The organism is Bacillus sp. LR_5, assembly GCF_042709275.1.
Genome location: NZ_JAVAXX010000009.1, coordinates 1 through 57671 on the forward strand (window position 1 = coordinate 1; position 57671 = coordinate 57671).

56 protein-coding genes, 1 pseudogene and 1 riboswitch (1 of these 58 running past the window's edge) are annotated in these 57671 nt (G+C 46.6%); of the genes and pseudogenes, 40 read left to right on the forward strand and 17 right to left on the reverse strand.

Translation table 11 applies throughout. From position 1 onward, the window contains the following. Nucleotides 1-940 (forward strand): siderophore ABC transporter substrate-binding protein (locus tag RAC86_RS03540; protein ID WP_377885391.1); only part of this gene is annotated, 940 nt, incomplete at its 5' end. Between the two features lie 44 nt (nt 941-984). Here RAC86_RS03540 and RAC86_RS03545 read toward each other — a convergent pair. From RAC86_RS03545 to RAC86_RS03560, 4 genes are all read right to left on the reverse strand, one after another. Next, nucleotides 985-2403 (reverse strand): MDR family MFS transporter, encoded by a 1419-nt coding sequence (locus tag RAC86_RS03545; RefSeq protein WP_014112655.1) that lies wholly within the window; start codon nt 2401-2403, stop codon nt 985-987. A 19-nt stretch (nt 2404-2422) separates the two neighbouring features. Then, entirely contained in the window at nt 2423-3301 is an 879-nt protein-coding gene (locus RAC86_RS03550) for a TetR/AcrR family transcriptional regulator (protein ID WP_072565744.1), read from the reverse strand. 162 nt (nt 3302-3463) lie between these two features. Beyond that, nucleotides 3464-4213, reverse strand: coding sequence for an NADPH-dependent oxidoreductase (locus tag RAC86_RS03555; protein WP_061186193.1), 750 nt, complete (start codon nt 4211-4213; stop codon nt 3464-3466). 16 nt (nt 4214-4229) lie between these two features. Continuing rightward, nucleotides 4230-4517 (reverse strand): putative quinol monooxygenase, encoded by a 288-nt coding sequence (locus RAC86_RS03560; RefSeq protein ID WP_003240208.1) that lies wholly within the window; start codon nt 4515-4517, stop codon nt 4230-4232. 140 nt (nt 4518-4657) lie between these two features. On the opposite strand from RAC86_RS03560, the gene RAC86_RS03565 reads away from it, so the two are divergent. Beyond that, nucleotides 4658-4972 (forward strand): ArsR/SmtB family transcription factor, encoded by a 315-nt coding sequence (locus RAC86_RS03565; protein ID WP_014112658.1) that lies wholly within the window; start codon nt 4658-4660, stop codon nt 4970-4972. 1 nt (nt 4973) lies between these two features. On the opposite strand, the gene gabR is transcribed toward RAC86_RS03565, so the two are convergent. Continuing rightward, a complete protein-coding gene (gabR, locus tag RAC86_RS03570) occupies nt 4974-6413 on the reverse strand; it encodes a MocR-like transcriptional regulator GabR (RefSeq protein WP_072565745.1) in 1440 nt (479 codons plus the stop codon). A 105-nt stretch (nt 6414-6518) separates the two neighbouring features. On the opposite strand from gabR, the gene gabT reads away from it, so the two are divergent. The 4 genes from gabT to gdh all read left to right on the forward strand — a co-directional run bounded on the left by gabT (nt 6519) and on the right by gdh (nt 11077). Beyond that, entirely contained in the window at nt 6519-7829 is a 1311-nt protein-coding gene (gene gabT, locus RAC86_RS03575; RefSeq protein ID WP_072565746.1) for a 4-aminobutyrate--2-oxoglutarate transaminase, read from the forward strand. Nucleotides 7830-7897: 68 nt separating this feature from the next. Next, nucleotides 7898-9286, forward strand: a complete 1389-nt coding sequence (gene gabD / locus RAC86_RS03580; RefSeq protein ID WP_014112661.1) for a succinate-semialdehyde dehydrogenase — start codon at nt 7898-7900, stop codon at nt 9284-9286. Nucleotides 9287-9409: 123 nt separating this feature from the next. Next, the gene (gene glcU, locus RAC86_RS03585) at nt 9410-10273 is read left to right on the forward strand and encodes a glucose uptake protein GlcU (RefSeq protein WP_072565747.1); all 864 of its coding nucleotides are present in this window, start codon (nt 9410-9412) and stop codon (nt 10271-10273) included. An 18-nt stretch (nt 10274-10291) separates the two neighbouring features. Continuing rightward, nucleotides 10292-11077: a glucose 1-dehydrogenase gene (gene gdh, locus RAC86_RS03590; protein WP_014112664.1), complete on the forward strand. Its 786-nt coding sequence runs from the start codon at nt 10292-10294 to the stop codon at nt 11075-11077. Nucleotides 11078-11120: 43 nt separating this feature from the next. Here gdh and RAC86_RS03595 read toward each other — a convergent pair whose 3' ends face one another. The 3 genes from RAC86_RS03595 to cutR are packed head-to-tail and all read right to left on the reverse strand — an operon-like array spanning nt 11121 to nt 13981. Beyond that, on the reverse strand, nt 11121-11735 hold the full coding sequence (locus RAC86_RS03595; protein ID WP_014112665.1) for a YcnI family copper-binding membrane protein: 615 nt from the start codon (nt 11733-11735) through the stop codon (nt 11121-11123). A gap of 13 nt (nt 11736-11748) precedes the next feature. After that, nucleotides 11749-13374 (reverse strand): copper transporter YcnJ, encoded by a 1626-nt coding sequence (gene ycnJ / locus RAC86_RS03600; RefSeq protein ID WP_072565748.1) that lies wholly within the window; start codon nt 13372-13374, stop codon nt 11749-11751. Nucleotides 13375-13408: 34 nt separating this feature from the next. Next, nucleotides 13409-13981, reverse strand: coding sequence for a copper uptake transcriptional regulator CutR (gene cutR, locus RAC86_RS03605; RefSeq protein ID WP_014112667.1), 573 nt, complete (start codon nt 13979-13981; stop codon nt 13409-13411). A gap of 165 nt (nt 13982-14146) precedes the next feature. Here cutR and RAC86_RS03610 point away from each other — a divergent pair, with 165 nt between their 5' ends. The 5 genes from RAC86_RS03610 (at nt 14147) to RAC86_RS03630 (ending at nt 18836) form a co-directional block, all read left to right on the forward strand. Then, complete coding sequence (locus tag RAC86_RS03610; RefSeq protein WP_072565749.1) at nt 14147-14500, forward strand: hypothetical protein; 354 nt, start codon at nt 14147-14149, stop codon at nt 14498-14500. 171 nt (nt 14501-14671) lie between these two features. Beyond that, the gene (locus tag RAC86_RS03615; protein WP_072565750.1) at nt 14672-16105 is read left to right on the forward strand and encodes a PTS mannitol transporter subunit IIBC; all 1434 of its coding nucleotides are present in this window, start codon (nt 14672-14674) and stop codon (nt 16103-16105) included. Between the two features lie 24 nt (nt 16106-16129). Further along, nucleotides 16130-16561: a PTS mannitol transporter subunit IIA gene (locus RAC86_RS03620; RefSeq protein ID WP_014112670.1), complete on the forward strand. Its 432-nt coding sequence runs from the start codon at nt 16130-16132 to the stop codon at nt 16559-16561. Between the two features lies 1 nt (nt 16562). Then, on the forward strand, nt 16563-17684 hold the full coding sequence (locus RAC86_RS03625) for a mannitol-1-phosphate 5-dehydrogenase (RefSeq protein WP_072565751.1): 1122 nt from the start codon (nt 16563-16565) through the stop codon (nt 17682-17684). Nucleotides 17685-17771: 87 nt separating this feature from the next. After that, nucleotides 17772-18836: a tartrate dehydrogenase gene (locus RAC86_RS03630; protein WP_072565752.1), complete on the forward strand. Its 1065-nt coding sequence runs from the start codon at nt 17772-17774 to the stop codon at nt 18834-18836. Here RAC86_RS03630 and RAC86_RS03635 read toward each other — a convergent pair. Next, nucleotides 18822-19430 (reverse strand): dienelactone hydrolase family protein, encoded by a 609-nt coding sequence (locus RAC86_RS03635; protein ID WP_061186201.1) that lies wholly within the window; start codon nt 19428-19430, stop codon nt 18822-18824. The two genes, RAC86_RS03630 and RAC86_RS03635, sit on opposite strands and share 15 nt — an antisense overlap. 84 nt (nt 19431-19514) lie before the next feature. Between RAC86_RS03635 and RAC86_RS03640 the strand changes: the two genes are divergently transcribed. Further along, complete coding sequence (locus tag RAC86_RS03640) at nt 19515-19907, forward strand: 3-hydroxyacyl-ACP dehydratase FabZ family protein (RefSeq protein WP_072181722.1); 393 nt, start codon at nt 19515-19517, stop codon at nt 19905-19907. Nucleotides 19908-19941: 34 nt separating this feature from the next. Here RAC86_RS03640 and RAC86_RS03645 read toward each other — a convergent pair whose 3' ends face one another. Continuing rightward, nucleotides 19942-20106 (reverse strand): hypothetical protein, encoded by a 165-nt coding sequence (locus RAC86_RS03645; RefSeq protein ID WP_061186203.1) that lies wholly within the window; start codon nt 20104-20106, stop codon nt 19942-19944. 132 nt (nt 20107-20238) lie between these two features. Between RAC86_RS03645 and RAC86_RS03650 the strand changes: the two genes are divergently transcribed. The 9 genes from RAC86_RS03650 to RAC86_RS03690 all read left to right on the forward strand — a co-directional run bounded on the left by RAC86_RS03650 (nt 20239) and on the right by RAC86_RS03690 (nt 27663). Next, nucleotides 20239-20988, forward strand: a complete 750-nt coding sequence (locus tag RAC86_RS03650) for a Cof-type HAD-IIB family hydrolase (protein ID WP_003225050.1) — start codon at nt 20239-20241, stop codon at nt 20986-20988. Between the two features lie 205 nt (nt 20989-21193). Beyond that, nucleotides 21194-21967, forward strand: coding sequence for a 5-oxoprolinase subunit PpxA (gene pxpA, locus RAC86_RS03655; RefSeq protein WP_014112676.1), 774 nt, complete (start codon nt 21194-21196; stop codon nt 21965-21967). A gap of 14 nt (nt 21968-21981) precedes the next feature. Beyond that, on the forward strand, nt 21982-23196 hold the full coding sequence (locus RAC86_RS03660; RefSeq protein ID WP_014112677.1) for an NRAMP family divalent metal transporter: 1215 nt from the start codon (nt 21982-21984) through the stop codon (nt 23194-23196). 5 nt (nt 23197-23201) lie between these two features. After that, nucleotides 23202-23993 carry a putative hydro-lyase gene (locus RAC86_RS03665; RefSeq protein WP_014112678.1) on the forward strand — a complete coding sequence of 264 codons (792 nt, stop codon included), beginning with the start codon at nt 23202-23204 and terminating at the stop codon, nt 23991-23993. 45 nt (nt 23994-24038) lie between these two features. Next, nucleotides 24039-24761, forward strand: coding sequence for a 5-oxoprolinase subunit PxpB (pxpB, locus tag RAC86_RS03670; RefSeq protein WP_061186208.1), 723 nt, complete (start codon nt 24039-24041; stop codon nt 24759-24761). 2 nt (nt 24762-24763) lie between these two features. Beyond that, complete coding sequence (locus RAC86_RS03675) at nt 24764-25771, forward strand: 5-oxoprolinase subunit C family protein (protein WP_072566809.1); 1008 nt, start codon at nt 24764-24766, stop codon at nt 25769-25771. Nucleotides 25772-25786: 15 nt separating this feature from the next. After that, nucleotides 25787-26539: an IclR family transcriptional regulator gene (locus RAC86_RS03680; RefSeq protein ID WP_061186210.1), complete on the forward strand. Its 753-nt coding sequence runs from the start codon at nt 25787-25789 to the stop codon at nt 26537-26539. A 63-nt stretch (nt 26540-26602) separates the two neighbouring features. Next, on the forward strand, nt 26603-27244 hold the full coding sequence (gene lipC / locus RAC86_RS03685) for a spore germination lipase LipC (RefSeq protein ID WP_072565753.1): 642 nt from the start codon (nt 26603-26605) through the stop codon (nt 27242-27244). A 173-nt stretch (nt 27245-27417) separates the two neighbouring features. Then, nucleotides 27418-27663 carry a YczI family protein gene (locus tag RAC86_RS03690; protein WP_014112683.1) on the forward strand — a complete coding sequence of 82 codons (246 nt, stop codon included), beginning with the start codon at nt 27418-27420 and terminating at the stop codon, nt 27661-27663. Between the two features lie 5 nt (nt 27664-27668). Here the strand turns inward: RAC86_RS03690 and RAC86_RS03695 are convergent, their stop codons facing one another. Beyond that, entirely contained in the window at nt 27669-27956 is a 288-nt protein-coding gene (locus RAC86_RS03695) for an antibiotic biosynthesis monooxygenase family protein (protein ID WP_072566810.1), read from the reverse strand. A 151-nt stretch (nt 27957-28107) separates the two neighbouring features. Here RAC86_RS03695 and pbpC point away from each other — a divergent pair, with 151 nt between their 5' ends. From pbpC to RAC86_RS03715, 4 genes are all read left to right on the forward strand, one after another. Beyond that, the gene (pbpC, locus tag RAC86_RS03700; protein ID WP_072565754.1) at nt 28108-30114 is read left to right on the forward strand and encodes a penicillin-binding protein 3; all 2007 of its coding nucleotides are present in this window, start codon (nt 28108-28110) and stop codon (nt 30112-30114) included. 100 nt (nt 30115-30214) lie between these two features. Beyond that, nucleotides 30215-31117 (forward strand): aldo/keto reductase, encoded by a 903-nt coding sequence (locus RAC86_RS03705; RefSeq protein WP_014112686.1) that lies wholly within the window; start codon nt 30215-30217, stop codon nt 31115-31117. Between the two features lie 189 nt (nt 31118-31306). Beyond that, nucleotides 31307-33397, forward strand: coding sequence for a mannitol operon transcriptional activator MtlR (mtlR, locus tag RAC86_RS03710; protein WP_072565755.1), 2091 nt, complete (start codon nt 31307-31309; stop codon nt 33395-33397). Between the two features lie 211 nt (nt 33398-33608). Continuing rightward, complete coding sequence (locus RAC86_RS03715) at nt 33609-35120, forward strand: class I adenylate-forming enzyme family protein (RefSeq protein WP_072181715.1); 1512 nt, start codon at nt 33609-33611, stop codon at nt 35118-35120. 18 nt (nt 35121-35138) lie between these two features. On the opposite strand, the gene RAC86_RS03720 is transcribed toward RAC86_RS03715, so the two are convergent. Continuing rightward, nucleotides 35139-35735: a class I SAM-dependent methyltransferase gene (locus RAC86_RS03720; RefSeq protein WP_175304906.1), complete on the reverse strand. Its 597-nt coding sequence runs from the start codon at nt 35733-35735 to the stop codon at nt 35139-35141. 150 nt (nt 35736-35885) lie between these two features. Here RAC86_RS03720 and RAC86_RS03725 point away from each other — a divergent pair, with 150 nt between their 5' ends. From RAC86_RS03725 to amj, 5 genes are all read left to right on the forward strand, one after another. After that, nucleotides 35886-36746, forward strand: coding sequence for an SDR family oxidoreductase (locus RAC86_RS03725; RefSeq protein ID WP_014112690.1), 861 nt, complete (start codon nt 35886-35888; stop codon nt 36744-36746). A gap of 15 nt (nt 36747-36761) precedes the next feature. Next, on the forward strand, nt 36762-37265 hold the full coding sequence (lyxE, locus tag RAC86_RS03730; protein WP_072565756.1) for a D-lyxose ketol-isomerase: 504 nt from the start codon (nt 36762-36764) through the stop codon (nt 37263-37265). Between the two features lie 87 nt (nt 37266-37352). Beyond that, a complete protein-coding gene (locus RAC86_RS03735; RefSeq protein WP_072565757.1) occupies nt 37353-37904 on the forward strand; it encodes a GNAT family N-acetyltransferase in 552 nt (183 codons plus the stop codon). A 77-nt stretch (nt 37905-37981) separates the two neighbouring features. Next, complete coding sequence (locus tag RAC86_RS03740) at nt 37982-38404, forward strand: pyridoxamine 5'-phosphate oxidase family protein (protein WP_061186218.1); 423 nt, start codon at nt 37982-37984, stop codon at nt 38402-38404. 504 nt (nt 38405-38908) lie between these two features. Then, nucleotides 38909-39718, forward strand: coding sequence for a lipid II flippase Amj (gene amj, locus RAC86_RS03745; RefSeq protein WP_061891247.1), 810 nt, complete (start codon nt 38909-38911; stop codon nt 39716-39718). A gap of 44 nt (nt 39719-39762) precedes the next feature. Here amj and RAC86_RS03750 read toward each other — a convergent pair whose 3' ends face one another. Beyond that, nucleotides 39763-40053 carry a DUF3817 domain-containing protein gene (locus tag RAC86_RS03750; protein WP_015252794.1) on the reverse strand — a complete coding sequence of 97 codons (291 nt, stop codon included), beginning with the start codon at nt 40051-40053 and terminating at the stop codon, nt 39763-39765. A gap of 184 nt (nt 40054-40237) precedes the next feature. Between RAC86_RS03750 and lrpC the strand changes: the two genes are divergently transcribed. The 10 genes and pseudogenes from lrpC (at nt 40238) to RAC86_RS03800 (ending at nt 54729) form a co-directional block, all read left to right on the forward strand. Then, nucleotides 40238-40672, forward strand: coding sequence for a transcriptional regulator LrpC (gene lrpC, locus RAC86_RS03755; protein ID WP_003246585.1), 435 nt, complete (start codon nt 40238-40240; stop codon nt 40670-40672). Between the two features lie 64 nt (nt 40673-40736). Further along, nucleotides 40737-42920, forward strand: a complete 2184-nt coding sequence (locus tag RAC86_RS03760) for a DNA topoisomerase III (protein WP_377885394.1) — start codon at nt 40737-40739, stop codon at nt 42918-42920. A 202-nt stretch (nt 42921-43122) separates the two neighbouring features. Then, a complete protein-coding gene (locus tag RAC86_RS03765) occupies nt 43123-44211 on the forward strand; it encodes a hypothetical protein (protein ID WP_029726557.1) in 1089 nt (362 codons plus the stop codon). Next, on the forward strand, nt 44192-45043 hold the full coding sequence (gene epsK, locus RAC86_RS03770; protein ID WP_113713036.1) for a cyclic-di-GMP receptor EpsK: 852 nt from the start codon (nt 44192-44194) through the stop codon (nt 45041-45043). Before RAC86_RS03765 ends, epsK begins: the two co-directional genes overlap by 20 nt. Nucleotides 45044-45053: 10 nt before the next feature. Beyond that, the gene (locus RAC86_RS03775; protein WP_377885399.1) at nt 45054-46763 is read left to right on the forward strand and encodes a DUF2334 domain-containing protein; all 1710 of its coding nucleotides are present in this window, start codon (nt 45054-45056) and stop codon (nt 46761-46763) included. Then, nucleotides 46756-48018, forward strand: a complete 1263-nt coding sequence (locus RAC86_RS03780) for a glycosyltransferase family 2 protein (RefSeq protein ID WP_014475851.1) — start codon at nt 46756-46758, stop codon at nt 48016-48018. Before RAC86_RS03775 ends, RAC86_RS03780 begins: the two co-directional genes overlap by 8 nt. 5 nt (nt 48019-48023) lie before the next feature. Next, nucleotides 48024-50135 carry a cellulose biosynthesis cyclic di-GMP-binding regulatory protein BcsB gene (locus tag RAC86_RS03785; RefSeq protein WP_377885397.1) on the forward strand — a complete coding sequence of 704 codons (2112 nt, stop codon included), beginning with the start codon at nt 48024-48026 and terminating at the stop codon, nt 50133-50135. Between the two features lie 135 nt (nt 50136-50270). Beyond that, nucleotides 50271-50414: riboswitch (cyclic di-AMP (ydaO/yuaA leader) on the forward strand. Between the two features lie 192 nt (nt 50415-50606). After that, nucleotides 50607-52430, forward strand: a complete 1824-nt coding sequence (kimA, locus tag RAC86_RS03790) for a potassium transporter KimA (protein ID WP_021481720.1) — start codon at nt 50607-50609, stop codon at nt 52428-52430. Between the two features lie 58 nt (nt 52431-52488). Beyond that, nucleotides 52489-52980, forward strand: a pseudogene (locus RAC86_RS03795) (NUDIX hydrolase). Between the two features lie 24 nt (nt 52981-53004). Beyond that, a complete protein-coding gene (locus RAC86_RS03800) occupies nt 53005-54729 on the forward strand; it encodes a pyruvate oxidase (protein ID WP_167407869.1) in 1725 nt (574 codons plus the stop codon). 289 nt (nt 54730-55018) lie between these two features. Here the strand turns inward: RAC86_RS03800 and RAC86_RS03805 are convergent, their stop codons facing one another. From RAC86_RS03805 to RAC86_RS03820, 4 genes are all read right to left on the reverse strand, one after another. Then, nucleotides 55019-55285 (reverse strand): hypothetical protein, encoded by a 267-nt coding sequence (locus RAC86_RS03805; RefSeq protein WP_021481716.1) that lies wholly within the window; start codon nt 55283-55285, stop codon nt 55019-55021. A 102-nt stretch (nt 55286-55387) separates the two neighbouring features. After that, the gene (locus RAC86_RS03810; protein ID WP_032678930.1) at nt 55388-56665 is read right to left on the reverse strand and encodes an Nramp family divalent metal transporter; all 1278 of its coding nucleotides are present in this window, start codon (nt 56663-56665) and stop codon (nt 55388-55390) included. 234 nt (nt 56666-56899) lie between these two features. Next, the gene (locus RAC86_RS03815) at nt 56900-57157 is read right to left on the reverse strand and encodes a GlsB/YeaQ/YmgE family stress response membrane protein (protein ID WP_003246519.1); all 258 of its coding nucleotides are present in this window, start codon (nt 57155-57157) and stop codon (nt 56900-56902) included. A gap of 77 nt (nt 57158-57234) precedes the next feature. After that, nucleotides 57235-57671 carry the 3' portion of a DUF2188 domain-containing protein gene (locus RAC86_RS03820; RefSeq protein ID WP_003246574.1) on the reverse strand. Its footprint extends 16 nt past the window's final position, so the window shows 437 of its 453 coding nt (coding positions 17-453); the start codon falls outside the window, past its right edge; it ends in the stop codon at nt 57235-57237.

Genomic DNA, 57671 nt, shown 5'->3' on the forward strand with positions numbered 1-57671 from the left:
ACTATTCATCGCTTTGGTGACGGCAGTTGTCATTTCTGCATGCGGAAACCAAAGCACAAGCAGCAGCAAAGGTTCTGATTCAAAGAATGAACAAATCACAGTGAAACACCAGCTGGACAAAAACGGCACAAAAGTACCAAAGAACCCTAAAAAAGTTGTTGTATTTGATTTTGGAAGCTTAGACACGTTAGATAAACTCGGTCTTGATGATAAAGTCGCAGGCTTGCCGAAACAAGCCCTTCCAAAGTATCTGTCTAAATTCAAGGATGACAAATATGCTGATGTCGGAAGCTTAAAAGAACCAGACTTCGAAAAAGTGGCGGATTTAGACCCTGATCTGATCATTATTTCAGGAAGACAATCTGAGTCTTACAAAGAATTCTCTGAAATTGCGCCGACGATTTACCTTGGCGTAGACACAGCGAAATACATGGAATCATTTAAATCAGACGCAGAAACCATCGGTAAAATCTTTGATAAAGAAGACGAAGTGAAAGATGAACTCGCAACAATTGATCATTCAATTGCGGATCTTAAGAAAAAAGCTGAAAAGCTTAACAAAAACGGTCTTGTCATTATGGCGAACGACGGAAAAATCAGCGCGTTCGGTTCTAAATCAAGATACGGCCTGATCCATGACGTATTCGGCGTAACACCGGCTGATAAAAACATCAAAGCGTCTACCCACGGACAAAGTGTTTCTTACGAGTACATTTCAAAAACAAACCCGGATTACCTGTTTGTCATTGACCGCGGTACAGCGATCGGTGAAACATCATCTACTAAACAAGTCGTTGAAAATGATTATGTGAAAAACGTAAACGCAGTGAAAAATGATCATGTCGTCTACCTTGATTCTGCTACTTGGTACTTATCAGGAGGCGGACTTGAGTCTATGACGCAAATGATTAAAGAAGTGAAAGACGGTTTAGAGAAGTAAACAAAAAGAGCCTCCGCTTAAAAGCGGGGCTCTTTTTTTATGGATCAGCGTGCAGGCTGCTGTTCGGCAGGGCGCTGAGGTTTCTTTAATGTAAAGGATAGAAGGAAGCCGGCAAGCGCAATGCAGGCTGCCACGATAAATGCGGCGTTCATGCCGTGCAGGGCGGCATGCTTCACATTTGTCGTGCCTGCGTGAGCCGCCTGGTTGCTCATGACGGATACCAATAGTGCAGTTCCGATTGAGCCGCCGACTTGGCGAATCGTATTGTTCATCGCTGTTCCGTGTGGGATCAGGTGGCGCGGCAGCGCGTTGATTCCGGCTGTCGTCACCGGCATCATGATCATAGCGGTACCTAAGAGACGAACGGTGTATAAAACGACAATCCAAGCGAGTGACGTATGGTCAGTCAGCTGCATAAACGGCAGTGATGTCAGGAAGATGATACAGAAACCTGCAATCGCGAGGCCTCTTCCACCGACACGGTCAAAAATTCTTCCGATAATCGGTGACATGAAGCCCATCACAATGGCTCCTGGAAGAAGCATAAGACCTGTATCAAAGGCTGTAACGTCTCTGACGGTTTGTGTATAAAGCGGCAGGATGGTTTCCGTACCGATCAATAAGGCAAAGACAAGTGTTCCCAGCAGGGTTGTTAAGCTGAAGACACCAAATGTAAATACGCGGAATTCCAGCATCGGTTTTTCAAGCTTCATTTGTCTTGTGATGAACAGGAGCAATGCGATGACACCCACCAGCAATGAAATCAAGACGGTTGAACTGGTCCAGCCGTAAGAGCCGACGCTTGAGAAGCCGTACAGAAGGCCGCCGAATCCAAATGTCGAAAGGATCACTGATAAAATATCAATCTTAGTTTTTCTTAAAGTCGTCACGTTCTTCATCAGGATGCTGGCAAGAATTAAATCAATCACAGCAAACGGAAGAATGATATAAAACAATGATCTCCAAGAGAAAGCTTCGACTGCCCATCCGGAAAGAGTCGGTCCGATCGCAGGCGCGAACGAGATGACCAATCCGACCATACCCATAGCCTGGCCGCGCTTTTCAATCGGAAAGATCGTCAGGAATACGGTCTGCATGAGCGGCATCATAATGCCGGCTCCGGCCGCTTGAATGATACGTGCTGTAAGCAGAACCGGGAAGTTCGGCGCGAATGCCCCGACAATTGTTCCGGCAGTGAAAATGCTCATTGCTGTGATAAGCAGCGTCCTGCTCGTGAATTTCTCAATTAAAAACGCGGTAATCGGAATTAAAATCCCGTTGGTTAACATAAATGAAGTTGTCAGCCATTGCGCTTGGTTGGCATCTACATTGAAATCCCTCATAATATGGGGAAGTGCAGTAATTAACAGCGTTTGATTCAAAATCGCGACAAACGCCCCGGCTAATAAAATGCCGACAATGACAGAACGGTTAAAAGGTTTTGGTTCGATACTTTTATCCAATACATATCCCTTCTTTTCTTTAAGTAATTAACAGTGTTTTTAACATCGAAACGGGCTGTGTTAAAACACCGGTTTGTTCCAGATAGCCAATCAGTGATTTGAGCAAAAAAGCGCGGGGCTCTTCCTTCTTCGCTTCTTCCCCCAGCATGGCGGCTGCGGATGTCAGTTCATCTACGTCAAAGTCTGCGGCGGGCAGGGAAGAGATGCCATTATGTAATTCCTTCAGGCTTTCCGACAATAGGGCTGATTTATCCTTTGGCTTGTAGGAGGATGCTGAATGAATGTAAAGCTCGATGGCTTCGGGCGGAAGGAGAGACTGCCGGGTTTCCTTGTTTTTGACAATCTGATTGAGGGTGCTGATGATAAACTCTGCGATCGGGTCAAGCTCAAGCGGTTTTTCCTCTATTTTGATCAGCATTAAAAACTCACGCATCATGCCGTGAAGAATGATGACCAGATCCCACACAAACGGAAGAATGCTTTCTCCATACGCCTGGATCAGCGAATCACGGTGCCAGCAAATAATCGTTGACCTGGTCTGATGGATATGCTGTTTAACCCGGTTATTATGAAGCTTAGGATTTCCGTAGGTCAGCATATTGAAAAACTGCTGATTCCGCCTGAAGCCTTCCAGCTCCATTTTGACCTTTTGCGTCAAACGCTCCTCCGGTGTCAGGGCGGTATTCTCCTGAAGTCTTGAGGCCGCGGCCACCATTTGTTTCTGGTTAAATGACAGCAGCTCCAAAAGCAGATCTTCCTTAGATTGAAACAGCTTATATATCGAAGCTTTTGACATCTTACATTCTTCTGCGATCGCCTGCATGGAAACCGACGTAAAATCCTTTTCCGAAAAAAGCTTTCGCGCAGCTAACAAGATATCTGTTTTTTTATCAAGCATCTCATGGCTTCCTTCTTTCTTGAACATTAGAAAACCCATTGGTTCATAGAAAACCAATGAGTAACAATGAAAAAATTTTACCAAATAAACTAAATAGAAGTCAATGGATTTTAACCGGACAATCGAAAGGCCTGCCGGAAAATCCGACAGGCCGGGTGAGGCTTATTTTTCAACTTTAAATCCTTGTTTCTCAAGCATTTCACGGATGTGCGGATAGTACAGGCGCTCATAATAGGAAGCGATGCTCTGTGACCAGTTTCTTGTTTCTTTTCCGTTTGTCCGCTTATTCATATATTCAGACATTTGCTCATCATATGCCTGAATGTGAGAAGTCAGCTTATCTTGATTCAAATATGCTTCCTGATGATTGACTGCTTCCTGCGGAAGGCGCGGTTTTTTCGCTGAACGGTCAGCTGGATGGCCGATGACAAGGCCGGATACAGGGAACACGTATTTCGGAAGCTCAAGCAGTTCGATCAGCTCTTGAGGGTTTCCGCGAACCGCACCGATCGGAACCGTGCCAAGTCCAAGTGATTCAGCCGCTGCTGTCGCTGTGCCGAGGGCGATACCAGCGTCTACAGCACCGACAAGAACAGACTCTAAGCCATTTGTAATCTCCATTTTGAAATCATTCAGATCTTCAAGCGCGATTTTGGCACGGTTGAAGTCTGCGCAGAACAGCAAGAAAACAGGAGCCTGGTCAATCCAAGGCTGTCCGCCTGCCAGCTCGGAGATTTTCTTTTTGCGCTCTTTATCCTGTACTGTGATCACAGTCACTTGCTGCCCGTTGATAGAAGTTGGGGCAGATTGCACCGCTTGAATGATTTGGTCTAATTGTTCCTGAGCTACAGGTTCATCTGTATAGCTGCGAATCGAGCGGTGGTCTGTTAATGATTTGATGACTTCATTCATATGGGACACCCTTTCCTTACTCGCTAAGCTCTGTGCGGACAACATCAAGAGGAGCGCTCAGCAGTTCTTTTCCTTTTGCTACAAATCCTTGGAAATGCGCAGTTTCATTGTGGAATTTCATCGCCGCTTCATCTTTCCATTGTTCGAGCATTACAAATGTATTTTCTTCGCCTACTTTTTCAAATAGGTCATATTGCGCGTTGCCTTCCTCAGCTCTTGAATGCTGAACAAGCGATTGCGCCTCGCTCAAAAATTCCTCGCGTTTTTCTGGTTTTACTTTGATGTAAGCTTGTAATACGATCATGTCAATCTCCTCCATCGTTATGCTGAATTTATTGTTCGAATTTCATCGAACTAACTGTAACATGTAATCAAAATGAGGTAAAGGAAAAACCCTTAAATAGTAAAATTGTCATTCTAATTGTTGTGTGATACATTTGTGTCATGAACATTCCAAACCATCCAGAAACAGAAACGTTGCAGCTGACAAAGGTCCTTCACGCACTGAGTGATCCGCTTCGTTTAGAGCTCGTAAAGCAATTAGCTGGAGCGAAAGAAAAAACGTGCGGCACCTGTGCGGATGTACAGGTTGCCAAATCGACCTTGTCACATCATTTTAAAGTATTGAGAGAATCAGGCATCGCTCAAGTTCGTATAGAAGGAAAGCGCCGGTATTATTCGCTTCGCGCTGAAGACCTCGAAAAGGCATTTCCGGGCCTGCTTGAAGCCGTGCTGAATGTGGACCAGGACCGCTGGTGAATCAATCCCCTGTACCGGGGATTTTTTTATGTCCGTAAACAGCACGGGAAAGCCTCTCGACACCCTCCTGAATGTCTTCTTCCTTAAGCCGGGCGAATCCGATAATGAGAGCGGGCCTGCCTGTTTGCCTTCTTTTTTCCTTCAAATCAAACCGGCTCATTCCGAAGATTTCAAGCTGCTGGCCGGCGGCATGTGCCAGGATGTCTTGTTCGGTGCGGCTGGTTTCAAATTCGGTAACAAAATGCAGTCCCGCATTTGCCCCCTTTACGGTAACCTCTCCGCTGAACTCTGTTTCTAAAGCGGCGATCAGGCGCTCTCTCTTTTCTTTATAATGCTGCTTCATTTTTTTTATATGCTTCTGATATTCTCCGGACTCGATAAATTCCTGCAGGGTGAGCTGCGCAAGAGACGAGCATGTCTGCAAATCATAGCCTCGCTGTTTGTATGTCCTCAATAGCTCAGGCGGCAAAACCATATAGCTGATCCGCAAGCCAGGGAGAAGGGATTTTGAAAAGGTGCCCATATAGATGACATTTTGAAAACGGTCGAGGCTTTGCAACGCTGGAATACTGTCTACATCATATGTAAATTCACTATCATAATCGTCTTCAATAATATAGCGGTGCGGCTTTTCGGCTGCCCAGTTCAGCAGCTGAATTCTTCTGGATACAGGCATAATCGTTCCGGCCGGAAATTGATGCGACGGAGTCGTCACCAGTACATCAGGCTGCTGTCTGCTGATTTCAGCAATCGACATGCCTTTGTCATCCAGCATGATGGTCTTCACCTGTTTTCCGGCATTTTTTAAAAGCTGGTACATGCGCCTGTAACCGGGTTCCTCCATCGCATACACCGCCTCCTTAGGCAAAAGCTCAGTCAATAGCTGCATAAGCACCTGTGTGCCTGCCCCTATGACGATTTGTTCCGGCCGGCATTTTACGCCCCGCGTCAGGGAAATGAGCCTGGTAATGGCCGCGCGCACCCCATAGATCCCTTGTGGATGCGACATATCGCCAAGTGTTCGATATGAGCGTGAGGCCGCTTTTTGCTCGCAGCGAAACCAGCTTTTGATCGGAAAATGGTCTGTATCGGCACTCATGTGTGAAAACGAAATCCAATTGCTCTGATCGATGTGAACCTCTTTCAGGTCATCCGCCAATGAAAATGGGGGGTGCTCCTCGGCAGAAAACATGTCGAGCTTCTCCACGAAAAATCCCTTTCGCTCAATGGCGTACAAATATCCCTCAGCCAGAAGCTGCTGATAGGCTGAATTCACTGAGTTTACGCTGACCTTCAGCTTCTCAGCCAGCTCTCTCTTGGAGGGAACCTTCGAGTGTGGCAGCAGATTGCGGCTGAGAATTTCTTTTTTCAGCTTTTGATAAATTTGCTGATAGATATAATCGGCTTGTTCTGAGCGATCGAGTGTGATTGTGATGTCCATTTGCAGTTTCTCCTTCTGGTACCATCAAAAAGTTATAATTGGTACTTTTCATCATACCAAAGAGAAGTCAGAATGGTAAGAAAATAGCGACAGGGGGACATACACATGAGTCAAACAACAGCAAGCATCACGACTGCCCAGTGGCAGCAAAAACGTGATCAATTCGTGTCCAAAGGTGTGAGCAACGGCAATCGCAGTCTGGCGGTAAAAGGAGTAGGGGCTGAGCTGTACGATTTGGACGGCCGGAGATTTATTGATTTTGCAGGCGCCATCGGTACGTTAAATGTCGGACACTCGCATCCGAAGGTCGTTAAGGCTGTGAAGCGGCAGGCGGAGGAGCTGATTCACCCGGGTTTCAATGTCATGATGTACCCGTCTTATATCGAATTAGCGGAAAAACTGTGCGGCATTGCACCGGGCGGCCATGAGAAAAAAGCGATCTTTCTGAACTCAGGAGCGGAAGCGGTCGAAAACGCTGTAAAAATTGCCAGAAAGTATACAAAGCGCCAAGGGGTTGTCTCGTTTACACGCGGGTTTCATGGGCGCACGAATATGACGATGAGCATGACGAGCAAGGTAAAACCTTATAAATTCGGCTTCGGACCTTTTGCGTCAGAGGTTTATCAAGCACCATTCCCCTATTATTATCAGAAGCCGGCCGGCATGAGTGATGAAAGCTACGATGACATGATCATCCAAGCGTTCAATGATTTCTTCATCGCATCAGTCGCGCCGGAAACGGTCGCATGTGTCGTGATGGAGCCTGTACAGGGAGAAGGCGGCTTTATTATTCCTTCGAAACGATTTGTGCAGCATGTCGCATCTTTTTGCAAAGAACACGGCATTGTTTTTGTGGCTGATGAAATTCAAACGGGTTTTGCCAGAACAGGCACCTATTTCGCAATTGAACATTTTGATGTTGTTCCTGATCTGATCACGGTTTCTAAATCACTTGCAGCGGGATTGCCGTTAAGCGGTGTGATCGGCCGTGCGGAAATGCTTGATGCAGCAGCGCCAGGGGAGCTGGGCGGCACGTATGCCGGCAGCCCGCTCGGGTGCGCGGCGGCTTTGGCTGTCTTGGATATTATTGAAGAAGAAGGGCTGAATGAGCGTTCTGAAAAAATTGGCAAAACGATTGAAAACAAGGCGTATGAGTGGAAACAAGAATTCCCGTTCATCGGTGACATCCGCAGACTCGGAGCAATGGCCGCAATCGAAATCGTCAAGGATCCTGACACGCGTGAGCCTGATAAAGCGAAAGCGGCAGCAATCGCGTCGTATGCGAATCAAAACGGATTGCTTTTGCTGACTGCGGGAATTAATGGCAATATCATCCGCTTTCTGACGCCGCTCGTCATCTCAGACAGCCTTCTGAATGAAGGACTCAGCATCTTGGAGGCGGGCCTGCGAGCTTAATTATTGGAAAGAAAACGGCTGGGTCTGCTATCATTTTAAGTAATCATGAAAAGAAGGGAATGTTCAATATGCCAGATCAATTAACGGTCTACAACCCGGCTACGGGCGAGGAGATCAAAACGATTCCTCAGCAATCAGCCAAAGAAGTAGAAGAAGCCATTGAACGTTCACATCAAGCGTTTAAAACGTGGTCTAAAACATCAGCGAACGAAAGAGCGTCTCTTTTGAAAAAATGGTATGAGCTGATTGTTGAACATAAAGAAGAACTTGCAGATTTAATTACAAAGGAAAACGGAAAACCGTATCAGGAAGCGGTCGGCGAGGTCCTGTACGGCGCAGGCTATATCGAATGGTTCGCAGAGGAAGCGAAGCGTGTGTACGGAAGAACTGTGCCTGCTCCGACAACCGGTAAACGAATTGTCGTCACACGCCAGCCAGTCGGCCCTGTTGCTGCCATCACGCCTTGGAATTTCCCGAATGCGATGATTACACGCAAAGCGGCACCTGCTCTTGCTGCCGGCTGTACGTTTATCATCAAGCCGGCGCCGGACACACCGCTGTCTGCCTATGAGCTTGCGCGCCTCGCATATGAAGCGGGCATTCCGAAGGACGTTCTTCAGGTAGTCATCGGCGATGGAGAAGAAATTGGAAATGTGTTCACAGGCAGTCCGAAAATCCGCAAAATCACGTTCACAGGATCAACGCCGGTAGGGAAAATCCTCATGAAAAATAGTGCGGACACCGTGAAACATGTTTCCATGGAGCTCGGCGGACATGCCCCGCTGATCGTGGATGAAGATGCAAACATAGACCTTGCCGTTGAACAGGCGATGGTGTCTAAATACCGAAACGCGGGCCAAACATGCGTATGTGCGAACCGCCTGATCGTCCATGAATCCATCAAAGATGAATTTGCGGCGAAACTGAGCGAGCAAGTGTCTAAGCTAAAAGTCGGAAATGGACTTGAAGAAGGCGTCAATGTCGGCCCGATTATCAACAAAAGAGGCTTCGAAAAAATCGTCAGCCAAATCGATGATGCGGTTGAAAAAGGTGCGAAAGTTCTCGCTGGGGGCACGTATGACCGAAACGATGACAAAGGCTGCTACTTCGTCAACCCGACAGTACTCGCAGATGTCGATACGTCCATGAATATCATGCATGAGGAAACATTCGGCCCGGTTGCACCGATCGTCACGTTTTCTGATATTGATGAAGCGATTCAGCTTGCCAACGATACACCGTACGGCCTGGCTGCTTACTTCTTCACAGAAAACTACCGCCGCGGCATCTATATTTCCGAAAACCTTGAGTACGGGATTATCGGCTGGAATGACGGCGGACCATCAGCGGTTCAAGCGCCATTCGGCGGAATGAAAGAAAGCGGCATCGGCCGCGAAGGCGGTTCGGAAGGCATCGAGCCTTATCTTGAAACAAAATATATGTCCATCGGTTTGTAAAAGAATGCAAGCTCCTGAGAGCTGCCGGATCTTCCGGCAGCTCTTTTTGCTGTTCCGGCGAATAAACCCAGCCATTCCAGACAAAATAACAGCAAATACATTTTGAAAGAAGGTTCCCCAACAATGGATTTATTATTGGCTCTTCTCCCGGCTTTGTTTTGGGGGAGCATTGTTCTCTTCAATGTGAAATTAGGCGGCGGGCCGTACAGCCAGACACTGGGAACGACGATCGGGGCGCTCATTGTTTCTATCGTTATTTACTTTTTTGTTCAGCCCGTTCTGTCACTGCGGATTTTTATTGTTGGAATCGTATCCGGCTTATTTTGGTCACTTGGGCAGGCCAACCAGCTGAAAAGCATTGAATTGATGGGTGTATCTAAAACAATGCCGATTTCCACAGGAATGCAGCTCGTTTCCACATCGTTGTTCGGTGTGATCGTGTTCCGCGAATGGTCAACACCGATTGCGATTACGCTTGGCATTCTCGCTCTGATCTTTATCATTGTGGGAATCATTCTCACATCTTTGGAAGATAAGAAGGATAAAACAGAGGGCGAGCCAAGCAACTTGAAAAAGGGCATTTTGATTCTCCTTGTCTCGACTCTTGGTTATTTGGTTTATGTCGTCGTGGCGAGATTGTTCAATGTGTCCGGCTGGTCCGCGCTGCTGCCACAGGCGATTGGCATGGTGGTTGGGGGGTTAGTTTTAACCTTTAGACACAAACCCTTTAACAAATATGCGATCAGAAATATTCTCCCAGGATTAATCTGGGCAGGCGGAAATATGTTTTTGTTTATTTCTCAGCCGAGAGTCGGTGTCGCAACAAGCTTTTCTCTCTCTCAAATGGGAATTGTCATTTCAACGCTCGGCGGCATTTTCATCCTGCGTGAAAAGAAAACAAAACGCCAGCTTATTGCGATTGCCATAGGGATTGCACTGATTATTGCGGCCGCTGTATTTTTAGGAATCGCCAAAACGAATTCATAACAATTGAGGAGGATGTATATGTATCCAGATTTAAAAGGAAAAGTCGTCGCCATTACAGGCGCTGCATCAGGTCTTGGGAAAGCCATGGCCCTTCGCTTCGGCAAGGAGCAGGCAAAAGTGGTTATCAACTATTATAGTGATAAACAGGATCCAAACGAGGTAAAAGAAGAGGTCATCAAGGCGGGCGGTGAAGCAGTTATCGTCCAAGGAGATGTCACGAAAGAGGAAGATGTAAAAAATATTGTGCAAACTGCCATTAAAGAGTTCGGCACACTCGATATTATGATTAATAATGCGGGACTTGAAAATCCTGTGCCATCTCACGAAATGCCGTTGAAGGATTGGGATAAAGTCATCAGCACGAACTTAACGGGCGCCTTTTTAGGAAGCCGTGAAGCGATTAAATATTTCGTAGAAAATGATATCAAGGGAAATGTCATCAACATGTCCAGTGTGCACGAAGTGATTCCTTGGCCGTTATTTGTCCACTATGCGGCAAGTAAAGGCGGGATAAAGTTGATGACAGAAACATTGGCGTTGGAATACGCGCCGAAGGGCATTCGCGTCAATAATATTGGGCCAGGCGCGATCAACACGCCAATCAATGCTGAAAAATTCGCTGACCCTAAACAGAAAGCTGATGTAGAAAGCATGATTCCAATGGGATATATCGGCGAACCGGAGGAGGTCGCCGCAGTAGCAGCCTGGCTTGCTTCGAAGGAAGCCAGCTACGTCACAGGCATCACGTTATTCGCGGACGGCGGTATGACACAATATCCTTCATTCCAAGCAGGACGCGGTTAAACAAAAAAAGCGACCCAGACATGACATCTGGATCGCTTTTTTATTACGCACGCTTTTTCTTTACAAGCGCTGCTATAGATAAAATAATGGCTGCCGCAGACAGCACAATCGCTGTGATGTCCAGAGCAGAAGAGCCCGATTCTTTGGAATCGTCCTCTGTTTTCGTAGCACCGTGCTCATCTGTCACTTGCTTTGCAGCGGTGATGTTTGTAATGGAATGAGGCGTATCCGCATCCTCGTCACCTGTCCACTCGACAATGCTGCCGTCTTTGTAATATTGGTATGCGTCCCAAGCTGCTTCCTCCGCTTTGTCAGGGTTTTTGGCAACAAAGGTAAACCGCTGGAACTGTCCTTCCTGAATGCCGCCGTCAGTCGCTTCCCACGTCACGGACACTGATTTGTCGTCGTGTTTCTGGGTGGATACCTTCCAGCCCGGAATTGGCTCGTATTGCTGGAATTCAACATCCTTCGGCATTTTGAGGACAACCTTTGTTGTCGGCTGATTTTTCTCAGAAGGAACCTTCATCGTATAAGTTTCCCAAGAGCCTGCAGCGGATTCAGCAGGCTTTACCGTAACGTGCGCACTGGCAGGGGCCGTAAAGAATAAGAGAGAGCCGACGATAGCCGGACATAGCGTGAATGCAATTTTCTTCAACAATTCAAACACTCCTTTAATGGGTCTTTGTAAACATGATATTGATTTCGTTAAAGTCTCCGGTCAGCCCGTGGACTTTGATCTTCCAGTTTCCCTTTTCATTAATGGATAGGTTTTCATCCTGAAAGACGCCTTTTGTTTTCTCTTTTAATTGAAACGTGCTTTTGTTTTCGCTGCCTGACAGGCCTGTTTTATAAATGGTTAACGTGATTTGCTGGATGTTTTTCACCGGTTCGCCGTTATGGTCAGTGACCCGCAGCTCAAATTCGTTTTTCCCTGGTTGGTTCGGGCTGATGCTGAGAGACACGCTTTGTCCGTTCTCAATCGCTTTCGTTTGGAAGAACGGTTCCGGCGCCGGCTCAGGCGGGCTTGGCAGGCTTGTAAACACGGCCGCTGTGATCAATACAGCGATGCCGATTGCCCATTCCATTTTGAGCGTTCGGCTGATTCCTGTGCGGCGCTGCTTTCTGGTGAGCAGAAAATGAAGCGCGCCTAAGACCAGCATCAACACAAACAGTCCGCTTTTTACTATAAGAGCTTGGCCGTACGCTGTATGGAACAGCGAATCCATTGATCGAATGATGAAAAATCCATTGAGCAAGCCTGAAAACAAAATGACGCCGACTGCAGTAAGCGCCCATGGGGAGAACCGGCTTACCGTTTCCCATGCGAGCGTTTTGTCAGGCTGCCTCCATTCTTTTGCGAGCAGCAAAACGAGTGCTGCTATTCCGCCAACCCAGATGGAAGCGGAAGATAAATGAAGGAAATCCATCAAAATGCCGACCGCTTTTTCTTCAACGACAGCAGCATGTCCGGTAAACGCTTTGGCAAGCAGGAGACCGAAAAAGAAAATGAGCGGCGCTGTCCAATAGCCAAAGGACGAAAAGCGTTTTTTGCGTATCACAGGGATCGCAGACAGTGCAAGCAGCACGTACAACAGGGCCTGTATGATCCAAATGGTGCCGCCTGCTGTCTCAAACAGAGTTTCTCTGATGTAGCCCGGCTGGAAGGCGCTGCCCCAGCCGCCGCCCGCGTTCGCTTTTGTCTGAATGGGAAGCTGAAGCAAAAGCGCCAGCCCCAATGCAGTGATCGAGACGATCAGGATACGTCTCGTCCGTTTGGCGAGTTGTTCTGGATCTCCTTTATACCAGAAGAGATGGAAGAAAACCGTCCCGATAAACAGAGATAAGGCTGTATACAGAATCGCGCGGTCTGCGGCTGTTGCCGGATTCAGCGCTGAACCGGCGGCTTTTTGGCTGCTGAATCCGCCGTCCGCTTTCCCGATGCTGAACGGAATGACGCCGGAAACTGGATGCCCGTCCGCGGACACGGCATTCCATTCCGCTCTGTACACATCATGCGGCAGATTCTTTTTCAGCTTCACTGTCATGATGTGATGATTATCTTTTTTGATTTCAGTCTTATCTGTATCCACCCGATCGCCGTTTGAATTATAGACTTTAATGTAATGAAATCCTTCTTCAACCGGTTCATTAAATTCGATTTCCACCTGTGAAGGGGCGCTTTTTAATTCGCTGTTTTCACCAGGTGAAGATTTGACAATATAGGCGTGAGCAAAGCTTGTTTTCGGCAGGAAAACAAGAAAAAGCAGAAGGATGATCCACCATCTGTTTCGCTTCATCACTCAGACACCACCTTCCGCTGTATATGTTGTGTTATTTCTTGGTGCAGGTGCAGCGTTTTTTTCTGTCTTGAAGCATGTCTTCCAGCGCCTGGTCGAAGGTGCGGACGGCTCCGCCGAATCCTTTTCGAAACCGTTCGGCATGGTCGAGTGTCGCAAACGGAATCGCCTGAGGCTGGCAGCAGTGCAGGTTTAGTTCAGCATTTACGACGAAATAAGCCGAACCGGCACTGACTGTTGTGTGTAACAGAAAATCTCTGCAAATCAAGTGTGAAACCTCTTCCGTTTTATCTGCGTACCGCAAAAACGCACAATGTGCGCAGCATAGCTGTTCAATGTCTTGGTTTACCGTAATCAGCTGAACCGAATGGGCTTGATTGACCGGCTTCAGACAATAGCTGCACATATGATCCGCTTGAGGTGTTCGGGCTGGGAGCGTGATGCCGCCGGCTGTTTTAATGACCTGATTTGACTGAACAAGCTGATTGACATCTCTGTATACTGTCATTTCTGAAACACCGAACCTTGCGCTGATATCAGAAATTCTGAGCGCGCCTTCTTCTTTCAGCCACTTCAGGATGTGTTGCTGTCTATTAATCGGAAGCATTCATACATCCCCTCCAAATAAGATCTATTTAAGCGTAGAGGATTTTAGAGACAGAGACAAGTAAGCTGATGATAAAAAATGTGAAAATGTGTTGAACAGCAACAAAACGAAACAGAAGGGACTCTGGTATAATAGACATATGGAATGGAAAGTGAGGAATACCCTATGGAAGAAACACGATGCCCGAACTGCGGCAAACCTTTGACAGGCGACATGGTCAGATCATCAAATGTGCCTTGTCAATTTCGCTGCGGACACTGCCGGGAACGGCTTCATGAATATAAAGTATCAGCTCCGATCATGCTGGTGTCATTAGCAGTCATCGTGCTGCTCATTTATCTTTTGCTGCTTCTCCGCAATGCGGCAGGCACAATGCTGCCGGCCGTACAGCACGTGCCGATGGCTGTTTTTGCGCTTGTGTGTGCCTATCCCGTTTTCATTGTGAGTGAGCGGATGATCGCCAAGTACGTGATTCAAAACGGAAACATTATTTATAGAGGAAAGAGAAAAGGCTCCTGATATCAGGGGTCTTTTTATTTTTAAAAAATTGTCACACCCTTGTGCCAAAGTCCTCTTTACTTTCAATTGTATAGGGACTGTAAGCGTTTTAACATAGAGTCAAAGGGAAGCATAATTCTCTGAACATCTTTTTATATCTTACAGCGACAAACAAACAGGGAGGGTTTATATATGCAGCAAGAACAGCAGCAAGGCGGCATGAAAGTGAAAGTGCAGCGCTTCGGCAGTTATTTGAGCGGAATGATCATGCCGAATATCGGCGCGTTTATCGCGTGGGGCATCATTACAGCGCTGTTTATTCCGGCGGGATGGTTTCCGAATGAACAGCTGAATACACTTGTCAGCCCGATGATCACATATTTACTGCCGCTTTTGATAGCGTATACAGGCGGAAAAATGATTTACGACCACCGCGGCGGAGTCGTCGGGGCAACAGCGGCAATCGGGGTGATTGTCGGGTCGGATATTCCAATGTTTTTAGGTGCAATGATCATGGGGCCGCTTGGCGGATACCTCATTAAACAGACTGATAAATTGTTCAAGGATAAAGTCAAACAAGGCTTTGAAATGCTGATCAACAACTTTACGGCAGGGATTGTCGGCGCGGTTTTAACGATTCTCGCGTTTTACGCCATCGGCCCAGTTGTCCTGACGTTAAACAAATTGCTGGCGGCCGGTGTGGAAGTTATTGTACACGCTAATTTACTGCCTGTAGCCAGCGTTTTTGTGGAACCGGCGAAAGTGTTGTTCCTAAACAACGCCATTAACCATGGAATCTTAAGCCCGATCGGAATCGAGCAGGCAGCCCAAACGGGAAAATCAATTCTGTTTTTAGTAGAAGCCAACCCTGGACCGGGACTCGGCATTTTGCTGGCGTACATGTTCTTTGGCAAAGGTTCTTCAAAATCAACGGCTCCCGGAGCGGCGATCATTCATTTCTTCGGCGGGATTCACGAGATTTACTTCCCGTACATTTTGATGAAACCGGCCCTGATTCTGGCAGCTATTGCCGGCGGAGCAAGCGGACTCTTAACGTTCACGATCTTTAATGCCGGACTTGTCGCAGCATCGTCACCGGGAAGCATTATCGCATTGATGGCGATGACGCCAAGAGGCGGCTACTTCGGCGTATTGGCGGGTGTATTGGTCGCTGCGGCTGTTTCGTTCATCGTATCAGCAGTGATCCTGAAATCTTCAAAAGCAAGCGAAGAAGACCTCGCTGCCGCAACTGAAAAAATGCAGTCCATGAAGGGGAAGAAAAGCCAAGCAGCCGCAGCTTTAGAAGCGGAACAAACCAAAGCTGAGGAAGCGTCTGAGCTGTCTCCTGAAAGCGTAAATAAAATTATCTTTGCATGTGATGCGGGAATGGGATCGAGCGCCATGGGAGCATCCATCTTAAGAAACAAAGTGAAAAAAGCAGAGCTTGACATCAGTGTGACCAATACGGCCATTAACAATCTGCCAAGCGATGCTGACATTGTCATCACCCACAAAGATTTAACAGATCGCGCGAAAGCAAAGCTGCCGAACGCGACGCACATATCAGTGGATAACTTCTTAAACAGCCCGAAATATGACGAGCTGATTGAAAAGCTTAAAAAGTAATCTCATAGAAAGAGAGTGATACTCATGCAAGTACTCGCAAAGGAAAATATTAAACTCAACCAAACGGTATCTTCAAAAGAAGAAGCCATCAAAATGGCTGGCCAGACGCTGATTGACAACGGCTATGTGACAGAGGATTACATTAGCAAAATGTTTGAAAGGGAAGAAACGTCTTCTACTTTTATGGGGAATTTCATTGCCATTCCACACGGCACCGAAGAAGCGAAAAGCGAGGTGCTTCACTCAGGAATCTCAATTATACAGATTCCTGATGGTGTCGAGTACGGAGAAGGCAACACGGCAAAAGTGGTATTCGGCATTGCGGGCAAAAATAATGAGCATTTAGACATTTTGTCTAACATCGCCATTATCTGCTCAGAAGAAGAAAATATTGAACGCCTAATCTCTGCTAAAAGCGAAGAAGATTTGATCGCCATTTTCAACGAGGTGAACTGACATGATCGCCTTACATTTCGGTGCGGGAAATATCGGGAGGGGGTTTATCGGCGCACTGCTTCACCACTCCGGCTATGATGTGGTGTTTGCGGATGTGAACGATACGATGGTCAGCCTCCTCAATGAAAAAAAGGAATACACAGTGGAGCTGGCAGAAGAGGGGCATTCATCAGAGGTAATCGGTCCGGTCAGTGCCATCAATAGCGGCAGCCAGCTGGAGGAGCTGTATCGGCTGATCAATGAGGCGGCGCTCATCACAACAGCAGTTGGCCCGAACGTGCTGAAGCTGATTGCTCCGTCTATCGCAGAAGGGTTAAGACGAAGAGACGCTTCAAACACACTGAATATCATTGCCTGCGAAAATATGATTGGCGGGAGCAGCTTCCTGAAGAAAGAGATATACAGCCATTTAACAGAAGGTGAGCAGGAGTCCGTCAGTGAAACGGTCGGTTTTCCGAATTCCGCCGTTGACCGGATCGTGCCGATTCAGCATCATGAAGATCCGCTCAAAGTATCGGTTGAACCATTTTTTGAATGGGTCATTGATGAATCAGGCTTTAAAGGGAAAACACCAGTCATAAACGGCGCGCTATTTGTTAATGATCTGACGCCGTACATCGAAAGAAAGTTGTTTACAGTCAACACCGGACACGCGGTGACAGCGTATGTCGGCTATCAACGCGGACTCAAAACGGTCAAAGAAGCAATCGATCATCCGGAAATCCGCCGTGTCGTTCATTCGGCGCTGCTTGAAACCGGTGACTATCTCGTCAAAACGTATGGCTTTAAGCAAACCGAACACGAACAATATATCAAAAAAATCATCGGACGCTTTGAAAATCCATTCATTACGGACGATGTAACCCGCGTGGCGAGATCACCTCTCAGAAAACTGGGAGAGAATGATAGACTCGTAGGCCCGGCAAAGAAAATAAAAGAGCCGAATGCACTGGCGGAAGGGATTGCCGCAGCATTGCGCTTCGATTTCACCGGTGACCCTGAAGCGGTTGAACTGCAAGCGCTGATCGAAGAAAAAGGATACAGCGGCGTACTTCAAGAGGTGTGCGGCATTCAGTCCCATGAACCGCTGCACGCCATTGTTTTAAAGAAACTCAATCAATAACCGACCACCCGTGCAATGTCACGGGCTTTTTTTACCATCTCGCAATCTAGTATAATAGAAAACGCTTACGACAACAGGGGAAGGAGAATGACGATGAAACAATTCGAGATTGCGGCAATACCGGGAGACGGAGTAGGAAGAGAGGTTGTAGCGGCTGCTGAGAAAGTGCTTCATACAGCGGCTGAGGTGCACGGAGGTTTGTCATTCTCATTCACGGCTTTTCCATGGAGCTGTGATTATTACATGGAGCACGGCGAAATGATGCCTGAAGACGGAATACATACGCTTACTCAATTTGAAGCGGTTTTCTTGGGAGCCGTCGGAAATCCGAAGCTGGTTCCCGATCATATTTCGTTATGGAGGCTGCTGCTGAAAATCCGGAGGGAGCTTGAGCTCTCCATTAATATGAGACCCGCCAAACAAATGGCGGGCATTACGTCGCCGCTTCTGCATCCAAATGATTTTGACCTCGTGGTGATTCGCGAGAACAGTGAAGGTGAATACAGTGAAGTCGGCGGACGCATTCACAGAGGCGATGATGAAATCGCCATTCAGAATGCCGTATTTACGAGAAAAGCGACAGAACGTGTCATGCGCTTTGCCTTCGAATTGGCGAAAAAACGGCGCGGCCATGTGACAAGTGCCACAAAGTCTAATGGCATTTATCACGCGATGCCGTTTTGGGATGAGGTCTTTCAGCAGACTGCCGCTGATTATAGCGGAATCGAAACGTCATCCCAGCATATTGATGCGTTGGCCGCTTTTTTTGTAACGCGTCCGGAAACGTTTGACGTCATTGTGGCGAGCAACCTGTTCGGTGATATTTTAACGGACATCAGCTCAAGCCTGATGGGAAGTATCGGTATTGCGCCGTCTGCGAACATCAACCCATCCGGCAAATATCCGTCCATGTTCGAACCGGTTCACGGCTCAGCTCCCGACATTGCCGGCCAGGGCCTTGCCAATCCAATCGGCCAGATTTGGACAGCGAAGCTGATGCTTGACCATTTCGGAGAGGAAGAACTGGGAGCAAAGATCCTGGATGTGATGGAACGAGTAACAGCTGACGGCATCAAAACACGCGACATTGGCGGACAAAGCACAACGGCTGAGGTTACGGACGAAATCTGTATGCGTTTAAGAAAACTTTGATGAAACAGGGCGGGGCAGTTTTTCTGCCTCGTTTTTTATGATGGAAAGCGTTTTGAAGAAGAGTGCCCTGTCAAAATAAACCGACTCAGGATTGGCAAAGCCATGAAGAGCATCGAATTGATAAATCTCCAAATCGGGATGCTGTTTTTCCCTCAGTTTTTTGATAAGAACCGCAACATCAAACGACGGTTCATATGAAGGGAAAAACAATAGGACCGGGCAGGCTGGCACGTGATGAAGAGAATCGCGTATCCGGGAACCGTAATAACAAACAGCTCCGCTCACCTCAGGCATACTGCTGCATTTCCATGCGATCGTCGCGCCCGCGCTGAATCCAATCACAAAGATGCGCCGTCCCGCGTTTTGCCTGATCACGTTCTGAATGATGGTTTCTCCTGTTTTCAGCCGTTCATGTTTTGTAAACTGTTCGTATGCTGTTTTTTCCTCTTGCAGTGAGTAGACTTCACCATCTCCGAGCAGGTTGGGCGTTATCACATCATATCCAGCCATTTTGATCAGCCGGCCCATCTTTTTCATATGGATGTTTACACCGTATATTTCGTGTGCGAGAATGATGAGCGGTTTTTGGGACATAACAGGCTCCTTTTGCGTTTTTTCCATTATATCCTATCGTTGAGCTGTAGGCTGATATATAATAGTCAAAAAAGGAGAAATAGAATGAATTCATTATCTTTGCCTCACCGCTATCCGTTTTTGTTTATTGATGGAGTGACGGAAAGCGAGCCCGGCAAACATGCGGCCGCCTATAAGCTGATTAGTGAGAACGACTGGTTTATCACTGACACGCAAACAGAAATGCCGTTTTCACTAGTGATTGAAGCACTTGCGCAAACGGCGGCTTTTACAGGGATTACAGATGAGAACAGCTTGGGGTTATTGTCTTCTGTGAAGAAAGCGGAAAAGCTGGGCGCGGCCGTGCCCGGTGACCGGCTTGATCTTTTGTTTGAAGTCACGCGCAATCGGCGCGGGTTTGTGTTTGGACATGCCAAGGCGTCAGTAGGCGGGCAGCCTGTTGCTGAAGCTGAAATCGGCATTTATATTGAAAAATGAAAAAACCCTTCACAACGATTTGTGAGGGGTTCTATTATTTCGTATCGTAATCCCGTTCGCTCTGTGAGTCATCTCTTTGCTGGCGTTTGTGTTTTTCATCATTCATATTTTCCTTAAGCTCTTCATTCGGAATCGGATCGGTTAAGTCGTTGTGCTCGGGGTTTTCGTTTGGTTTGTTTTGCTGTTTTCTTTCTGTCATGTTTAATCACCTCACCGTTTGTTTTCCTCTTATCAGCGCACCTCAAACATGTGAAATCGCTTTTTTGTTCCGCTGGGTATAATGTATTAGAATAGAAAGAAGAACAACTAAAAGGCAAAGAGAGGTACATATATGTCTATTCAAAGAGAAGATGTAGATATCAAGCTGATCGCAATTGATATGGATGGAACGCTGCTTAATGACGAGCAGCTGATCTCGGATGAAAACCGTAAAGCCATTCGTGAAGCCGAGGATAAGGGAGTGTACGTGGTGATCAGCACGGGCCGGACACTGATGACGTGCCGGGAGCTGGCGGAATCGCTGAAGCTGTCATCCTTTTTAATCACGGCAAATGGCAGCGAAATATGGGATTCGAATTTTAATTTGGTGGAACGCAAGCTGCTCCATACAGATCATATTCAAATGATGTGGGATTTGCGGAATAAGCACAACACCAATTTCTGGGCTTCTACGGTGAATAAGGTATGGAGAGGTGAGTTCCCGGAAAATATTACGGACCATGAATGGCTCAAATTCGGCTTTGACATTGAGGATGACGACATCCGAAACGAAGTGCTGGAGGAGCTGAGAAAAAACAAAGAGCTCGAAATCACAAATTCAAGCCCGACAAACATTGAAGTCAACGCGCTTGGCATCAACAAAGCCGCAGCGCTTGCGAAGGTTTCTGAAAAACTCGGCTTTACGATGGAGAATGTGATGGCGATGGGTGACAGCCTTAATGACATCGCGATGATCAAAGAAGCGGGTCTGGGCGTCGCGATGGGCAATGCGCAAGACACCGTGAAAGAAACGGCTGATTGGATCACGGATACAAATATTGAGGATGGTGTCGCTAAAGCGATTCGCCATTGGGTACTATAAAAAAAGGGAGTCCTAAGATGGACTCTCTTTTTTTAGTTTGGCAGGTTTTCTTGTGGGACCATGGTAGGTTTTCTGACAAAAGTATTTCACAAACTGATATGATTGAATTATAATGAAGCAAAGTTCAAAAATTCGGAATAGTCGTTCCGAATTTTGGAACAATAAATACATAAAGCATATCGTATGCTTTGGCAGGAGGGATTCTGTGTTTCAGATTGATTTGAACTGTGATTTAGGAGAAAGCTTCGGAGCCTATACGATAGGCCTTGACCAAGATATTTTAGAGTATGTCACATCAGCGAACATCGCATGCGGATTTCATGCAGGAGATCCCGGTGTCATGCGGAAAACCGTCGCGCTTGCGGCAGAAAAAGGCGTGAAAATTGGCGCACATCCGGGCTTGCCGGATTTACTCGGCTTTGGGCGCCGCAATATGGCGATTTCTCCTGAGGAAGCGTATGATCTCGTCGTCTATCAAATTGGCGCGCTCTCTGGTTTTCTAAAAGCAGAGGGACTTCACATGCAGCACGTCAAGCCTCATGGCGCTTTATATAATATGGCGGCAGTCGATCAAAAGCTGTCGGACGCCATCGCGAAAGCTGTCTATAAGGTTGATCCTGGACTGATTCTTTTCGGTCTTGCTGAGAGCGAGCTCGTAAAAGCGGGAGAACGGATCGGACTTCAGACGGCAAATGAAGTGTTCGCCGATAGAACATACCAAGCGGACGGCACGCTGACACCGCGCTCCCAGCCGGACGCACTCATTGAAAGTGATGATGCCGCTGTCACCCAGGTGATCAAAATGGTGAAAGAAGGGGCGGTTAAATCTCAGCAAGGGCATGATGTGTCATTAAAAGCAGATACCGTTTGCATCCATGGAGATGGAGCCCACGCGCTGACATTTGCGCAAAAAATCAGAAAAGAGCTCAAAGCGGCAGGAATTGAAGTGACAGCTATTTCAGCACAGAAGTCAACATAAAGGAGGAACAATAGATGGGGCAACAGAAAAAAACAGCAGAAAAAAAAGCGGGCAGCTGGTCATTGCTGATGGGTGCTGCCTTTTTAATGGCCACTTCGGCGATCGGCCCAGGTTTCCTGACACAAACCGCAACATTCACAAACACACTCGCGGCAAGCTTCGGTTTTGTCATCTTAATCTCTATTATTTTAGATATTTTCGCCCAAACCAATGTTTGGCGCATTATCGCAGTGTCTGGAAAACGCGGTCAGGAAATTGCGAATATGGTGCTTCCGGGACTGGGGTATTTCATCGCCATTCTCGTCGTGCTTGGCGGACTAGCTTTTAATATCGGGAATATCGGAGGTGCCGGTCTCGGACTCCAAGTTCTGTTCGGCATTACACCAGAAACAGGCGCTTTGATCAGTGCTGTCGTTGCCATTTTCATCTTTTTAATCAAAGAAGCAGGAAAAGCGATGGACCGCTTTACGCAAATTGCGGGCTTTGCCATGATCATCTTAACGCTGTACGTCGCAATCACGTCTGCACCGCCAGTCGGACAGGCTGTGGCAAACACCTTTGCCCCTGAACAAATCAGTATATTCGCAATTGTAACACTAGTCGGCGGGACAGTTGGCGGATACATCACGTTTGCTGGGGGACACCGCTTACTGGATGCTGGCATTAAAGGAAAGGAAGCGATTCCGCAGGTGACAAAAAGCTCAGTTGCCGGAATTTTAATTACATCTGTTATGCGAATTGCCCTTTTCTTAGCTGTGCTCGGCGTTGTTTCAAAAGGCCTGCATATTGACGAAAGCAACCCGGCGGCCTCAGTGTTCCAGCTGGCAGCGGGAAATGTCGGTTATAAAATTTTCGGATTGATCATGTGGTCTGCGGCCATTACCTCTGTTATCGGGGCAGCTTATACGTCTGTTTCGTTCTTTAAAACCTTTTCTCCGAAAATTGAAAGGAATTCACGCGGCATTATTATCGGCTTTATCGTGATTTCTACGTTAGCTTTTGTCACAATCGGACAGCCTGCGAAAATTCTCGTGCTTGTCGGATCACTGAATGGCTTAATTCTGCCGATTGCGCTAGGAACGCTGCTTATTGCCGCATATAAGAAAAAGATTATTGGTGATTATAAGCATCCGCTTTGGCTGACCGTTTCAGGTGCACTTGTTGTGGTCGTAATGGCGATTATGGGAGTCTACACGTTATTTACACAACTTCCTCAATTGTGGAGCTGATAAAGGTGGAGCAATTAAACAAAATGGCGCCGAAGGATGTGCGCGCCTTGATACGAGAGGGAAAAATAACCGGGCCGACTGCAGGAATGTCCGGCGGCTATGCCCAAGCGAATCTTGTGATTTTGAAGAAAGACCTTGCGTTTGACTTCCTGCTGTTTTGCCAGCGGAATCAAAAACCCTGTCCTGTGCTGGATGTGACAGAAGCGGGTTCGCCAGTGCCATCGCTGGTCGCGCCGGATGCTGATATCAGAACGGACTTTCCAAAATACCGTATTTACAGGCAGGGTATCTTGACGGAAGAAGTATCTGATATTACGCCATACTGGGAGGATGACTTTGTCGGCTTTCTGATCGGATGCAGTTTCTCTTTTGAACAGGCGCTGATCAATAATGGAATAGCTGTCCGGCATATTGATGAGGGGACAAACGTCCCGATGTATCAAACGAATATCGATTGTGTTCCGGCAGGAGCGTTTCAAGGACAGATAGTTGTCAGCATGAGACCCGTTCCAGAACGGCTGGCTGTACGCGCTGCACAAGTGACCTCACGTTTTCCGGCTGTGCACGGAGGACCGATCCATATCGGCAATCCAGGAGCAATCGGCATTCGCGATCTGGACAAGCCGGATTTCGGAGATGCCGTTTCCATTCGTGAAGGCGAGGTTCCTGTTTTTTGGGCGTGCGGGGTGACACCACAAGCCGTGGCTATGAATGTAAAACCTGAAATGGTCATCACACATGCGCCGGGGCACATGCTCATCACAGATATTCGAGACGAGTCGCTTGCGGTGCTGTAACCTCTCGTCCTCCAAATGAACGAGAAATAAAAAGAGGTGAGAAAGATGACTGAACGATTTCAAATCGAGCAGCTCGGTGATTCTGCAATGATGATCCGATTTGGAGAAGAAATAAACGAGCAGGTTAACGGCCTTGTCCATGCCGCGGCCGCTTACATAGAAGAACAGCCATTTCCGGGATTCATTGAATGCATCCCGGCTTTTACAAGTCTGACGGTATTTTATGATATGTATGAAGTGTACAAGCATTTGCCTCAAGGCATAAGCTCACCTTTTGAGAAGGTCAAGCGCGATGTCGAAGAACGGCTGAAGGAAATAGCCACAGACTATGAGAACAACCGCCGCATTGTAGAAATTCCCGTCTGCTATGGCGGTGAATTCGGGCCGGATTTAGAAGAGGTGGCGAAGATCAATCAGCTGTCACAGGAGGAAGTCATCGACATTCATACAAACGGCGAATATGTGGTGTATATGCTTGGCTTTGCACCTGGTTTTCCTTTTTTAGGCGGGATGTCCAAACGTATTGCCGCTCCAAGGAAATCTTCGCCAAGGCCGTCGATTCCCGCCGGTTCAGTTGGAATTGCGGGAATGCAAACAGGTGTTTATCCGATTTCAACGCCGGGCGGCTGGCAGCTGATCGGCAAAACGCCGTTGGCTCTGTTCCGGCCGCAGGAAAACCCGCCGACGTTATTGAGGGCGGGAGATATTGTTAAATTCGTACGCATCTCAGAGGATGACTATCACGCCTATAAGGAGGAGTCCAATTGAGCATGAAAGTGGTAAAGCCCGGACTGCTCACAACGGTTCAGGATATAGGCAGAACGGGGTATCAAAAATACGGCGTTCTGGCAAGCGGAGCCATGGACACGGTTTCGCTGCGCATTGCCAATCTGCTGATCGGCAACAGCGAAAATGAAGCCGGTCTTGAAATTACGCTGATGGGGCCCGGTCCGTCGTTTTATTTTTCAAAAACGACGTTGATTGCGGTGACAGGGGCGGACTTCACTTTGCGTATTAATGACGAAGAAGCGCCTTTATGGAAGCCTCTGCTCGTCAAGGAAAACAGCACGGTCAGCTTTGGTCCCTGCAAACTCGGCAGCCGTGCGTATTTAGCAACAGCCGGCGGCTTCGATGTGCCTGCCGTCATGGAAAGCAAAAGCACGTACGTCAGAGCAGGGATCGGCGGACTTCATGGCAGAGCGCTTCAAAAGGAAGATGAACTATCCATTGGAGAGACGTCATCTCTTTCGCAAACCATTCTTTCCCGATTAAGCCCGCAGCTTGGAAAGCAGGGATTTGCAGCGCCGAAATGGTCGGTCAGCCGCGGGAGGTTTCTGCCATTGAAAAAGAATCCTGTCATTCGGGTGCTGGAAGGAAAACAATTCGGCTTTTTTACAGAAAAATCGAAAACGCGTTTTTATGAAGAAACATTTCGTGTCACGCCACAGTCCGACCGTATGGGCTACAGGCTCAAAGGAGAACCGCTCGCACTGAAGGCACCACTAGAGATGGTGTCAGAAGCGGTTTCGTTTGGAACAGTTCAGGTGCCGCCTGACGGCAACCCGATTATCCTGCTTGCAGACCGGCAAACGACCGGCGGCTATCCGAGGATCGCGCATATCATATCCGCTGATCTTCCGATTGTCTCCCAAATCATGCCGGGCGAGCACGTCCAGTTTGAGCCTGTATCCCTTCAGGAAGCGGAAGCGCTTGCGATTGAACGGGAACAGCATATAAAAGAACTGAAAACGAGAATGAAGATGGAATGGCTGACATAACAAAGGAGATGAATGATGCAGAATAAAAACAAAACCGTAGTCAAATCTATGGCTCTGCTTAATTTGTTTTTGCATGAACCAAGTCTTACCTTAAGTGAACTGGTATCGCTGTCAGGTATGCCGAAAACCTCTGTTCACCGGATGGTCAGCTCTTTGGAGGAAATGGGATTCCTCAATCGGGATTTGTCCGGCGCTTATTCGCTGGGACTGGTGTTTTTGGAATTCGGACAGCTCGTTGCTGACAGGCTGGATATCAGAAAAATAGCGAAACCGGTGATGGAAGAGCTGTGCCGGGAAGTGGATGAGGCCGTGCAATTGATCATGAGGGACGGCAATGAAGCGATATACGTTGAGAAAATAGAAGGGACACAGACTGTGCGGTTGTACACGGCGATCGGCAGGCGCTCTCCTCTGTACGCTGGAGCGTGCGCCAGAAGCATTTTGTCCTTTCTTCCCCGTGAAGAAATCGAAACATACATCAAACAAACGGAGCTCATTTCAATTGGCTCCGGCACGATTACCGATCCCGAAAAACTGCTGCAGGAGATTGATGCCTCTATACAAAATGGCTATACCGTCAGCTATTCAGAGCTCGAAAACTATACAGCGGCCATCGGCGCCCCGATCTTTAACCATAAGCGTCAGGTGGCAGCCGGCATCAGCATTGCAGGCTTTGAAGCGAGATTTACAGAAGACAGGCTGCCTTATTTAACAGAAAAGGTGAAGGATGCCGCTTTACAGATTTCCAGAAAAATAGGGTATTCATAAGTAGCCGATCTTTTCTCCGCTGCGTACATTAACGTATCGACGTTCAGGAGTGGAGGAAAGAACATGGTGTTTCGATATATAGCACTGGGGGATTCTTTGACGACGGGGAGAGGCTCCGGGCTGTTTTCTCCCGGCTTCGTCCAACGTTTCGGAGACATGATGGAAGCCGACTTGAAAACAAAAACGGCAATATCCATCTTTGCCAAATCAGGCTTAAATACAGAAGAAATTCTGGGGCTCCTGTCATATCCCTATGTGCAAAAATGCATTCAAGATGCTGGCATGATAACCATCACAGGGTGCGGAAACGATCTCATCGATTCGGTCTTAGCCTACCAAACGTCTAAGGATGAAACGATTTTCAGCCGTGTATCCGCCCATTGCCATGAGAATTTTGAAAAGATGATTGCGAAAATCGCTGAGATCAAAGGAGAAAACCCGTCCCCGTACGCCATCCGTGTGTTCAACTTATACAATCCGTTTCCCGAAATTGATATCGCTGGTAAATGGATCACATCCTTTAATTCACATTTAGAAACACTTGCATCAGCACCCCATGTCAAAATCGCGGATGCCTACAGCATCTTCAAAGGCAAAGAACAGGAATATCTGTCCTTTGACGGTGTCCATCCGAACAGCAAAGGCTATCAAGCGATGGCTGAAGCAGTTCACAAGTTAGGCTATAAAGAATTGTCAGTTTCATAGAAAACGCGCCTTATGACAGGGCGCGTTTTTTATGTGTGAATGAAATATTAAAAGAAACTTAAAATTCTCTGTCTTCTGTTCTACAGACAAAAAAAGTGCGCTAGAATAATGGAGGACGTAGGCAAAAATAGCCATAACGTTCAATATTTCGTATATAAGGAAGGATGGTCCTTTTGTTTCGGATTTTTAAAATGTCTTTTGCGGTTATCATTATTGTACTGGCGCTTATTGCTTTTAAATATACGGAACACACCTCTGTTATCCAATCGGTCATGCTCGTCTTTCTTGGCGCCGTTATGTTTATGCAGGGGCTTGAAGAGCGCAAAAAAGAAAACGACGGCTCAGGCGCTTTCAATATTTATACCGCCGTTTTCGTATGGTCTGTCTCTCTCATCGGTTTTACACTTCATATTATATAAATCTATTACACATCCTTAAAATGCTCGACCGTCGGGAACGGGGTATAGAACCGATGAAGCAAGGCTTTCCACTCTTGATACTCTGAAGAACCGCGAAAGCCTTCCGTATGGTCCTCAAGTGTTTCCCATTCCACAAGCAGCAGATATTTATGTGTTTCTTCCATGCATTTTGATAACGAGTGAGTGATATAGCCCTTCATGCCGGAAATAATCGGCGCCGCTTGCCGGAACGCCTCCTCAAACTCTTGTTCAAGCCCTTCTTTAATGTGAAGCATTGCTGCCTCTCTGACCATGTCATCCCTTCTTTCCTTCTTTTCAAATAGTCTACAGCAAATGACAGGATATTTCTGCAAAATCGAAGAACCTTTTCCTTCATTTTCAAAAAAATCTTGCACGCACCAATTCATTTAAGAGAAAATAATAAGTGGAAGGCAGGGGAAAGTCATGTTAAAAAAGTGTATTCTACTAGTATTTCTATGCGTCGGATTGATTGGGTTAATCGGATGCTCCAAGACAGATTCACCAGAGGATCGCATGGAAGCATTCGTGAAACAGTGGAACAGTCAGCAATTCGATGACATGTATCAAAGCCTGACTAAAGGTGTCAAAAAAGAAATCTCCAAAAAAGATTTCGTCAACAGGTATAAAACCATCTATGAGCAGGCAGGCGTAAAACATCTGAAAGTCACTGCGGGAGAAGTGGATGAAGACGATAAAGACAACAAGACGATGAAGCACATCCCGTATAAAGTCAGCATGGATACAAATGCGGGCAAGGTCAGCTTCAAAAATACCGCTGTGCTGAAATTAGAAAAAACAGATGACGAGGAGTCATGGAATATAGATTGGGACCCATCGTTTATTTTCAAGCAGCTGGCTGATGACAAAACGGTACAAATTATGAGCATTGAACCAAAACGCGGCCAAATCTACGATAAAAACGGGAAAGGCTTAGCCATCAATACAGATGTTCCAGAAATCGGAATTGTTCCCGGAGAGCTTGGCGACAAAAAAGAAAAAGTCATAAAAGAGCTCGCGAAAAAACTTGATTTGACTGAAGACGATATCAAGAAAAAGCTGGATCAAGGCTGGGTGAAGGACGATTCGTTTGTGCCGGTCAAAAAGGTCAAGCCGGACCAGCAAAAATTAGTGTCTGAGGCGACGTCATTACAAGGTGTAACAAGAACGAATGTCAGCTCCCGCTATTATCCGTATGGTGAAAAGACAGCCCATTTGACAGGCTATGTCCGCGCCATCACTGCGGAAGAACTGAAGAAAAAGAAAGACGGAATGTACAGCGATACGTCTAACATCGGCATCGCCGGACTTGAAAATGTGTATGAAGACAAGCTAAGAGGCACAACCGGATGGAAAATCTACGTGCCGCAAACTGGAGAAGTCATCGCTGAAAAGAAAGCGAAGGACGGCGAGGATCTTCATCTTACAATTGATATCAAAACGCAAACGAAGTTGTATGATGAACTGAAGGATGACAGCGGGACGGCAGTCGCGCTGCAGCCGAAGACAGGCGAAACACTCGCACTTGTCAGCGCGCCTTCTTACGATCCAAACGGATTTATTTTCGGCTGGAGCGATAAGGAATGGAAAAAACTAAACAAAGATAAAAACAATCCATTTTCAGCGAAATTCAACAAAACATACGCACCGGGTTCTACAATTAAACCGATTGCGGCTGCCATCGGGATCAAAAACGGCACCCTAAAAGCGGATGAGAAGAAAACAATCAAAGGAAAAGAGTGGCAAAAAGATTCGAGCTGGGGCGGCTATTCAGTGACACGTGTGTCAGAGAGCCTTCAGCAAGTTGATCTTGAAAATGCCCTCATTACGTCAGACAATATTTATTTTGCACAGAACGCGCTTGATATGGGAGCGGACACCTTCACAAAAGGCTTGAAAACGTTCGGCTTCTCAGAGGATATTCCATATGAATTCCCGATCCAGCAATCGTCTATCGCAAATGACAAGCTCGATTCAGACATTTTGCTTGCTGATACGGGGTACGGACAAGGGCAAATGCAAATGTCTCCGCTTCACTTGGCGGCTGCTTACACGCCATTTGTCGACAACGGAGATCTTGTCAAACCGACGCTAATCAAAAAAGATTCGCAAACAGCTGATGTTTGGCACAAGCAAGTTGTCACGAAGGAAGGAGCGGCAGACATTACAAAAGGACTGAAGGGCGTTGTGGAAGACGAGCGTGGATCAGCGTATCAGCCTGTCGTGAAAGGAATCACCGTTGCCGGAAAAACAGGAACAGCCGAGCTGAAAACATCTAAAGATGATAAAGACGGCGCTGAAAATGGCTGGTTCGTCGGCTACGATTATAAAAACAAAGACCTGCTTGTCGCCATGATGATCCAAAATGTGCAGGACCGCGGTGGCAGCCACTATGTTGTTGAGAAAGCGAAAAAGCAATTTCAATCGAATTAAAATGCCTTTTTGACAGGAGCGAAAGGAAAAAGGGGATCTGAGGCCGAATGAACTAATAAGGGGCAAAACCCGGTTTATACAAAGAAAAGAGGGATTTTGCATGCAGCGTATTCAATTGGCGGAGGATCTTCAATTTTCAAGAGTCGTACACGGGCTTTGGCGGCTGAATGAATGGAACTATTCAGATGCCGAGCTGCTCAGCCTCATTGAATGGTGTATCGATCACGGCATCACAACCTTTGATCATGCGGATATTTACGGAGGCTATACGTGCGAAAAACTGTTTGGAAATGCCCTTGCCCTTTCGCCCGGATTAAGGGAAAACATAGAGCTGGTCACAAAATGCGGCATTGTTCTTGAATCACCTGAACGTCCCGCACACAAATCGCATCATTATAACACAAGCAAATCACATATTTTGGCATCTGTTGAGCAATCCCTTTTAAACCTTAGAACGGATTATATCGACGTACTGCTGATTCACAGACCTGACCCGCTCATGGATCCGGAGGGAGTAGCAGAGGCGTTTCAGGCGCTAAAATGCTCCGGCAAGGTCAGGCACTTCGGCGTTTCAAATTTTAAAGATCACCAGTATCGCATGCTGGAATCGTATTTGCCTGAGAAGCTCGTGACCAACCAAATTGAGCTTTCTGCATATGAATTAGAAAATGTTCTGGACGGCACTTTGAACTTGTGCCAAGAAAAACGGATTTCGCCGATGGCTTGGTCACCGCTGGCAGGCGGCAAAGTTTTCACTGGTGACACGGAAAAAGACCGCCGTGTCCGCTCGGCGCTCGAATCTGTTCAGGCGGAAATCGGCGCCGCTTCATTGGACGAGGTGATGTACGCATGGCTGTTCACGCATCCGGCCGGCATCATGCCGATTGTCGGAAGCGGAAAACGCGAGCGGATTTCCGCCGCAGTAAACGCTTTGGCATACAAGCTTGACCATGATCAGTGGTTCCGTATTTTTACAGCCGTACAGGGTTACGATATTCCTTAACAAAAAGCACCAGCTTAGCAGCTGGTGCTTTTTCAATATTGTCACACCGCTTAGTGCCAAATTACCATTTATAAGTGATTGAAACTCACTTGAAAGCGTTTTATATTATAAAGAAAACCTCTCTTTTTCCTCTCCTGTATCTCCTTGCGACTTCATCCGCACATCATGACTGTCTAGGAGGCCTTTTTTATGTATATGACTGCCAGAGAACAAAAGCTTTTAAAGCACTTGTTATTACAAAATCGATATGTAACCGTAACTGAGCTTGCTGAGCTGATGGAAGTCAGCACGAGAACCATTCACAGGGAGCTCAAATCAATTAAGCCGCTGATGGAAACTGTTGGGCTTACGCTCGATAAGCAGCCTGGAAAAGGGCTGAAGGCAGTGGGAAGTCCCGAAGATAAACAAAAGCTGCTTACCGATTTATCATATGAACAGCATGAATACAGCGCGGACGAACGGAAACTGCTCATTCTCTGTTCGTTATTAGAGTCTCAGGAACCCGTCAAGCTGTACACGCTAGCTCATGACCTGCAGGTGACGAATGCCACGGTCAGTTATGATTTAGACGAGCTGGAGAAATGGATTTCTCCCTTCGGATTGACACTGATCCGTAAAAGAGGTTTTGGCATCCAACTCATAGGACCGGAGAATGCAAAACGTAAAATTGTCGGCAACCTGATTGTGAACCGCCTCGACATCCAAATGTTTTTGGAAGCGGTTGAATTAAACATCAAAGGTAAAGCAGATTCTTCAGAGTCAGAGAAAATGTTTGGTGTAGTCAGCAAAGGCGAGCTGTTAAAAATGGAGCGTATCCTATTTCAGCTGAAAGAAGAAATCGCCTTTTCATTGTCCGACAGCTCTTATATAGCGCTCGTCGTCCATCTGACGTTTGCGATCGAACGGATCAAGCTTGGGGAAACCATCACCATGGAGGAAAATGAGCTTGAGGAACTGAAAAATGCGAAAGAATACAGCTCCGCTCTTGAAATCGCTGGCGAGCTTGAACGTGCCTTCGGCGTGACGATTCCAGAAGCGGAGGTCGGCTATATTACAATCCACCTTCGAAGCGCCAATCGAAAATACAAAACAGAATACAAAGCACAGGAAATCGAACTGGAAACAGCCCTGCAAACAAAGCGGCTCATTGCTTTTATTTCAGACAAAATCAGAATGGATCTCACGAAAAACTACTCTTTATATGAAGGCTTGATCGCCCATTTGGAGCCGGCCGTCAGCCGCATAAAAGAGAATATCGAGATATATAATCCGATGAAGGAACAGATCAAGCGCGATTACTTTCTGCTTTATATGGCGATCGAAGAAGGCGTGGAAAAGTATTTTCCGGGTATGTCCTTTTCTGATGATGAGATCGCTTTTATCGTCCTTCACTTCGGGTCTGCCCTTGAAATCAAAAAAGAAGAAGCAAAAGTGAAAGCGCTTGTCGTTTGCTCGAGCGGGATCGGCTCTTCGAAAATGCTTGCTTCCAGACTGAAGAAAGAACTGCCGGAAATTCAATCGTTTGATATGTCATCTTTGATCGAGCTGAAGGGCAAGGACGTCCAAGCCTATGATATGATCGTTTCCACCGTTCCGATTCCTTACGAAAACATTGATTACATTATGGTCAGCCCGCTTTTAAATGAGGAAGATGCAAACCAGGTGAAGCAGTATATCAAGCGGAAAATTCCGCTCATTCTTGAGAAAAACAGAAGCCCGAAGGAAGAGGTGCAGCAAGCTGACGTACCTGACATGTTGAAAGCGGCGGAAAGCATGGGGCGGTATATGGCCGTCATTCAAGATGTTCTGCGCCACTTTACACTTACTCTCCTCAAAACAAACCCGGATCATAGTATGCTCCTATTAGAGCTTTTTCAACAGTTGAAGAAGGATGGCTTGATCCGTGATCCGAAAAAAGCGGCGGTTTGCCTGGCAGAACGGGAGAAACAAGGGGGATTGGGAATCCCGGGGACGAACATGGCACTTTATCATCTCAAAAATGATGAAATCGTCCTGCCTTTTTTCAAAATGTATGATCTGAGCACCTCTTATGAAGTGAATGGCATGGACGGAAATACCCTCAGCATGACACGCATCCTTGTGATGATGGCGCCTAGCTCATTATCTGCTGAAGGATCGGAGATTTTAAGCGCGATCAGCTCCGCTATTATCGAGAGCAGAGAGAGTATGGCGGGGTTTCAGGGAGAGGGAGAACAAGAACTGTATCAGCGGTTAAACCGCATATTTTTCACATGGATGAAGGGAAAAAACATACTGTAATCCGGCATGGCACACGTCAAAAAATTGGCGTGTGTTTTTATGTGGATAGGGTACAAAATAAGAAAAAGTGGGACTATTTTATCATTCAGTAATGGAATAATTCCAAAATGAAATAGTTTTACAAGTTATCTTTTTTGGGTTAAAATGGGTGAGGTAAGGAAGAAAATCTAACAAATAATTGAAGATTCAAGAGAATATAGGAGATGACGATATGGAAACATTACAGCATCTGATTCTGCATGACATGCCGGATAGCGAAGAAATAGAAGCTGTAAAAAGCGGAGCTCATACACTGACATATAAAGGTTACCGCAAACGGATTAATCAGCTGGCGAATGCCCTGCTGCAAAAAGGAATTCAAAAAGGCGACCGTATTGCATTGCTTTGCAAAAACGGTCATCCCGCATCAACTGTTATGTTTGCTGCGCTTGAAATAGGTGCTGTTGTCGTACCTGTCAGCTGGCAGCTGAAACCATATGAAATGACAGGTATTTTAAAAGCAAGTGAACCAAAAGCGATGTTTTATGGAGCGGAGTTTAAAGAGACACTGGACGAAGTTCTTCCTGAACTGTCTTCACTGTCTTTAACAATGGAAACAGGGACAGCTTACGAAACATCTGCTGAATTTGAAGCTCTGTTTGCTGGTCCTGATCATTTGCCCGAAACTGAAATGGTTTCCCCTGATGATACAGCGCTTCTGATGTTTACGTCTGGAACAACGGGAAACCCGAAAAGATGCATGATCACACATGGCGGCATATACAGATACGTAGCAAGATCCAACAGCTCAACAACACGCATGAAGAGCCTTCGTTTTCTCGCGTGCCACCCGATTTACCATACGAGTGCGCTCATTTGCATCATGCTTGGAACCTTTGCAGGCACAACCTTCATTTTTACAAAGGACCAAGATCCTGTTCATATGCTGAAGGTCATTGAAGAAGAAAAAATTCAGAGTGTGATGGCTCTTCCTGTGTTTTACACGTATTTGCTTGAAGCGTGGGAAACGCACCAAACCGACTTATCTTCGCTTGTGATTTTAATGACAGGCGGAACAAAAGTGCCGAGCAGCCTGATCCGCCGCTATCTTGATATCGGCATTCCGCTCGCGCACGGGTATGGAAGCACTGAAGCTTGGGGAATCAGCACATGGACGCCTGACATGGGAATGGATAAAGCGGCCTCTGCAGGAAAGCCTGTGGCAGGTGTTAAAGTCAAAGTGGAAGATCCTCAGACGGGAGAAGAACTCCCTCAAGGAGAAATCGGCGAAATCGTTGTTCACACCCCATTTTTATTTAAAGGCTATGAAGACAATCCTGAAGCGACAGCGAAAGTGCTGCAAAACGGCTGGTTTAGAACTGGAGATTCAGGCTATGTAGATGAAGATGGCTTTATTTTCATCACTGGACGCTACAAGGATGTCATTATTTACGGAGGCGATAACGTCTATCCGGATCAGGTTGAAGAAGTCATCCAGCAGATTCCGGGAATCCTTGAAACAGCGGTGGTCGGAATTCCTGACCCGCTGTACGGGGAAAAGCCGAAAGCTTTTATCGTGACAAACGGCGGCCAGCGTATAACGGAAGAGGATGTCATCGCATTTTGTAAAGAACGCCTCTCCGCTTACAAAATACCTGAAGTCGAGTTCGTTAAAGAACTGCCTAAAAATAACCTCGGCAAGGTGAAAAAAGACGTCTTGCGCAAGCAGGCCGTACATTCGTAAAAAGAGAAGCCCGCCACTTTATGTGGCGGGCTTCTTTGCAGTTGCACAGACAGAAAGCTCAGGCTTCATGTTTTTAAATTGCAACTCAATGTCTTGGAAGCCGGCCGCTTTGAAGTCAGCAATCATCTGTTTTCCAAATGATTTGGTTTTCTCGGGACTGGCATCCGCTTCCCGCGGCTGCATCGTAATCGCTGCTTTTCCGCCGGGCTTTAGCGCCCGAAATATCTGTTTCATGCCTTTTGTTTGGTCATTCCAAATGGTGTAGTTGTTAACGGAAATCACTTTATCATAAAACGAGGCATTAAGAGGAAATGTCTCGACACTTCCTTGTATCAGGCGCACCTCCCTCGTTTTTACTCTGCGGGCGGCCAGCTTCAGCATGGCCTCTGACACATCAATCCCATCAAGACGGATGTCCTTTTCACGATTCAGCATCTGCTGCATGCAGTATCCCGGCCCAAACCCCACTTCTAAAATGCTGTCCCCGTGTGTGATCCCCAGCTGATCTATTGTCCACTGATTCAGTGTCTGATTTTCAGCAGCCATGATGTACCCGGCAATCATGCCGATTACGCCCTTTGGCCTGCTGAATTTTTTAGAAAGCATGTTAATCATTCAGCAACCCCCTTTGCAAGTTATTTCCTCCTTGCGTTTCATGTGAAACATTTTTCTGATAAAGCAATGTGAAGGTGCCAATCCATGTTTATCCAACGAACGTGTGAGGTACACAACAAATAGACATGAAAACAAAGGAGGAGAATCATCATGGCCAATTATCCAAAAGAACTGCCGGCCCAAACCCAAAATCGCCAACCGGGAATTGAAAGCGAAATGAATCCAAGTCCGGTGTATGAGTATGAGGATTATAAAGGAGCGGACAAATTAAAAGGAAAAGTAGCGCTCATTACGGGCGGCGACAGCGGGATCGGACGCGCGGTATCCGTTGCTTACGCAAAGGAAGGCGCTGACATCGCCATTGTGTATAAGGATGAGCATGGGGACGCCGAAGAGACGAAGAAGCGTGTAGAACAAGAAGGCGTAAAATGCCTGCTGATCGCTGGTGACGTAGGTGAAGAGGAATTCTGCAATGAAGCGGTTGAAAAAACGGTCAAGGAACTAGGCGGCCTTGACATCCTTGTAAATAATGCCGGTGAACAGCATCCGAAGGAAAGCATCAAAGATATTACAAGCGAACAGCTTCACCGCACATTCAAAACAAACTTTTATTCTCAATTTTATTTGACTAAAAAAGCAATTGATTACCTGAAACCGGGCAGCGCGATTATCAACACGACATCTATCAACCCGTATCGCGGGAACCCGACGCTGATTGATTATACAGCGACAAAAGGCGCAATCAATGCCTTTACCAGAACAATGGCGCAGGCGCTTGTGAAAGACGGCATCCGCGTAAACGCAGTCGCGCCAGGACCAATCTGGACACCATTAATCCCGTCTACGTTCTCTGAAGATAAAGTTGCTCAATTTGGGCAAAATACGCCGATGGGCCGTCCGGGTCAGCCTGTTGAGCACGTCGGCTGTTATGTGCTGCTGGCTTCAGATGAGTCATCTTACATGACAGGCCAGACGCTGCATGTCAACGGCGGAGACTTTGTAACGACGTAAGAGGGAGTGAGACATATGGATATCACGAAAGAGGAAGTAAACGGCTATTATCAAAAAGCCGGTATTGTATTAACGGATGAGGAAGTAGACCAAATCCAGCTGATGGACTACGGCTTAGGAAAAGAAAGAAAAATCGGGCTCCAGCTCTTTGTCTACGTCAATACGGACCGTTATTGCTCAAAGGAACTGGTGCTGTTTCCGGGACAGACTTGCCCGGAACACCGCCATCCGCCGGTCGACGGCCAGGAAGGCAAGCAGGAGACATTCCGTTGCCGCTACGGAAAAGTGTATCTTTACGTAGAAGGAGAAAAAACGCAGCTTCCAAAGGTTCTCCCTCCGCAGGAGGATAGAGAACACTATACGGTCTGGCACGAAATTGAACTTGAAGCGGGCGGACAATATACCATTCCGCCAAACACAAAGCATTGGTTCCAGGCCGGGGAAGAAGGTGCCGTGGTGACGGAAATGTCTTCGACGAGCACAGATCAACATGATATCTTTACCGATCCAAGAATATAAGGATGAGGCGTAACAGCCCATCCTTTTTTGTGTTGAAAAAAAGGGAATCATCGTTATAATGGGTAAAAAAGGAAAGAGGGCGAGGGAATGTTCACCTGCAAGGTAAATGAGCACATCACCATTCGATTATTGGAGCCAAAGGATGCGGAGCGGCTGGCCGAACTCATTATCCAAAATCAGCAGCGGCTCGGCCAGTGGCTGTTTTTTGCGGAAAATCCAAGCAGTGCTGAAACGTACAGAGAAACGATCATTCCAGATTGGCGGCGGGAGTATGCCGACCTGAACAGCATCGAAGCGGGGCTCCTTATTGACGGCAGCCTATGTGGCATGATCGGTCTGCATAACCTTGATCAAGTGAATCGAAAAGGGGAAATCGGATACTGGATTGCCAAAGAATATGAGGGCAAAGGCATCGTTACCGCCGCCTGCCGAACACTCATCACGTACGCTTTTGAAGAGCTTGGACTGAATCGCGTTGCTCTCTGTGCTGCTGTAGGGAATCAGAAAAGCAGAGCGGTCCCGGAGCGGCTTGGCTTTCAAGAGGAAGGAAAGGCACGGGACGGCTTATTCGTTAATGGCAGGTATCATGACCTTGTCTATTACAGCTTGCTGAAGCGTGAATGGAAAGGATCAAAATAAAGCGCGCATTTTTTTGTTTAAATCTTCCCCGGATGTGGAAAAGTAACAGCGGAGACGTTAAAAAGGAGTGATTCAAGATGAATCAGCAAGACATTAAACAAAAAGTGCTGGATGTTCTAGATCACCATAAAGTAGGCTCGCTCGCAACGGTTCAAAAGGGCAAGCCGCATTCCCGCTACATGACTTTTTTCCATGACGGGCTGACGATCTACACACCGACAAGCAAGGAAACTCATAAAGCGGAAGAAATTGAAAACAACCCCAATGTCCACATTTTATTAGGCTATGATTGTGAAGGCTTTGGCGACGCGTATGTTGAGGTTTCCGGGAAAGCCAAAATCAACAATTCGGCAGAACTGAAGGACAAAATATGGAGTTCCAAATTAGAGCGCTGGTTTGACGGTAAGGATGATCCGAATCTGGTGATTCTTGAAATTGAACCGGAGGATATCAGATTAATGAATGCCGGAGAGAAAACACCGGTCTCACTCGAACTATAAAAAATTTGTGTTTTCAGGGGCGATATGTTATCATGAATAGCTAGTAAGAAAAATAAGCAAATAAAAAAGAAAGTAAACTTCTTTTTTCTGTTTTGAGAGAGAAGCTTACCGCTTCCCAAGCAGCATAACCAGCTGCCCTTATTCTTTTCCTTCATAACAAATCGCCCCTAACGATGAGATGGAAAAAAGACTTTTTTGTTTTACAATTCACACCGGCGCGGCTTCGGAGCCGCAGTGACGATTGAGAGGTAGGGCTTTCGTTGTCTTGTGTTCAAGAAATTTCCATGGTGTTTACTTTCCAGAATGATTCTTCGGAACAATGCTTTCTGAATCTAACCCGCCTGACTTGCGGATGATATAATCTTTATTTGCGTATAGAAAAGAATAAGACAAACCGCCCGGCGTACACCGGACGGTTTTTTTATTGCAAAAAACACATCGTACTGAAACCTCCTTGTCTTCTTTCCAGTCTTATCTCTAGGATGATATTGGAGGAAGAATAACGTGCATGTCATTACAACACAAGTACTTTTTATTTTTTGTTTTTTATTGCTGATTCACTCGATAGAAACTTTAGCCTATGCCACAAGGCTTTCCGGGGCCCGCGTTGGATTTATTGCGTCCGCGCTTTCTCTGTTTAATGTCATGGTCATCGTATCCAGAATGTCGAACATGGTGCAGCAGCCCTTTACTGGGCATTTAATTGATGATGCTGGAAAAAACGCACTGGCGATTGTAGGGGAGCAGTTCCGCTTTTTAATTTTCGGATCGACAGTCGGCACCATTTTGGGCATTATCCTGCTCCCGTCTTTTGTCGCTCTTTTTTCACGGGCGATTATTCACTTGGCGGGCGGCGGCGGCTCCGTTTTTCAAGTATTCCGAAAGGGATTCTCGAAACAAGGATTCAAAAATGCCCTTTCCTATTTGCGTCTGCCGTCCATTTCATATGTAAAAGGATTTCATATGCGCTTGATTCCGAAGCGTTTGTTTGTCATCAACATGCTGATCACATCGATTTATACGATTGGCGTGCTTTCGGCTTTATACGCAGGCCTTCTGGCGCCGGAGCGCAGCACGACAGCCGTCATGGCTTCGGGTTTGATCAACGGAATTGCGACGATGCTGCTGGCCATTTTTGTTGATCCTAAAGTATCCGTTCTAGCTGATGATGTGGCAAAAGGAAAACGAAGCTATCTCTATTTAAAATGGACCTCTATCACAATGGTCACATCAAGGGTGGCGGGCACACTCCTCGCCCAGCTCATGTTTATTCCGGGGGCCTACTATATCGCGTGGCTGACAAAGTGGTTTTAATAAGAAAGGCTGGATCATAAAAATCCAGCCTTTTTTGCGTTCCCTTATTTATATTTCCTTAATCCGCGGTCGTACAAAAAATTTCCGAATGGGACGAAAGCGGCGACGAAGCCGGCAGCTGACCATTTCAGCGGCCATTTGACAGAGAAGGTTGCATAAGCCAAGACAAGCAAATACAAAATGAACAACCCGCCGTGAACCGAACCGACAATTGTCACCGCAAGCGGAAGGCCTGCCCAATATTTAAGCGGCATAGCGATGAACAACAGGATTAAGAGTGACATTCCTTCAATAAAACCCATCGTGCGAAGTCTTCCGATCGGCGTGTGCAGCATAAATCGCCCTCCTTGTGGACACGTTTTCATTTTATACTATAAACAATCCGGAGGGGCATATGACAGCTTTCAAAAAATGTTCGGAAAACATTCATTTTTACATGCCTTTTCTAGGGAACTGTACTTGTCATTTACAAAAATACCCGAGATAATGTGTACAAAATCAAAAAAGAAGGATGTTGAAATGAAACTTGACCAGATTGATCTAAATATCATTGAGGAGCTGAAGAAGGACAGCCGTTTGTCGATGAGGGAATTAGGCAGAAAAATTAAGCTGTCGCCTCCATCTGTAACAGAACGGGTAAGACAGCTTGAATCGTTTGGCATCATCAAGCAATACACGCTGGAGGTCGACCAGAAAAAACTGGGGCTTCCCGTTTCCTGCATTGTGGAAGCAACCGTTAAAAACGCGGATTACGAGCGGTTCAAAAGCTATATTCAAACATTGCCGAATATTGAATTTTGCTACCGGATTGCGGGTGCAGCCTGCTATATGCTGAAAATCAATGCCGAAAGCCTCGAAGCGGTAGAAGATTTCATTAACAAAACATCGCCCTACGCGCAAACCGTCACTCACGTCATTTTCTCAGAAATTGACACGAAAAACGGGCGCGGTTAGAGAGTGCCGCGTGAAGTCTGTTATAATAACAGGATGAGCGCGAAAGAAAGAGAAGTGATCAAGCATGTCAAAAACAGTTGTATTAGCTGAAAAACCTTCAGTCGGCCGGGATTTAGCCCGGGTGCTGAAGTGCCATAAAAAAGGAAACGGTTATCTCGAAAGTGATCAATATATTGTGACCTGGGCTTTAGGCCATTTGGTGACGCTTGCTGATCCGGAAGGCTACGGAAAAGAATTTCAATCATGGCGCCTAGAGGATCTGCCGATTATCCCAGAACCCTTGAAGCTTGTGGTGATAAAAAAAACCGGAAAGCAGTTCAATGCAGTCAAATCCCAGCTTACCCGTAAAGACGTCAATCAGATTGTCATCGCGACTGACGCAGGCCGGGAAGGTGAGCTTGTTGCGCGCTGGATCATTGAGAAAGCGAATGTCCGAAAACCAATCAAGCGACTGTGGATTTCATCTGTGACGGATAAAGCGATCAAGGAAGGTTTTCAAAAGCTGCGCAGCGGCAAAGAATATGAAAACCTGTACCATTCTGCCGTCGCCAGAGCGGAAGCGGATTGGATTGTGGGGATCAACGCCACCCGTGCACTTACCACAAAATTCAATGCCCAGCTCTCATGCGGGCGTGTGCAGACTCCGACGCTTGCCATGATTGCAAAGCGCGAGGCAGACATTCAGGCGTTTACGCCCGTTTCGTATTACGGCATTCGTGCTGCAGTCGACGGCATGACGCTGACGTGGCAGGATAAGAAATCAAAGCAGACGAGAACGTTCAATCAAGATGTAACAAGCCGTTTGCTAAAAAACCTCGAAGGAAAGCAAGCGGTCGTAGCTGAGCTGAAAAAAACAGCGAAAAAAAGCTTTGCGCCTGCGCTTTATGATTTAACGGAGCTCCAGCGTGACGCCCACAAGCGCTTCGGTTTTTCTGCCAAAGAAACGCTTTCTGTCCTGCAGAAGCTATATGAGCAGCATAAGCTCGTCACATATCCGCGGACGGACTCTAGATTTTTATCCAGTGACATCGTCCCGACGTTAAAAGACCGTCTGGAAGGCATGGAAGTAAAACCGTATGCCCAATATGTCAGCCAAATTAAAAAACGCGGCATTAAATCTCATAAAGGATATGTCAATGACGCGAAGGTGTCAGACCACCACGCGATTATCCCGACCGAAGAGCCGCTCGTTCTCAGCAGTCTGAGTGATAAAGAACGAAAGCTGTATGACCTGATTGCGAAACGTTTCCTGGCTGTATTAATGCCTGCATTCGAATATGAGGAAACAAAGGTCATCGCAGAAATCGGCGGAGAAACCTTTACGGCGAAAGGCAAAACCGTGCAGTCGCAAGGGTGGAAAGCCGTTTATGATATGGCGGAAGAGGATGATGAGCAGGAGGATGACAGAGATCAGACACTTCCTGCGCTTCAAAAAGGCGACACACTTGCCGTCCGCACGTTAACGGAAACAAGCGGCCAAACGAAGCCGCCTGCCCGCTTTAATGAAGGGACCTTGCTGTCAGCGATGGAAAACCCAAGCGCGTTTATGCAGGGAGAAGAAAAAGGCCTCGTCAAAACGCTTGGAGAAACAGGCGGCCTCGGCACGGTGGCAACGCGTGCCGACATTATTGAAAAACTGTTCAACAGCTTTTTAATCGAGAAAAAAGGCCAAGATATTTTTATCACATCTAAAGGAAAACAGCTCCTGCAGCTTGTTCCGGAGGATCTGAAATCACCGGCCTTAACAGCAGAATGGGAGCAAAAGCTGTCTGCGATCGCGGCCGGCAAATTGAAATCGGCTGTTTTTATTAAAGATATGAAGGCTTACGCTCACCAAACGGTAAAAGAAATCAAAAACAGCAGCCAAACCTTCCGACATGACAACATCACGGGAACGGCATGTCCGGAATGCGGCAAAATGATGCTGAAAGTAAACGGCAAACGCGGGACGATGCTCGTGTGCCAAGATCGTGAATGCGGAAGCAGAAAAACGATTGCCCGAAAAACAAACGCACGCTGCCCGAACTGCCATAAACGAATGGAGCTTCGCGGCCAAGGCGAGGGCCAAACCTTTGCGTGTGTGTGCGGTCACCGTGAAAAGCTCTCTGTATTTGAAAAACGAAAAAACAAAGACAAAGCGCGTGCTACCAAACGGGACGTATCCTCTTATATGAAAAAACAAAATAAAGATGAGCCGATTAACAACGCGCTGGCAGAACAGCTGAAAAAACTCGGTTTGGATAAATAATAAAAAAACCTGTGCCTATCGCACAGGTTTTTTTAGTGGACTTAGGTCCTGTTTTCTTAATGTTCAAAAAGGGGAAAAAAAGCTAGCAATCTGCATTTTTTTCTTTTATAGTAAATGTACTTTGTAACATGGCAGTCATATTTTCGTCTATAACTATTTGTGAGCGTCTGATTTGCTTCAGGCGACAAAGGGGGATTTGCCTGTGAGGCATGTACTAATTGCTGTCATCTTATTCTTCTTATCTATCGGACTTTCCGCAGGGTGTGCTGAAGCTGGAAACAAGACCCAAAATCAGTCGGCGACAGAAGTGAATGCCAGCCCGCTCCAGCCGGCGGAATATTTCATCTATCACAATTTAATGAATGACCAAGGGCTGATTAAAACCGATTTTTCAGACCAGCCTTCTTACTTGTCGGAATCTCTCGGCCTGTGGATGAAGTTTCTGCTCAGCAAAAATGACGCACCGCATTTCCAGGATCAATATCAGCATCTGACTGATTCATTTCTGATGAGCAATCACTTGGTGACGTGGAAGATTCAAAATGGCCAAGCGAGCGGGACGAATGCGCTGATAGATGATATGAGAATTATGCTGTCTCTTGACCAAGCCGCCGCAAAATGGGGCCGCAGCGACTACGCGCAAACGGCTAGGGATATCGGCACGTCTTTGAAGACATACAATATGAACAACGGGTTTTTTACAGACTTTTACGACTCACAGGCCGCTTCAAAGGATGTGACGCTTTCATACGTCATGCCTGATGCCTTAGCTGTCTTAAAGAAGAATGGAATCATAGACGAAGAAACAGAACAGCGGAATGCCAATGTTCTCTATTCAGCTCCTTTAAAAAATGGCTTTCTGCCGAAGACATACAGCTCGGAGACGAAGGAATACACATACGATAGTGAAATCAACCTGATTGATCAGCTTTACGCTGCTTGGCATTTGCCGGAAGGGGATGAAAAAGCATCTGTTTTAGCGGACTGGATCAAGCAGGAATTTCAGAAAAACGGAAAGCTGTACGGGCGGTATTCGGCAGATACGAAGGAGCCTGCCGTCCAATATGAGTCTCCATCCGTATATGCATTAGCCGTATTGTTTTTGACAAAACAGCATGAAAACAGTTCTGTCATCAAAGCCATATATGACAGAATGAATGACTTTGAAATTCATGATCCGGTGAAATCGTATTATGGAGGCTATATGAGCGGCACTCAGACGCATTCATTTGACAATCTGCTGCCGCTGTTAGCCGAAAGGAAGCTTTTTAATGAAAATATCATTCAGTGAATCACAAAAATTATTTGCTTATTTTTCAGGGCTCATCGCGGCCCTGTCTTTGTTTATTTATTATGTGTCAGCCCAGCAATCAGAAGGTGCTCTGATCCTTTGCATCACATTTGGCGTCATCGTCGCAGGCATCTGGTTCGGCCCGATTTACGCGCTGGCAGTGACCTTAATCGTACTCTTTGTTCTCGGCACCTTAATGATGTTTTTCCAGACTGGACAGGCTGCGTTATTTCCGGCTGAGGAAGGACTGCGAATGCTTGTCGTGTGGGGAATCGCGCTTTTGCTGTTTTCTTTTATTTCTGGACGAATCCACGATATTACGGCAGAGCTTAGGCGCTCGATTACACGGCTTCAATCCGAAATTAAAAGCTATGTTGCTGTTGACAGAGTGACCGGTTTTGATAACAAGCAAAGGATGAAGCTGGAACTTTCAGAAGAAATCAAGCGGGCGGAGCGCTATGGCAATTCTTTTGTGTTTTTGCTGCTCCATATGCATTATTTCAAAGAGTTTAAGTCTTTGTACGGTGAAAAAGAAACGGACCGCCTCTTCCAATATGTCGGTCAGCAAATCAGGACAAGCGTTCGGGAAACGGATAAGAAATTCCGTCCCTCTGACGAGCGTATCGGGATCGTGCTGACGCACACGCCTGCTGAACATATGCCGGCCGTTCTGACTAAGCTGAAGAAACAATTGGATACATATCAGCTGGAAAATGGAAAGTATGTGTCGCTTACGTTCCACGTTTGCTATTTGCCCTACCGCAACGATATCAAAACAGCTGATCAATTTTTAGAAGAACTGGAAAACGAGATGATGATGAATGAACTATAAAGGAATCACATTGCTATGCGTCATGATGCTTCTAGTTTCAGCTATTGCGTCTTTTCCCGTTTCTGCGCAAGCGAAAGATCAGGACGCCGGTATTTTCATCATCTACTCAACCTTGGACGGCAAAGAGTCGTCACAAGTCAAAATGCTCGATTTGCTTGCGGGCCACTTTACATCCCATGTGACAGTCAAAAAAGATTCAGACGTTGAAGCGTCGGATTTCAAAGGGAAAGACCATGTGATTTATTACGGCCAAACGAAAAGAAAGCTCAGCAAAAAACTGCTGTCTCTTATCAGCGGCGTAAAAAAACCGGTTGTCGCCATTGGCTATAACGCAGGTCAAATCAGCCAATTTTCCGGGCTTTCATTAGCCCGCAAAGAAAATGTGTTTCAGGTTCACAGCAGGTCGGAAAAGGCCGATGTGTCTCTGGAAAGCGGGCTTAACGTGCTGAGTGTATCAGGCCTGAAAGGAACGGCGCTTTACACCTTCAAAGCCGATGACGGCACAACGCATTCTTTTATATGGAAAACAAAAAAAGGGAATGTGTACATTGGATTAACAAATTTGTTAAATAACAATTTGATCGTGGCGAAACAGCTCAGAGAAGCTTTCGGAGAGAAGGCGGGGACGACGTTATTGTATTTGCGTCTCGAGGATATCAGCCCGATGTCTGATGAAAAATTGCTGCTTCAAGCCGGTACATACCTGCATAAGCGGCATATTCCTTTTATCCTGGCGGTCATTCCGGTTTACTTGAATCCGGAAACAGGCGACAAAGTGTATTTGTCTGATCAACCGAAGATGGTCAAGGTGCTGAAGAAGCTGCAAAGCATGGGCGGCAGTATCATTGTTCACGGCTATACTCACGCTTATCGCTACAGTGAAACAGGAGAGGGCTTTGAATTTTGGGATGCAAAGGCGGATCAGCCGATTACATCCGGAAATGCCGAAGACCCCCCGTCCATTTTGGAGAAAGAACAGGACTTCCCGAACGAACAAGCCTATCACAGCTATCTCGAACCATTTCGGGAAAAGGAAGAAACGTATACAAAACAAAAACTGACGCGTGCCATCGAGGATTTGACATCATCGGGTCTTTACCCGCTGGCGTTTGAAGCGCCGCATTACACGATGTCCGAATATGGCTATCAAATCGCCTCGCAGTATTTTACAAGCATTTTCGGCCAGGTCCAGCTCAGCAGCACAACATGGAAAACATCCGGTGCACCTCCGTTTGTGACTGCTCCTTCGATGTTGCACGGAATGACGCTTTATCCGGAAACGATCGGCTTTGTCGACACATCGAAGCAAAACCCGCTCGGTGAGATGGAGGAGCATATCTCCCAGATGATTGATTTTGAAGGCGGAGTAGCTGGAGGATTTTATCACCCGTACCTTGGGATGAAATATCTGCCGGAGCTGGTTGATCAGATGGAACGCATTCCAGACAGTGAATGGCTTGATTTAAAGAAAACGAAACAAACCGTCAAAACAGACAAAGTGGAAATTCATACAAGCGGTGACGGAACGATTCAGGTGAAAAACGGCGTAAGCGCCATTGACGAGTTTTTCGATCATCACCGGCAAACCCCTCTGGAAAAGGCGTTATGGATTCTCTCCGCTGTTGTGCTCTTATTTGTCATCATGTTTGTCAGTTATACGTTTTACTTGAGAGCCACATTGAAAAAACGAATTTTTAAGGAGAGAAGAAGCCTTGGGTAATACGCTGTTCTTTATCTCGCTAAGTTTAATATGGGTTATGCTTCTCTACCACATGTTCCTCATGCAGGGCGGGTTTCGCCACTATATGACCTTCGAACGGAATATCCCGAAGTGGAGAGAAAACATGAAGGAACTGCCGAAGGTCAGCGTCCTCATCCCGGCGCATAACGAAGAGGTTGTGATTCGGCAGACGCTGAAGGCCATGGTCAACCTTTATTATCCGAAGGACCGGCTGGAGATTATCGTCGTTAATGATAATTCATCAGACCGGACGGGTGATATCGTCAATGAATTTTCCGAGAAATACGATTTCATCAAAATGGTGATTACGAAGCCGCCAAATGCAGGAAAAGGAAAATCCTCTGCACTTAACTCGGGTTTTGCCGAATCGAACGGCGATGTGATCTGTGTGTATGACGCCGACAACACGCCTGAGAAAATGGCTGTGTATTACCTCGTGCTCGGCCTGATGAATGACGAAAAGGCAGGCGCCGTGGTAGGGAAATTCCGCGTCATCAATGCGGCAAAGACGCTGCTGACGAGGTTTATTAATATCGAAACGATCTGTTTTCAGTGGATGGCCCAGGGAGGCAGATGGAAGTGGTTCAAAATCGCCACGATCCCAGGCACCAACTTCGCGATCCGCAGAAGCATTATCGAAAAGCTCGGAGGCTGGGATGACAAAGCGCTCGCTGAGGACACTGAGCTGACCATCCGGGTGTATAATCTCGGCTATCACATCCGCTTTTTCCCTGCCGCCATCACGTGGGAGCAGGAACCGGAAACATGGAAGGTATGGTGGCGCCAGCGCACCCGATGGGCGCGCGGCAATCAATATGTCGTGCTCAAATTTTTGGCGCAGTTTTTTAAGCTGAAACGAAAACGGATTATCTTTGATTTGTTTTATTTTTTCTTTACGTACTTTCTGTTTTTCTTTGGCGTGATCATGTCAAATACGATTTTTGTAGTGAATTTGTTTTATGATTTGCATTTGTCTGTTGGATTTTTGGCAATGATTCTCTGGATTTTGGCGTTTTTCTTATTTATGACAGAGGTCATGATTACGTTGAGCATTGAAAAAACAGAAATGAACAAGCAAAACTTTTTTATCGTATTTCTCATGTACTTCACATACTCTCAGGCATGGATTGTGCTTGTTATCTACTCTTTATTCGTAGAAATCAAGCACCGTCTATTCAAGCAAGAGGTCAAATGGTACAAGACAGAACGATACAATCAACATAAAAGCGGGTGACCTTTTTGAAACAAATAATGATTTTTCTCACAAGCTTCATGCTGCTGGCGATGACTGGACAAACGGCTCTTGCCAAAGACGTACAGGTCAGCGGTTCGCTCCTTGGAAAAAGCAGCCAAGAACAAGCCAAACAGCAGGTGCTGACAAGCGAGCTGATTACACTGTATGGATCAAAAGACAGCGCAGAGCTGACGTACCAGATCCCGGCAGGCGCCTCTTCGGGCAATCAGCAATTGGTAATCGAATACGAGGCATCAAATCTTTTAATTTCTCCATCATCGTTAACGGCTGTCATTGATGATGAACCGGTCAAGACGTTAAAGCTTGATGGTGATTCCAAACGGAAAACAGTGAAGCTGAATCTGAATAAAAGCCAGTCTGCGCAAGGCTATCACAACGTATCGCTGAAATTCTACGGCGTAATGAAAGAGGGCGTGTGCGTCAGACAGGATACATCAGGCAACTGGATCAAAATTTATCCGGACAGCCGGCTGACACTTGCTGACAGCAGTGAAGCGAAGGGAACGTCGCTGGACCATTATCCGTATCCTTTCGCCCAATCTGGAAATACAGCGGAAGAAACAGCTATCGTCATTCCGGATAATCCTAGTTCAGCAGAAATAGAAGCTGCTGTTAAAACAGAAGGCTATTTGAAAACGGTGGACAGCAGTGTCAGTATTGCGTATGTCACGGAATCTGAACTGAAAAAAATCGATAAGCCGACGATTGTTATCGGCGTGGACAAGCATTGGAACGGCAAAGTGAAAAAACTGTTGAAGCAAGCTGGGCTACATGCAAAAGGAGAAAACCTTCTGCTTGCGGAGCGGGTGCTGAAAGCAGAGGGCAAACAGCAGCCGGTTCTGTTTGCGCAAGCGGCGTCCGAGGACGCGCTCACTAAAAAAATCAGCGTGATGACAGATCAGACATATACAGGCCAGCTCAGCGGCGATACACTTTCAATCAGCAAGCTTCAGCAGACTGAAAAAAAAGAAAGCGATAAGCTGACCCTTGAGAATTTTGGAGCGGGTGATATCACAATTGGAGCCGACAAAACATCTTCAGCACATTATTTTTATCCGACTTCGGCTGTTTTAGATGAAAACCAATCGGCGAAGCTGTCGCTTAAACTGAAAAAGTCTGAAACGATTCAAGCCTCAACGGCTGAAAACGAGTCAGCCTCTCAGGCTGCAGAACTGAAAGTGATGATCAACGGCCAGCCGCACTCGGTCCGGCTTGATGAATTAGGAAAAGAAGATAAAAACGGATTCTATCATGTCACAGTGAAAGTGGACCCTAAGCTGCTGCAAAAAAACCGCTACATTGATATTCAGTTCGTCACGACCGGTTTAAAGGAAAACAACCCTTGTAATACGACTGATGAAGAAAAGTGGGTTTTTATCGATAAAAACAGTACATTATCATACGCCATCAAAGGCATGTCTCCTTCAGCGGATTTTCAAGAGTGGCCGCTGCCTTACGCCGGAAACCAGGATCAAACAACGTTAATCGTGCTTCCTGACACCGTAAGCCAATCGAAGCTAGAGGAGCTTTCTCTCGTAACGGAATCCTTTGGCAGCGAAGCACAGCATTCATATACGGTAAAGAAATCATCTGACGTTACAGCAAATGATGCAAAAGGACGAAACCTCATTTTCATAGGAGGGATCAATCAATTTTCTCTTCTGAAGGAGAAATCATCAGATCTGCTTGTGCCGCAGGAAAAGAACGGATCGTTTGATGTATCTGGTTTCGAGATGCTGAATGAGACGACAAAACAAGTGGTATTTACCCAAGCATCGGTTTGGGATTCACGCTATACAATGGCTGTCTTTGCACCGTCAAAAGGAGATGGCGCGGCTGTCACAAAAGAGATCATCAGTTATCTGAACAGCAACGATGAGTCGGCAACCGTCCTTAATGAAACAAACAGCCAGCAGGTGTTTACAAACCACCAGCAGCTCAAATCGGAAACAAACAGTTCCGATGCAGAACAACCAACACAGGATCATAGCCAGAAATGGATGTATATTGGTGTGCTGGCACTCATTATGGTGGTTGCGGCAGTGTTCATTTGGATTGCCGTAAGACGCAGAAAAAGAAAGACAGATACAGAATAAAACAGAGGCGATTTTAGCCTCTGTTTTTTTATTTTTGGTAAGTAAATTCCATTTGTGGAACCTGTCATTTTATTTTTTTCTCTCAGCCAATAAGCCTCTTTACAACGTGCGGGAACGGGAGTATGATCTCTTTTAGAAAACAAATCGCTTAATCTGAAATCAGAGCGGGGGACCCAATAGAACGGCTTTTTGCCGTTGGGGTGAATCCTTTTTAGGTAGGGCTAACTCTCATATGCCCGAATCCGTCAGCTAACCTCGTAAGCGTTCGTGAGAGGAGATGAATGAAACCTGTGTTCGATGTTATGGCACAGGGGCATCCGTTTGCCTCTGTGTTTTTTATTGTTCATTTTTGAATGCAAATCGCATACAGAGACATCATAGCAGAAAGGACTATCATCAACATGTGAGAGCAAGACACTGATGTTTTATTGTTTTAATTGAAAAATGAGAAATTAAAAGGGGAAGACATCGATGTATCATTCAATCAAACGTTTTTTGATTGGGAAACCACTAAAATCCCAAGCAGCTGGAGAGCAAAAACTGACGAAATTAAAAGCCTTGGCTATGCTTTCCTCAGATGCGCTGTCATCTGTCGCATATGGGACAGAACAAATTCTAATCATTTTGGCAACAATCAGTGCTGCCGCATTTTGGTACTCCATTCCGATTGCGGTGGGCGTTCTCATATTACTGCTCGCACTGATTCTTTCATACAGGCAAATTATTTACGCTTATCCGCAGGGCGGCGGGGCGTATATCGTTTCTAAAGAAAATCTCGGTGAAAAACCGGGATTGATTGCGGGCGGTTCATTGCTTGTTGATTATATTTTAACAGTAGCGGTAAGTATTTCCGCAGGCACGGACGCCATCACGTCAGCCTTTCCTGCATTGCATGATTATCATGTGCCGATCGCTATTTTTCTCGTGTTAGTGATTATGATTTTGAACCTGCGCGGTCTTTCGGAATCGGCATCCATTCTTGCCTACCCGGTTTATCTGTTTGTGGTGGCGCTTTTGGTTCTCATTGCAGTCGGGTTGTTTAAACTTATGACAGGACAAATAGACCAGCCAGCCCATCATACACCGCTCGGCACACCTGTAGCCGGCATTACGCTGTTTTTGCTGCTTAAGGCTTTTTCCTCCGGATGCTCAGCGTTGACCGGGGTTGAGGCCATTTCTAATGCGATTCCTGCATTCAAAAACCCGCCTGCGCGAAACGCGGCAAGAACGCTTGCGATGATGGGGATTTTGCTGGCGATTCTGTTTTCCGGCATCACGGTGCTCGCGTACGGGTATGGTACGGCGCCGAAGCCTGATGAAACAGTGGTTTCACAAATTGCGTCCGAAACCTTCGGGCGGAATGTGTTCTACTATGTCATCCAAGGTGTCACATCGCTTATTTTGGTTCTTGCGGCAAATACGGGATTTTCAGCCTTCCCGCAGCTTGCCTTCAACCTGGCGAGAGACCAGTATATGCCGCGAATGTTTACAGTCAGGGGCGACCGCTTAGGCTTCTCAAATGGGATTATCTTTTTAGGCTTTGCCTCCATTGTTCTCATTATCTTATTCGGAGGACAGACGGAGCACTTAATCCCGTTATATGCTGTGGGCGTATTTATTCCATTTACGCTTTCACAAACCGGCATGTGCATGAAATGGATCAAGCAAAAACCAAAAGGCTGGATCGGAAAAATGCTGATCAACTCCTGCGGCGCTCTGATATCATTTATGGTTCTATCCATTCTGTTTGTGACGAAGTTTAATGTCGTATGGCCTGTGTTAATCTTTATGCCTATCGTCGTTTTGCTGTTTTTTGCGATTAAAAATCACTATACAGCGGTTGGCGAACAGCTTCGCATCGTAGACAAAGAGCCGGAAGAAATCAAAGGCACCGTTGTGATTGTGCCTGTGGCCGGTGTCACCACCGTCGTGCAAAAATCGATTCACTATGCGAAATCACTGTCTGATCAGGTGATCGCCGTTCACGTGTCATTTGACAGAGAACAGGAAAAGAAATTCGAAAAACGCTGGGAAGAGCTTAATAACGGAGTGCGTCTCGTTACGCTTCACTCCTCGTACAGAAGCCTTGTCCATCCGTTTGATAAGTTTTTGGAAACAGTTGAGGCAAAAGCGAAGAAGGAGCAGTTTTCCGTTATGGTGCTGTTTCCGCAATTTATAACGAAAAAACGCTGGCACACCATCCTTCACAACCAATCGGCCTTCCTCCTCAGAGTCCGGCTGTTCTGGAAAAAGGACATAATGGTTGCCACACTGCCGTATCATTTTAAAAAGTAAAGCTCTAGGACCAAGGGAATCACCTTGGTCCTTTTTTGCGGGAAAAGGAGGTATGGCGGTGTATACACAAGGTGCTTTTGTGATCGTATTGAACGAAAGTCAGCAAATTCTGCTGGTGAAACGAAAAGATGTCCCTCTATGGGATTTGCCGGGCGGCAGGGTTGATCCCAGGGAATCGGCTGAGGAAGCGGCAGTGCGGGAGATATTGGAAGAAACGGGATACAATGCAGCGCTTTCTGCGAAAATAGGTGTTTACCAAAGGCCAAAGTTTCAAGATAAACAGCATCTGTTTTTCGGAAGCATAACAGGCGGACAAGCAGTGGCTGACGGCACAGAGACAGCGGGATTAAAGTAGGTTTCCCCGGGGCGTTTGCCGCTTTTTATGGTGCCGAATCGAAGAAGGCAGATCAATGATTTCAAGAACGGCGCTCAAGATGTAAATGTCACCGTCAAGGATAGCGGGTTGCTCGCGGCGATCGACCTGTTGAAAAGAAGACTGGGCAAGCGATTCAGGTCTCCGGGTTTTAAAGCCTTTCTCCTGTGGTATTGAAAAAAGGAAAAAGGAGGATACGTAATGGCACATAAAACTGCAGGACAAGTAATGACAGAGCTGCTTGAGCAATGGGGAGTTGATCATGTATACGGCATCCCCGGAGACAGTATAAATGAGTTTATTGAAGAATTAAGACACGAAAGAAATCAACTGAAGTTCATTCAAACCCGCCACGAAGAGGTAGCGGCACTGGCAGCCGCAGCTGAAGCAAAACTCACCGGCAAGGTCGGAGTCTGTCTGTCAATCGCAGGGCCGGGAGCGGTGCACTTATTAAATGGTTTATATGATGCAAAAGCGGACGGCGCCCCTGTGCTTGCGATTGCAGGACAGGTTTCTTCTGGCGAAGTCGGACGGGACTATTTCCAGGAGATTAAGCTGGAGCAAATGTTTGAGGACGTGGCTGTGTTCAACAGAGAGGTACATAGCGCAGAATCACTTCCGGATCTCTTAAATCAGGCGATCAGGACCGCCTACAGCAAAAAAGGCGTTGCGGTATTGAGCGTGTCAGATGATTTGTTTGCGGAGAAAATCAAACGGGAGCCCGTGTATACTTCACCGGTGTATATTGAAGGGAACCTTGAACCGAAAAAAGAACAGCTCGTCACCTGCGCCCAATATATTAATAACGCTAAGAAGCCGATTATCCTGGCAGGGCAGGGAATGAAAAAGGCGAAACGGGAGCTCTTAGAATTTGCGGACAAAGCCGCCGCTCCGATCGTTGTTACACTCCCGGCAAAGGGTGTTGTTCCCGATAAGCACCCGCATTTTCTCGGCAACCTCGGGCAGATCGGAACAAAGCCGGCTTACGAGGCAATGGAGGAATGTGATTTATTAATCATGCTCGGAACGTCATTCCCGTACCGTGATTATTTGCCAGATGACACGCCGGCGATACAGCTCGATTCAGACCCGGCAAAAATCGGAAAACGGTATCCGGTGACAGCGGGCCTTGTCTGCGATTCGGCTCTCGGTCTGCGCGAATTGACAGAGTATATTGAACGCAAGGAAGACAGAAGATTCCTGAATGCCTGCACAGAACATATGCAGCATTGGTGGAACGAAATTGAAAAAGATGAGACAGAGGCAACAACACCGCTTAAACCTCAGCAGGTCGTGGCCCGTCTTCAGGAAGCGGCAGCCGATGATGCGGTGCTCTCTGTCGATGTCGGCACTGTGACAGTCTGGATGGCGCGTCATTTCAAAATGAACGCGAACCAGGATTTCATCGTCTCCAGCTGGCTTGCGACAATGGGCTGCGGCCTGCCGGGAGCGATCGCCGCAAGCTTGTCCGAACCGGAACGCCAGGCGATCGCCGTCTGTGGTGACGGGGGATTTTCCATGGTCATGCAGGATCTTCCGACCGCTGTCAAATATAAGCTCCCGATCACAGTCGTCATTTTAAACAACGAAAATCTTGGCATGATTGAGTACGAGCAGCAGGTCAAAGGCAATATCGACTATGTCACAAAACTTCAAAATGTCGACTATGCCGCATTTGCAGAAAGCTGCGGAGCAAAGGGCATCAAAGTGACTAAAGCGGAAGAGCTTGCGCCGGCATTCCATGAGGCGCTGCACTCTGACCAACCGGTCGTTGTGGATGTCATGATTGGAAACGAACCGCCGCTTCCTGGCAAAATCACCTACGGGCAGGCGAAAGGCTTTAGCAAGTACATGCTGAAAAACTTCTTCGAAAACCAAAAATTTGAAATGCCGTCACTGAAGAAAAGTTTGAAACGGTTATTCTAGAGGCCCTTTTAGAGGCCTCTTTTTTTGTGTTGGAAACAAATGTATTTCAGGTTATCCTTGTATTATATTGGTATGAGGAGGATTACATGTTTGAGTTCATAAAATTATTGTTGTATGTATTAGGATCTGCAGGAATGATCTATGCGTCATATCACGATTTTCGCCATGCTCAGAACGGGCAAAAGGACAAATGCATCTTCTTTCAAAGCAAAAAGACCAGCGCATTTGTCCTTGTATGTTTCATTTGTTTATTCTTATCAAATCTTACAGAACTCTTCTCATCATAAGCTTATTTCTCTTTTTTCTTCAGCCCGAAGAAGAAAGGAAAAGCAGAACCGACCAAGAAGGTGCCGAATAAAAACATGCCGCCGATAAACACGTGGAAATTTGTGTGTCCGGCCGTAAACGCCGTGATTAGGGAAATAATACTGAGCACGATCATGGCAATGCCGGGCGCGACTCTCATTTTTCCCTTGGATCTATGGGCAGCAACAGAACATAAAATGCCGATAACGATAGGAACAATCCACAAATAAAACAGAATAAATACTGACATCATCAAAACTCCGATTTTTCTTCTATCATAACAAATTTCTGTCAAAAAGGGTATCAATGAGCTTTTGCGAAAAAATAAAAACCGGCTTTAGAAGCCGGTTTTTTATCGAAACGTATCTACAATTAAAAACACATTCAAAGCAACGATCAATACAGCAATCAGCCAAGACACCACTGTGACCCATTTGGCGTTGATCAGAGATCCCATGATCCGTTTATTGCTTGTAAACATAATAAGCGGAATGAGGGCAAAGGCGATCCCGAAGGACAGCACGACCTGGCTCAGTACGAGAGCGGTCGTCGGATTAACACCTGACGCGATGATCAAGATCGGCGGAATGATCGTGATAAAACGCCGTACATACAGCGGAATGCGGTAGTTGATAAATCCTTGCATAATCACGTCGCCTGAAAGTGTGCCGACAGACGAACTGGATAGACCGGCAACGAGCAGCCCGATCCCGAATAAAGCCGCAGACATAGGGCTGACAAGATGTCCGAATTGCTGAAATGCGACGTCGAGATCCTCAACAAACATGCCGTTTTTGAAGAATAATGCGGCAGCCACAATCAGCATACTTGCATTAATAGCCCCTGCAATCAGCATCGCTATTAAAATATCAATAAATTCAAACCTAAAGATTTTTTTCCGTTCTGCATCAGTTTTGCCAACCACCCGCCGCTGTGTAAGGGCAGAGTGTAAATAAATGGCGTGCGGCATAACAGTTGCGCCAAGAATACCCGCTGCAAGAAGCACACTGTCGGTGCCATGAAACGCCGGGACAAAAAGGCCCTTCATCACTGACACTGCATCAGGCTTTGCGAAAAAGGTCTGCAGCGCAAAGGCGATCACGACCACAAACAGCATACCGGCAATACCGGCTTCAAGTGAGCGATAACCGCGGCGCTGAAGCTCCAATATCGCGAAAGAACCGATCGCCGCAATAATAGACGCTTCAAGCATCGGAATGCCGAACAGCAAATACAGTCCCAGAGCCGCTCCGATAAATTCCGCCAGATCAGTTGCGATAATGACCAGCTCGCCCTGAATCCATAATCCGATCGAGACAGGCTTCGGGAATTCTTCACGGGCAACCTCAGGCAGATTTTTGCCTGTCGCAATACCGAGTTTGGCGGATAGGGATTGAATTAAAAGGGCCATGATATTAGAAAATAAGATCACCCATAAGAGCATATATCCGTATTTAGAACCCGCCGAAATATTCGTTGCGAAGTTGCCGGGATCAATATAGGCAATGGCTGCTATAAATGCAGGGCCGAGAAAAGGGAGCAGCCCTCTGAATCCTCTGATTTTCCCGTCAAGCGCATCTTGGACGGCTTTGGAACGGGGAGATTGTGCTGTGATGTCCTTGTTCATCATGTCTCACCTGAATTCTGTTTGTTTTTGCCGTACAACAAAGAGTTTCCTTAAGGCAAATTATTTTATCTACATCATATGACCATCCCGGTTTCTTGTCAACCGAAAATGTTCAAAATACACTTCTGAATTTTTCCCTGTTATGTAACATGATATGTAGGGATTCGGGATAAGGTCCCATATAAAAAGACATCGTTTCAGTTCGAAACGATGCCTCCTGTATCTAATGAGTCGAGTCTAGGCTTCCTTCCGCAGCCCGCGGAATATAAGGCCCAGCAAGAACACGAAGATGGCTGCCCCGATGATGGCCGGGAAAATAGCAAAGCCGGCGAGGCTCGGTCCCCATGTGCCAAGAAGTCCGTGCCCAATCCAAGCGCCGATCAGCCCGGCAATCATAGAGCCGAAAATTCCTCCCGGCAGCCGGTTTCCTACAATGGCGCTCCCAATTAATCCGATAACAATAGCAACAACTAATGAAACCAAAAAGCTAAGCATCATGATCACCTCTCATAAATGATTTACCAATCAATAACCGCTCCTGATCATTTCGAAACACCTAAAAGCATATTCCTTTATGATCCTGTTTTAATCTTTCTCTGCACACTGCCGTCAGCTAAATGAACAATGACCTCAGTGCCTTTATGCGCCGCGATTTCCTTTGCCCGTTCAATCGCTTCTTTCTTTGTATCCTTGATTTCAGACACACGTTTGGCGCCCTCGGCTTTGACTGCCCAGCCTTTTTTATGCTTAATAACATGCTCTGCTTTATTCATGAGCTCGGGGCCGCTGCCGCTGCTTGGATCAGCATCGCGTTCTGTCTCATCATCATGCGTCAGGAAATCGTCAATTTCATCTGTAGAGGCGTTTTCCGCCCATTCCTTCGCTTTGCTTGTCGCAATTGGAATCGCGCGCCCTTCCTCATAGCCTTCATCAATCATCGCATTCGCAATGTCTATCGCCTTTTTTCTCACCGGCTTCTCAAGATTTTTTAATGAAGCAGGATAATCCT

Bases quoted from the DNA above. Each gene is read 5' to 3' on its own strand.
- gabR (WP_072565745.1), bottom strand. From the start codon at position 6,413: ATGGACATCACAATCACACTCGATCGCTCAGAACAAGCCGATTATATC.
- RAC86_RS03725 (WP_014112690.1), top strand. From the start codon at position 35,886: ATGGCCAATTATCCAAAAGAACTGCCGGCCCAAACCCAAAATCGCCAA.
- RAC86_RS03705 (WP_014112686.1), top strand. From the start codon at position 30,215: ATGCAGCGTATTCAATTGGCGGAGGATCTTCAATTTTCAAGAGTCGTA.
- mtlR (WP_072565755.1), top strand. From the start codon at position 31,307: ATGTATATGACTGCCAGAGAACAAAAGCTTTTAAAGCACTTGTTATTA.
- RAC86_RS03560 (WP_003240208.1), bottom strand. From the start codon at position 4,517: ATGATCGTATTACAAGCTTACATCAAAGTAAAACCAGAAAAACGCGAG.
- ycnJ (WP_072565748.1), bottom strand. From the start codon at position 13,374: ATGAAGCGAAACAGATGGTGGATCATCCTTCTGCTTTTTCTTGTTTTC.
- RAC86_RS03610 (WP_072565749.1), top strand. From the start codon at position 14,147: ATGGAAGAAACACGATGCCCGAACTGCGGCAAACCTTTGACAGGCGAC.
- RAC86_RS03715 (WP_072181715.1), top strand. From the start codon at position 33,609: ATGGAAACATTACAGCATCTGATTCTGCATGACATGCCGGATAGCGAA.
- RAC86_RS03555 (WP_061186193.1), bottom strand. From the start codon at position 4,213: ATGAATGAAGTCATCAAATCATTAACAGACCACCGCTCGATTCGCAGC.
- RAC86_RS03615 (WP_072565750.1), top strand. From the start codon at position 14,672: ATGCAGCAAGAACAGCAGCAAGGCGGCATGAAAGTGAAAGTGCAGCGC.
- RAC86_RS03635 (WP_061186201.1), bottom strand. From the start codon at position 19,430: ATGTCCCAAAAACCGCTCATCATTCTCGCACACGAAATATACGGTGTA.
- RAC86_RS03800 (WP_167407869.1), top strand. From the start codon at position 53,005: ATGGCACATAAAACTGCAGGACAAGTAATGACAGAGCTGCTTGAGCAA.
- RAC86_RS03630 (WP_072565752.1), top strand. From the start codon at position 17,772: ATGACGATGAAACAATTCGAGATTGCGGCAATACCGGGAGACGGAGTA.
- gabT (WP_072565746.1), top strand. From the start codon at position 6,519: ATGAGTCAAACAACAGCAAGCATCACGACTGCCCAGTGGCAGCAAAAA.
- RAC86_RS03660 (WP_014112677.1), top strand. From the start codon at position 21,982: ATGGGGCAACAGAAAAAAACAGCAGAAAAAAAAGCGGGCAGCTGGTCA.
- glcU (WP_072565747.1), top strand. From the start codon at position 9,410: ATGGATTTATTATTGGCTCTTCTCCCGGCTTTGTTTTGGGGGAGCATT.
- RAC86_RS03695 (WP_072566810.1), bottom strand. From the start codon at position 27,956: ATGGTCAGAGAGGCAGCAATGCTTCACATTAAAGAAGGGCTTGAACAA.
- RAC86_RS03565 (WP_014112658.1), top strand. From the start codon at position 4,658: ATGAACATTCCAAACCATCCAGAAACAGAAACGTTGCAGCTGACAAAG.
- RAC86_RS03760 (WP_377885394.1), top strand. From the start codon at position 40,737: ATGTCAAAAACAGTTGTATTAGCTGAAAAACCTTCAGTCGGCCGGGAT.
- pxpB (WP_061186208.1), top strand. From the start codon at position 24,039: ATGACTGAACGATTTCAAATCGAGCAGCTCGGTGATTCTGCAATGATG.
- RAC86_RS03640 (WP_072181722.1), top strand. From the start codon at position 19,515: ATGAATTCATTATCTTTGCCTCACCGCTATCCGTTTTTGTTTATTGAT.
- RAC86_RS03720 (WP_175304906.1), bottom strand. From the start codon at position 35,735: ATGATTAACATGCTTTCTAAAAAATTCAGCAGGCCAAAGGGCGTAATC.
- RAC86_RS03620 (WP_014112670.1), top strand. From the start codon at position 16,130: ATGCAAGTACTCGCAAAGGAAAATATTAAACTCAACCAAACGGTATCT.
- RAC86_RS03650 (WP_003225050.1), top strand. From the start codon at position 20,239: ATGTCTATTCAAAGAGAAGATGTAGATATCAAGCTGATCGCAATTGAT.
- RAC86_RS03645 (WP_061186203.1), bottom strand. From the start codon at position 20,106: ATGACAGAAAGAAAACAGCAAAACAAACCAAACGAAAACCCCGAGCAC.
- RAC86_RS03625 (WP_072565751.1), top strand. From the start codon at position 16,563: ATGATCGCCTTACATTTCGGTGCGGGAAATATCGGGAGGGGGTTTATC.
- gdh (WP_014112664.1), top strand. From the start codon at position 10,292: ATGTATCCAGATTTAAAAGGAAAAGTCGTCGCCATTACAGGCGCTGCA.
- lipC (WP_072565753.1), top strand. From the start codon at position 26,603: ATGGTGTTTCGATATATAGCACTGGGGGATTCTTTGACGACGGGGAGA.
- RAC86_RS03740 (WP_061186218.1), top strand. From the start codon at position 37,982: ATGAATCAGCAAGACATTAAACAAAAAGTGCTGGATGTTCTAGATCAC.
- lrpC (WP_003246585.1), top strand. From the start codon at position 40,238: ATGAAACTTGACCAGATTGATCTAAATATCATTGAGGAGCTGAAGAAG.
- RAC86_RS03805 (WP_021481716.1), bottom strand. From the start codon at position 55,285: ATGTCAGTATTTATTCTGTTTTATTTGTGGATTGTTCCTATCGTTATC.
- cutR (WP_014112667.1), bottom strand. From the start codon at position 13,981: ATGCTTCCGATTAATAGACAGCAACACATCCTGAAGTGGCTGAAAGAA.
- RAC86_RS03735 (WP_072565757.1), top strand. From the start codon at position 37,353: ATGTTCACCTGCAAGGTAAATGAGCACATCACCATTCGATTATTGGAG.
- RAC86_RS03680 (WP_061186210.1), top strand. From the start codon at position 25,787: ATGCAGAATAAAAACAAAACCGTAGTCAAATCTATGGCTCTGCTTAAT.
- RAC86_RS03550 (WP_072565744.1), bottom strand. From the start codon at position 3,301: ATGCTTGATAAAAAAACAGATATCTTGTTAGCTGCGCGAAAGCTTTTT.
- RAC86_RS03810 (WP_032678930.1), bottom strand. From the start codon at position 56,665: ATGATGAACAAGGACATCACAGCACAATCTCCCCGTTCCAAAGCCGTC.
- RAC86_RS03675 (WP_072566809.1), top strand. From the start codon at position 24,764: ATGAAAGTGGTAAAGCCCGGACTGCTCACAACGGTTCAGGATATAGGC.
- gabD (WP_014112661.1), top strand. From the start codon at position 7,898: ATGCCAGATCAATTAACGGTCTACAACCCGGCTACGGGCGAGGAGATC.
- RAC86_RS03815 (WP_003246519.1), bottom strand. From the start codon at position 57,157: ATGCTTAGCTTTTTGGTTTCATTAGTTGTTGCTATTGTTATCGGATTA.
- pbpC (WP_072565754.1), top strand. From the start codon at position 28,108: ATGTTAAAAAAGTGTATTCTACTAGTATTTCTATGCGTCGGATTGATT.
- RAC86_RS03750 (WP_015252794.1), bottom strand. From the start codon at position 40,053: ATGCTGCACACGCCGATCGGAAGACTTCGCACGATGGGTTTTATTGAA.
- kimA (WP_021481720.1), top strand. From the start codon at position 50,607: ATGTATCATTCAATCAAACGTTTTTTGATTGGGAAACCACTAAAATCC.
- epsK (WP_113713036.1), top strand. From the start codon at position 44,192: ATGAAAATATCATTCAGTGAATCACAAAAATTATTTGCTTATTTTTCA.
- lyxE (WP_072565756.1), top strand. From the start codon at position 36,762: ATGGATATCACGAAAGAGGAAGTAAACGGCTATTATCAAAAAGCCGGT.